Annotated in this window: 52 protein-coding genes and 1 tRNA gene (1 of these 53 running past the window's edge); 19 read left to right on the top strand and 34 right to left on the bottom strand. The window is 62.8% G+C overall.

Features of this window, described 5'->3' with window-relative positions; all coding sequences use genetic code 11:
* The 3 genes in view from JQ628_RS00260 to JQ628_RS00250 are tightly spaced (each overlapping or abutting the next) and all read left to right on the top strand, a layout consistent with a single transcriptional unit that may run on beyond the window.
* Nucleotides 1-586: the 3' portion of an efflux RND transporter periplasmic adaptor subunit gene (locus JQ628_RS00260; protein WP_212217457.1), read on the top strand. The gene continues 590 nt to the left of window position 1, outside the view; only the last 586 of its 1,176 coding nucleotides appear in the window; its start codon lies beyond the left edge, outside the window; it ends in the stop codon at nt 584-586.
* Complete coding sequence (locus tag JQ628_RS00255; protein ID WP_212217455.1) at nt 583-3,741, top strand: multidrug efflux RND transporter permease subunit; 3,159 nt, start codon at nt 583-585, stop codon at nt 3,739-3,741. Before JQ628_RS00260 ends, JQ628_RS00255 begins: the two co-directional genes overlap by 4 nt.
* A complete protein-coding gene (locus JQ628_RS00250; RefSeq protein WP_212217453.1) occupies nt 3,728-4,144 on the top strand; it encodes a thioesterase family protein in 417 nt (138 codons plus the stop codon). The genes JQ628_RS00255 and JQ628_RS00250 overlap by 14 nt, the downstream gene beginning before the upstream one ends.
* A 2-nt stretch (nt 4,145-4,146) precedes the next feature.
* Here the strand turns inward: JQ628_RS00250 and JQ628_RS00245 are convergent, their stop codons facing one another.
* Both JQ628_RS00245 and JQ628_RS00240 read right to left on the bottom strand, forming a co-directional pair.
* Nucleotides 4,147-4,797, bottom strand: a complete 651-nt coding sequence (locus JQ628_RS00245) for a response regulator transcription factor (protein ID WP_212217451.1) — start codon at nt 4,795-4,797, stop codon at nt 4,147-4,149.
* Complete coding sequence (locus JQ628_RS00240; protein WP_212217449.1) at nt 4,794-6,242, bottom strand: ATP-binding protein; 1,449 nt, start codon at nt 6,240-6,242, stop codon at nt 4,794-4,796. The genes JQ628_RS00245 and JQ628_RS00240 overlap by 4 nt, the downstream gene beginning before the upstream one ends.
* A 250-nt stretch (nt 6,243-6,492) precedes the next feature.
* On the opposite strand from JQ628_RS00240, the gene JQ628_RS00235 reads away from it, so the two are divergent.
* A complete protein-coding gene (locus JQ628_RS00235; RefSeq protein WP_212217447.1) occupies nt 6,493-6,873 on the top strand; it encodes a response regulator transcription factor in 381 nt (126 codons plus the stop codon).
* Between the two features lie 8 nt (nt 6,874-6,881).
* Nucleotides 6,882-8,411: an ATP-binding protein gene (locus JQ628_RS00230; protein ID WP_212217444.1), complete on the top strand. Its 1,530-nt coding sequence runs from the start codon at nt 6,882-6,884 to the stop codon at nt 8,409-8,411.
* Nucleotides 8,412-8,426: 15 nt separating this feature from the next.
* Here the strand turns inward: JQ628_RS00230 and JQ628_RS00225 are convergent, their stop codons facing one another.
* Nucleotides 8,427-10,739, bottom strand: a complete 2,313-nt coding sequence (locus tag JQ628_RS00225; protein ID WP_212217441.1) for an FdhF/YdeP family oxidoreductase — start codon at nt 10,737-10,739, stop codon at nt 8,427-8,429.
* Between the two features lie 254 nt (nt 10,740-10,993).
* Between JQ628_RS00225 and JQ628_RS00220 the strand changes: the two genes are divergently transcribed.
* On the top strand, nt 10,994-12,238 hold the full coding sequence (locus JQ628_RS00220) for an oxalate decarboxylase family bicupin (protein WP_212217439.1): 1,245 nt from the start codon (nt 10,994-10,996) through the stop codon (nt 12,236-12,238).
* A gap of 171 nt (nt 12,239-12,409) precedes the next feature.
* On the opposite strand, the gene JQ628_RS00215 is transcribed toward JQ628_RS00220, so the two are convergent.
* The 15 genes from JQ628_RS00215 to JQ628_RS00145 all read right to left on the bottom strand — a co-directional run bounded on the left by JQ628_RS00215 (nt 12,410) and on the right by JQ628_RS00145 (nt 25,055).
* Nucleotides 12,410-12,712 carry an antibiotic biosynthesis monooxygenase family protein gene (locus JQ628_RS00215; RefSeq protein ID WP_212217434.1) on the bottom strand — a complete coding sequence of 101 codons (303 nt, stop codon included), beginning with the start codon at nt 12,710-12,712 and terminating at the stop codon, nt 12,410-12,412.
* A 9-nt stretch (nt 12,713-12,721) separates the two neighbouring features.
* Complete coding sequence (cydB, locus tag JQ628_RS00210; protein ID WP_212217431.1) at nt 12,722-13,708, bottom strand: cytochrome d ubiquinol oxidase subunit II; 987 nt, start codon at nt 13,706-13,708, stop codon at nt 12,722-12,724.
* 2 nt (nt 13,709-13,710) lie between these two features.
* Nucleotides 13,711-15,123: a cytochrome ubiquinol oxidase subunit I gene (locus JQ628_RS00205; protein ID WP_212217428.1), complete on the bottom strand. Its 1,413-nt coding sequence runs from the start codon at nt 15,121-15,123 to the stop codon at nt 13,711-13,713.
* A gap of 129 nt (nt 15,124-15,252) precedes the next feature.
* Nucleotides 15,253-15,927, bottom strand: coding sequence for a YoaK family protein (locus tag JQ628_RS00200; protein WP_212217425.1), 675 nt, complete (start codon nt 15,925-15,927; stop codon nt 15,253-15,255).
* Between the two features lie 55 nt (nt 15,928-15,982).
* Complete coding sequence (gene mqo / locus JQ628_RS00195; RefSeq protein WP_212217422.1) at nt 15,983-17,527, bottom strand: malate dehydrogenase (quinone); 1,545 nt, start codon at nt 17,525-17,527, stop codon at nt 15,983-15,985.
* A 30-nt stretch (nt 17,528-17,557) separates the two neighbouring features.
* A complete protein-coding gene (locus JQ628_RS00190) occupies nt 17,558-17,962 on the bottom strand; it encodes a hypothetical protein (protein ID WP_212217419.1) in 405 nt (134 codons plus the stop codon).
* 27 nt (nt 17,963-17,989) lie between these two features.
* A complete protein-coding gene (locus JQ628_RS00185) occupies nt 17,990-18,379 on the bottom strand; it encodes a hypothetical protein (RefSeq protein WP_212217417.1) in 390 nt (129 codons plus the stop codon).
* On the bottom strand, nt 18,376-19,821 hold the full coding sequence (gene fumC / locus JQ628_RS00180) for a class II fumarate hydratase (RefSeq protein ID WP_212217415.1): 1,446 nt from the start codon (nt 19,819-19,821) through the stop codon (nt 18,376-18,378). Before fumC ends, JQ628_RS00185 begins: the two co-directional genes overlap by 4 nt.
* Nucleotides 19,822-19,919: 98 nt before the next feature.
* Nucleotides 19,920-20,753 carry a formate dehydrogenase accessory sulfurtransferase FdhD gene (gene fdhD / locus JQ628_RS00175; RefSeq protein ID WP_212217413.1) on the bottom strand — a complete coding sequence of 278 codons (834 nt, stop codon included), beginning with the start codon at nt 20,751-20,753 and terminating at the stop codon, nt 19,920-19,922.
* Between the two features lie 3 nt (nt 20,754-20,756).
* A complete protein-coding gene (locus JQ628_RS00170) occupies nt 20,757-21,347 on the bottom strand; it encodes an HdeD family acid-resistance protein (protein WP_212217411.1) in 591 nt (196 codons plus the stop codon).
* A gap of 296 nt (nt 21,348-21,643) precedes the next feature.
* Nucleotides 21,644-22,117 carry a DUF1348 family protein gene (locus JQ628_RS00165; protein WP_212217409.1) on the bottom strand — a complete coding sequence of 158 codons (474 nt, stop codon included), beginning with the start codon at nt 22,115-22,117 and terminating at the stop codon, nt 21,644-21,646.
* 38 nt (nt 22,118-22,155) lie between these two features.
* Complete coding sequence (locus tag JQ628_RS00160; protein WP_212217407.1) at nt 22,156-22,806, bottom strand: sensor histidine kinase; 651 nt, start codon at nt 22,804-22,806, stop codon at nt 22,156-22,158.
* A gap of 8 nt (nt 22,807-22,814) precedes the next feature.
* Nucleotides 22,815-23,315, bottom strand: a complete 501-nt coding sequence (locus JQ628_RS00155) for a Dps family protein (protein WP_212217404.1) — start codon at nt 23,313-23,315, stop codon at nt 22,815-22,817.
* Between the two features lie 67 nt (nt 23,316-23,382).
* The gene (locus JQ628_RS00150) at nt 23,383-24,003 is read right to left on the bottom strand and encodes a cytochrome b (protein WP_212217401.1); all 621 of its coding nucleotides are present in this window, start codon (nt 24,001-24,003) and stop codon (nt 23,383-23,385) included.
* Nucleotides 24,000-25,055 (bottom strand): catalase family peroxidase, encoded by a 1,056-nt coding sequence (locus tag JQ628_RS00145; RefSeq protein WP_212217398.1) that lies wholly within the window; start codon nt 25,053-25,055, stop codon nt 24,000-24,002. Before JQ628_RS00145 ends, JQ628_RS00150 begins: the two co-directional genes overlap by 4 nt.
* Before the next feature lie 399 nt (nt 25,056-25,454).
* Between JQ628_RS00145 and JQ628_RS00140 the strand changes: the two genes are divergently transcribed.
* Entirely contained in the window at nt 25,455-26,348 is an 894-nt protein-coding gene (locus tag JQ628_RS00140) for an SDR family oxidoreductase (protein WP_212217395.1), read from the top strand.
* 32 nt (nt 26,349-26,380) lie between these two features.
* A complete protein-coding gene (locus JQ628_RS00135; RefSeq protein ID WP_212217392.1) occupies nt 26,381-29,266 on the top strand; it encodes an ATP-binding protein in 2,886 nt (961 codons plus the stop codon).
* 43 nt (nt 29,267-29,309) lie between these two features.
* Here JQ628_RS00135 and JQ628_RS00130 read toward each other — a convergent pair whose 3' ends face one another.
* The 7 genes from JQ628_RS00130 to JQ628_RS00100 all read right to left on the bottom strand — a co-directional run bounded on the left by JQ628_RS00130 (nt 29,310) and on the right by JQ628_RS00100 (nt 36,669).
* On the bottom strand, nt 29,310-31,937 hold the full coding sequence (locus tag JQ628_RS00130; protein WP_212217389.1) for an MMPL family transporter: 2,628 nt from the start codon (nt 31,935-31,937) through the stop codon (nt 29,310-29,312).
* Between the two features lie 290 nt (nt 31,938-32,227).
* Nucleotides 32,228-33,043, bottom strand: coding sequence for an ABC transporter ATP-binding protein (locus JQ628_RS00125; protein WP_212217385.1), 816 nt, complete (start codon nt 33,041-33,043; stop codon nt 32,228-32,230).
* Nucleotides 33,040-33,831: a pyrimidine utilization protein D gene (rutD, locus tag JQ628_RS00120; protein WP_212217382.1), complete on the bottom strand. Its 792-nt coding sequence runs from the start codon at nt 33,829-33,831 to the stop codon at nt 33,040-33,042. Before rutD ends, JQ628_RS00125 begins: the two co-directional genes overlap by 4 nt.
* A 28-nt stretch (nt 33,832-33,859) precedes the next feature.
* Nucleotides 33,860-34,657 carry an ABC transporter permease gene (locus JQ628_RS00115; RefSeq protein ID WP_349627996.1) on the bottom strand — a complete coding sequence of 266 codons (798 nt, stop codon included), beginning with the start codon at nt 34,655-34,657 and terminating at the stop codon, nt 33,860-33,862.
* 1 nt (nt 34,658) lies between these two features.
* Nucleotides 34,659-35,045 carry a pyrimidine utilization protein C gene (gene rutC, locus JQ628_RS00110; protein WP_212217379.1) on the bottom strand — a complete coding sequence of 129 codons (387 nt, stop codon included), beginning with the start codon at nt 35,043-35,045 and terminating at the stop codon, nt 34,659-34,661.
* 11 nt (nt 35,046-35,056) lie between these two features.
* Nucleotides 35,057-35,785: a pyrimidine utilization protein B gene (rutB, locus tag JQ628_RS00105; protein ID WP_212217377.1), complete on the bottom strand. Its 729-nt coding sequence runs from the start codon at nt 35,783-35,785 to the stop codon at nt 35,057-35,059.
* Entirely contained in the window at nt 35,785-36,669 is an 885-nt protein-coding gene (locus JQ628_RS00100) for an ABC transporter substrate-binding protein (RefSeq protein WP_249127369.1), read from the bottom strand. The genes rutB and JQ628_RS00100 overlap by 1 nt, the downstream gene beginning before the upstream one ends.
* A gap of 22 nt (nt 36,670-36,691) precedes the next feature.
* Between JQ628_RS00100 and JQ628_RS34410 the strand changes: the two genes are divergently transcribed.
* From JQ628_RS34410 to JQ628_RS00090, 3 genes are all read left to right on the top strand, one after another.
* The gene (locus tag JQ628_RS34410; protein WP_249127368.1) at nt 36,692-36,856 is read left to right on the top strand and encodes a hypothetical protein; all 165 of its coding nucleotides are present in this window, start codon (nt 36,692-36,694) and stop codon (nt 36,854-36,856) included.
* Between the two features lie 51 nt (nt 36,857-36,907).
* Nucleotides 36,908-37,804 (top strand): LysR family transcriptional regulator, encoded by an 897-nt coding sequence (locus tag JQ628_RS00095; RefSeq protein ID WP_212217373.1) that lies wholly within the window; start codon nt 36,908-36,910, stop codon nt 37,802-37,804.
* An 89-nt stretch (nt 37,805-37,893) separates the two neighbouring features.
* Nucleotides 37,894-39,147, top strand: a complete 1,254-nt coding sequence (locus JQ628_RS00090) for an allantoate amidohydrolase (protein ID WP_212219194.1) — start codon at nt 37,894-37,896, stop codon at nt 39,145-39,147.
* Here JQ628_RS00090 and puuE read toward each other — a convergent pair.
* A complete protein-coding gene (gene puuE, locus JQ628_RS00085; RefSeq protein ID WP_212217371.1) occupies nt 39,144-40,079 on the bottom strand; it encodes an allantoinase PuuE in 936 nt (311 codons plus the stop codon). The genes JQ628_RS00090 and puuE overlap by 4 nt on opposite strands.
* An 82-nt stretch (nt 40,080-40,161) precedes the next feature.
* On the opposite strand from puuE, the gene JQ628_RS00080 reads away from it, so the two are divergent.
* A complete protein-coding gene (locus JQ628_RS00080) occupies nt 40,162-40,575 on the top strand; it encodes a DUF3830 family protein (RefSeq protein ID WP_212219191.1) in 414 nt (137 codons plus the stop codon).
* Between the two features lie 6 nt (nt 40,576-40,581).
* Here the strand turns inward: JQ628_RS00080 and JQ628_RS00075 are convergent, their stop codons facing one another.
* Nucleotides 40,582-41,307 (bottom strand): aspartate/glutamate racemase family protein, encoded by a 726-nt coding sequence (locus JQ628_RS00075; RefSeq protein ID WP_212217369.1) that lies wholly within the window; start codon nt 41,305-41,307, stop codon nt 40,582-40,584.
* A gap of 124 nt (nt 41,308-41,431) precedes the next feature.
* Complete coding sequence (locus JQ628_RS00070) at nt 41,432-43,033, bottom strand: ABC transporter substrate-binding protein (protein WP_212217367.1); 1,602 nt, start codon at nt 43,031-43,033, stop codon at nt 41,432-41,434.
* A gap of 198 nt (nt 43,034-43,231) precedes the next feature.
* Between JQ628_RS00070 and JQ628_RS00065 the strand changes: the two genes are divergently transcribed.
* The 7 genes from JQ628_RS00065 (at nt 43,232) to JQ628_RS00035 (ending at nt 50,563) form a co-directional block, all read left to right on the top strand.
* Nucleotides 43,232-44,896 carry an ABC transporter substrate-binding protein gene (locus JQ628_RS00065; RefSeq protein ID WP_212217364.1) on the top strand — a complete coding sequence of 555 codons (1,665 nt, stop codon included), beginning with the start codon at nt 43,232-43,234 and terminating at the stop codon, nt 44,894-44,896.
* Nucleotides 44,897-45,085: 189 nt separating this feature from the next.
* On the top strand, nt 45,086-46,039 hold the full coding sequence (locus JQ628_RS00060; RefSeq protein ID WP_212217361.1) for an ABC transporter permease: 954 nt from the start codon (nt 45,086-45,088) through the stop codon (nt 46,037-46,039).
* Between the two features lie 4 nt (nt 46,040-46,043).
* A complete protein-coding gene (locus JQ628_RS00055; protein ID WP_212217358.1) occupies nt 46,044-46,931 on the top strand; it encodes an ABC transporter permease in 888 nt (295 codons plus the stop codon).
* Between the two features lie 2 nt (nt 46,932-46,933).
* Nucleotides 46,934-47,986, top strand: coding sequence for an ABC transporter ATP-binding protein (locus tag JQ628_RS00050; protein ID WP_212217355.1), 1,053 nt, complete (start codon nt 46,934-46,936; stop codon nt 47,984-47,986).
* Nucleotides 47,983-48,180, top strand: a complete 198-nt coding sequence (locus JQ628_RS00045) for a hypothetical protein (RefSeq protein ID WP_212217353.1) — start codon at nt 47,983-47,985, stop codon at nt 48,178-48,180. The genes JQ628_RS00050 and JQ628_RS00045 overlap by 4 nt, the downstream gene beginning before the upstream one ends.
* Nucleotides 48,177-49,586 carry an amidase gene (locus JQ628_RS00040; protein ID WP_212217351.1) on the top strand — a complete coding sequence of 470 codons (1,410 nt, stop codon included), beginning with the start codon at nt 48,177-48,179 and terminating at the stop codon, nt 49,584-49,586. Before JQ628_RS00045 ends, JQ628_RS00040 begins: the two co-directional genes overlap by 4 nt.
* Nucleotides 49,583-50,563 (top strand): ABC transporter ATP-binding protein, encoded by a 981-nt coding sequence (locus tag JQ628_RS00035; protein WP_212217349.1) that lies wholly within the window; start codon nt 49,583-49,585, stop codon nt 50,561-50,563. Before JQ628_RS00040 ends, JQ628_RS00035 begins: the two co-directional genes overlap by 4 nt.
* A gap of 89 nt (nt 50,564-50,652) precedes the next feature.
* Here JQ628_RS00035 and JQ628_RS00030 read toward each other — a convergent pair.
* From JQ628_RS00030 to JQ628_RS00005, 6 genes are all read right to left on the bottom strand, one after another.
* Nucleotides 50,653-50,728 (bottom strand) — tRNA-Lys (locus JQ628_RS00030).
* Between the two features lie 169 nt (nt 50,729-50,897).
* Nucleotides 50,898-51,476, bottom strand: a complete 579-nt coding sequence (locus tag JQ628_RS00025) for a Spy/CpxP family protein refolding chaperone (protein ID WP_212217347.1) — start codon at nt 51,474-51,476, stop codon at nt 50,898-50,900.
* 122 nt (nt 51,477-51,598) lie between these two features.
* Complete coding sequence (locus tag JQ628_RS00020; protein ID WP_212217344.1) at nt 51,599-52,924, bottom strand: TRAP transporter large permease; 1,326 nt, start codon at nt 52,922-52,924, stop codon at nt 51,599-51,601.
* Nucleotides 52,921-53,496, bottom strand: coding sequence for a TRAP transporter small permease (locus JQ628_RS00015; protein ID WP_212219188.1), 576 nt, complete (start codon nt 53,494-53,496; stop codon nt 52,921-52,923). The genes JQ628_RS00020 and JQ628_RS00015 overlap by 4 nt, the downstream gene beginning before the upstream one ends.
* 121 nt (nt 53,497-53,617) lie before the next feature.
* Nucleotides 53,618-54,619 carry a TRAP transporter substrate-binding protein gene (locus JQ628_RS00010; protein WP_212217342.1) on the bottom strand — a complete coding sequence of 334 codons (1,002 nt, stop codon included), beginning with the start codon at nt 54,617-54,619 and terminating at the stop codon, nt 53,618-53,620.
* A 295-nt stretch (nt 54,620-54,914) separates the two neighbouring features.
* On the bottom strand, nt 54,915-56,480 hold the full coding sequence (locus tag JQ628_RS00005; RefSeq protein ID WP_212217339.1) for a 2-isopropylmalate synthase: 1,566 nt from the start codon (nt 56,478-56,480) through the stop codon (nt 54,915-54,917).
* Between the last annotated feature and the right edge of the window lie 867 nt (nt 56,481-57,347).

Genomic DNA, 57,347 nt, shown 5'->3' with positions numbered 1-57,347 from the left:
TGTAATCCATCCGACCGATCCGAACGGGCTCGTCGTCGTCACACAGATCGAGCCGATCTCGCTGCTGTTCACCCTGCCGCAATCGGATCTGCCCGCCATCCAGGAGCGAATGGCAAAGGGGCCGATGAAGGTCATCGCCTACAGCCAGGACAACAAGATCAAGCTCGACGAGGGCAAGCTGCTGCTGGTCGACAACGAGATATCGGGCACAACCGGCACCATTCAGCTCAAGGCGGAATTTCCCAATCACGAACATCGGCTGTGGCCGGGACAGCTCGTCAATGCGCGCCTGCTGCTGGAGACGCGCAAGAACGCCATCACCGTCGCCGGCTCGGCCGTGCAGCAGGGGCAGAACAGCGCCTATGTCTACGTCGTGAAGCCGGACGAGACCGCCGAATTGCGTGCCGTTCACGTCGCGCAAATCAGCGACGGGCAGGCGCTGATCGACCAGGGCTTGAAGTCCGGCGAAGTTGTTGTGGTCGACGGACAGTACCGCCTCAAGGAAGGCAGTCCCGTGAAGCAATTGCACGGCAAGGCCGCGCAGGAGGCCGATCTCCAAAGCTCCGTGCAGGACGCCATCCCATGAACCTCTCGGCGCCCTTCATCCTGCGGCCGATCGCGACCGCCCTGCTGATGGCGGGCTTGCTGTTGTGCGGGCTTGCGACCTATCCGTTGCTGCCGGTCGGTGCGCTGCCGAACGTCAACTACCCGACCATCCAGATCTCGGCGCAACTGCCCGGGGCTGATCCGCAGACCATCGCCTCCTCTGTCGCCACGCCGCTCGAACAGCAATTGAGCCAGATTCCCGGCGTCACCCAGCTCACCTCCTCCAGTGCGCTGGGCGTGGCGCAGCTCACCGTGCAGTTCGAGCTCTCGCGCACCGTCGACAGCGCGGCCACCGATGTGCTGGCGGCGATTAACGCGGCGAGCCCCTATTTGCCGCCCAACATCCCCTACCCGCCGACGATCCGGAAAGTGAATCCCGCGGAGACACCGATCATGCTGATCGCGCTCTCCTCCGATTCACTGCCGCTGACCACGGTCGACGCCTATGCCGAAAACATCCTGCTGCCGAAGATCTCGCAAATCCCGGGCGTGGGTCTCGTCGGAATCGGCGGCCAGCAAAAGCCGGCCATCCGCGTCCGGGTCAATCCGCAGGCGCTCGCTGCCCGCGGCATCAGCCTGGAAGACGTCCGCAGCGTAATTGCCGCCGCCAATGTCGACCAGCCAAAGGGAACGCTCAACAGCCCGCGCGTCACCTACACGCTCAATACCAACGATCAGTTGCTGAAGCCCTCGGCCTACGAAAGTCTCATCATCGCCTACCGCAACGGTTCGCCGGTGCGCATTCGCGATATCGGATATGCGATCGACGCGCCGGAGAACGATTTGCTGGCCGGCTGGTATGACAAGCAGCCCGCGATCATCCTGGCGGTGCAGCGTGTGCCGGGCGCGAACGTCATCGAAACCGTCGACCGGATCAAGGAACTATTGCCAAAGCTGCAAGCCTCCGTGCCGCCGGCGATCAAGGTAGCGATCGCCGCGGACCGGACCCAAACCATTCGCGCCTCCGTCGCCGACGTTCAGTTCACCCTGATGCTGACCGTCGCGCTGGTGGTGATGGTGATCTTCGTGTTCCTGCGGAATTTCTGGGCCACCATCATCCCCGCGGTGACCGTGCCGCTGTCGCTGGTCGGCACCTTCGCTGTCCTTTACGCGCTCGGCTACAGCCTCGACAATCTCTCCCTGATGGCGCTCTCGATCGCCGTCGGCTTCGTGGTCGACGATGCCGTGGTCGTAATCGAGAACATCGTGCGCCATCTCGAGGAAGGCCCGACGCCGATGCAGGCGGCGCTGAAGGGATCGGCCGAAATCGGCTTCACCATCGTTTCCATCACGCTGTCGCTGATCGCCGTGTTCATTCCGCTGTTCCTGATGGGAGGCTATGTCGGAAAGCTGTTCCAGGAATTTGCGATCACGATCACCGCCTCGCTGCTGCTCTCGCTGATCATATCGCTGACGCTGACGCCGATGATGTGCGCGCGCCTGTTGAAGGATGAATCGCGCAAGAAGCACAACAGGCTTTATCTCGCGTTCGAGCACGGCTTTGACGCCCTGCTCGCGCTATACGCGCGCGGCCTGCGGGTCGTGCTGCGTCACCGCTTTGCGACACTGATGGTGATGCTCTCGACCATCGCGCTGACGGGCTATCTCTATGTGATCATTCCGAAGGGCTTTTTCCCGCAGCAGGATACCGGGCAGATCGTCGGCATCACCGAGGCCTCGCAGGACATTTCCTTTCCCGCGATGTCCGAGCGTCAGCAGGCGCTGGTCAATGTGCTGCTGCAAGATCCCGCCATCCAATCCGTCGCCAGCTATATCGGCCCGGGCGGGCCGACGGCGACACTCAATCAGGGTCGCGTCTTTGTCATCCTGAAACCCAAGCCGGAACGCAAGGCGAGCGCCGATGAGATCATCAATCGGCTCAAGCCGAAGCTCGCCCATATCCAGGGCATCACCCTTTACATGCAGGCGGCGCAGGACATCACCATCGGCGCGCGGCTGTCGAAGACGCAATATCAGTACACGCTGACGGATGCCGATTCCAACGAACTGACCCATTGGGCTGATATCTACCTCGAAAAGATCCGCAAGCTCGACGGCGTCACCGATGTCGCCAGCGACCAGGCCAATGCCGGCCCGAAGCTGGAGGTGACGGTCGATCGCGAGGTCGCCTCGAGTTTCGGCATCCTGCCCTCGACGATCGACAACACGCTCGACGACGCCTTCGGTCAGCGCATCGTCTCCACCATGTTCACCTCGCTGAACCAGTATCACGTCATTCTGGAGGTCGATCCGCGCTTCCAGTACGGGCCCGAGGCGTTGCGGGATATTTACGTGAACTCGTCCAGCGGCAAGCAGGTGCCGCTGAGCGATCTGGTTCACACCGTGATCAAACCGGCGCCGATCCTGATCAACCACCAGAGCATGTTTCCGTCCGTCACCATCTCGTTCAACCTGAAGCCCGGCGTGGCGCTGGGCGATGCGGTGGCTGATATCCAGAAGATGGAAAAGGACACCGGCAAGCCGGCCTCGCTGGCGACCTCGTTCCAGGGCAATGCGCAGGCGTTCCAGTCGTCGCTGAAGGGCACGCCGCTATTGATCGGCGTGGCGCTGGTCGTGATCTACATCATCCTTGGCGTGCTCTATGAAAGCCTGATCCACCCCGTCACGATCCTGTCGACCTTGCCGTCCGCCGGCATCGGCGCGCTGCTTCTCTTGATGGCCGTGCACATGGATCTCAGCGTGATCGCCATCATCGGCATCATTCTGTTGATCGGCATCGTCAAGAAGAATGGCATCATGCTGATCGACTTTGCCCTTGAAGTGCAGCGCCAGCACGGCCTGAGCCCGGCGGACGCCATCTACCAGGCCTGCACGCTGCGCTTCCGTCCGATCCTGATGACGACGATGGCCGCGCTGCTCGGCGGCGTGCCGCTGATGGTCGGCACCGGTACCGGCTCGGAGCTGCGCCAGCCGCTCGGCTATACCATCGTCGGCGGACTGATGCTGTCGCAGATCCTGACGCTTTACACCACGCCCGTGGTCTATCTCTACCTCGACCGCCTCGGCGCATGGCTTTCCAGACCCAAATTTTCCAAACCCAAGCCGCATGTGGCCGAGGCGTCGAGCCCGCCGGCGGCCGAACCGGATACGAGGCTGCATCATGAGTCTGCTTGACAAGGTGACCGTCGGCATGACCGCGGAAAAGAGGGTCACCGTTACGCCCGAGATGACGGTCGGCTTCGTTCTGCCTGGCATGCCCGCCGTCTATGGCACCCCCGACATGATCCTGCATATGGAGATGGCGGCGACGGTGGCGATCCGGCCATACTTGCCGGCCGGCTATGTCAGCGTCGGGATGATGGTCAACGTCCGGCATCTGGCGGCAACGCCGATCGGCCGCACCGTCCGCACGGTCGCGCGCGTCGCCAGGGTGGAAGAAAAGAGCGTGCTATTCGAAGTCGAAGCCTGGGACGGCGACCGCAAGATTGGCGATGGCACCCATCGGCGCGGCGTCGTCGACGTCGCCAGGTTCGAGAAGCGGTTTGGCGTGACGGCCCCCGAAGCAGCCTCCGCGTGAGGCTACTCGTCGAAGGAAGTCTCCGGAGCAAGCAACACCCCCCGGCTCCGCAGCGCTTCCCCCATCTTCACCAGATCGGCCAATGATCTTGCGTTCATCTTGCGCATGATCTCGCGACGGTGGACTCTGACCGTTACTTCACTGATGCCGGCCGCGCCGGCGATTTGCTTGGTCTGAAGGCCCGAGACCGTCAAGGCCATGACCTGCCGCTCGCGCGACGTCAGCGCCTCGAACCGCCGCTGGATGTCATCCAGCGCACGTTTGTCCGTTCGCCGCTGCCGGTCCTTCTCGATGGCCGCCAGCACCGCTTCCAGCAGGTCCTGATCGCGATAGGGCTTCGTGAGGAATTCCACTGCGCCGGCCTTCATCGCCTGCACGGACATATGCACGTCGGCGTAGCCTGTGATGAAGATGATCGGAGCTTGCAGTCCCGCCGCAGCCATCTCGCGCTGAAAGTCGAGCCCGCTCGATCCCGGCATGCGCACGTCCAGGATGATGCAGCTCGGATCGTCCTTTCGCCTCGCCTGAAGATACTCGCGCGGCGAGGTGAAGGCTTCGACGCGAAGCGCCGCGGTTTCCAGTAGTCCCTGAATGGATTCGCGCACCGACTCATCGTCGTCGATGACGGTGACGATGGGTGATTCCTCGCTCATGCGTCGGCGTCCGCCTTACCGGGCAAGGTAAACTGGAACAGCGCGCCGTGCGGTTCGGCCGGCGACGCCCACAGGCGGCCGCCGTGCGCCTCGACGATGGAGCGGCAGATCGCCAGCCCCATTCCCATGCCCTTTGCCTTGGTCGAAAAAAACGGATCGAAGATCTTGTCTATCGTTTCCTGATCGAGGCCGGTGCCGTGATCGCGCACGAATATCAGTCCGTCGCCGTCTGACTCGAGACGCGAACCGATGAGCAGGAGTTTGGGACTGCCAGTCACGTCCGACATGGCGTCGGCGCCGTTAATTGCGAGATTCAGGAGGACTTGCTGAAGCTGGATGGAATCACCGGGAAAACGCGGAAGCGCCGGCGCAAGCTCGGTTTGAACGGCGACGTCGCGCGAGCGTAATTCGGTTTGCAGGAGCTCCACGACTTCGCCGATCAGGCCGTTGATGTCGATGTCCCCCGTTTGCAGCGGGGTCTTCGTCAGCAAGCCCTGGATGCGCCGGATCACGCCGCTCGCACGCTCACCGTCGCGCAATATCCGTTCCGATGTCACGCGCGCCTTGTCGAGATTCAAGGTGCGGTCGTTGAGCCAGTGAAGGACGGTGTGGCTGTTGGTGACGACGCCCGTCAGCGGCTGATTGATCTCATGGGCGATGGACGCCACGAGCTGGCCCATCGTCGTCGCCCGCGAGACGCGCGCAAAATCGGACTGCACGCGCTGCAATTCGTCCGCCGACCGCCGTGCAGCGGTAATGTCCATCACGGCGCCGACGAAACTGACGCGGCCAGCCTGGTCTTCGGCCCGCGTCACAAGCTGGACAAACCGCGTCGTGCCGTCGGGCATCAGCAAGCGATACTCCAATTCGAAGCCGGCCCGGTTTCGGAACGCCGTATCGATCGTCTGCTCGACGAGCTTGCGGTCTTCCGGATGGGTGCGCGCGATCATCATCGCAAAGGTCGGCTTCGCCGCATCCGGCTCATATTGATAGATGCGGTACGTCTCGCGCGACCAGAATTGCTCCGCGCGCGGATCGCGCCAGCCGATGCTTCCGGTACGGCTCAATTGCTGCGCTTCGGCGAGATAGGCTTCGCTCTCCCGAAGCGCGTCAGTCGCAACGCGGTTGCGCACGACCAGCAAGGTCGACATCGCGATGCCGACGACGCTGATGGCGCGGTCGAGCAGCGACCAGTGCGCCCAGGGATCGCCCGGAGAAATCAGGTGGGCTGTCAGAGTCAGGATCTCGCAACCCAAGCCGACCAGCACGATGCCGGTCCAGCGATAGGCGACGGACGCGAGCAGCACGACGAACACGTACAGAACGCAGACCGAGACTTCGAGCGGCGTCTTGGCGTCGATCGCGAAGATGACGATGGCAAGGACAAAAATACCGATCGTGAAGGGCACACGCGCACTCTCACGATCATAAAGGCCCTGTCTCATCTGTTCGCGTCGCCCGAAGAAAATCAGGCCGGATCGACGCCGTTCGAGCGTCCCGTGCACCTGCCGGCCTCCCCCATTCGCGAGGCAGGTTCCTTCCTTAACAAAAACCACGAAATGCGGCAACGCACCTAAACGAAACGAAAGTCGAGCGATCGTTTGGTTAATTCCGATGGCGATTTCGGCAACTAGAGTGCGACTTCGTCAATGGATTCGCCTGCCGACCGTTGCCAATCTGAGAACATAGGAGAGCGTGTTGAACGATGAACCCTTGATCGCAATCGTGGACGACGACGAATCGGTAAGGTTCGCAATGGGTGGCATGGTTGAATCGTTCGGATACTCCCCCCTTACGTTTGAGTCGGCCGACGCGTTTCTGAGGTCCGACAAGCTGTCCGATGCATCTTGCTTGATCCTGGATGTCCAGATGCCTGGCATGAATGGTCTCGAACTGCACGGCAAACTGATCGCCATGGGCCGTCAGCTCCCGACCATTTTCGTCACCGCCTTCCCCGACAAGCGCGTTCGCGAAAGAGCGTTACGCGCCGGCGGCGTCTGCTTCCTGTCCAAGCCGTTTGGACGAGACGATCTGCTCGGTTGCATTCAGACGGCGCTCGGCAAGCAGACGATGTAGGGCTTGTCATGACCGCAGCCACCGTCACAGCTCGAAAGGTTTCGACGACGGCGGCGATGGTCCCATTCGGTTCGGCACGGGACGCCGGTGCCGAACCTTCCTTTTCCTTTGGCCCCTACCAGCTCTTTCCGCGCCGGCGTCTCCTGGTCAAGACCGGTCAGCCGCTTCAGCTCGGCGGCCGATCGCTCGAAATCCTGATCCTGCTCGCAGAGCGGCAGGGCGACGTTGTCAGCAAGAGTGAGCTGATGGCGCGCGCCTGGCCGGGCATCACGGTCGATGAAACTGCCTTGCGGGTACATGTGGCCGGGCTGCGCAAGGCGCTCGGCGATGAAATTGGCGATGCCAGCTACATCAAGACCGTCGCCGGAAGAGGATACTGTCTGGTGGCACCCACCCGTGTCGCGCCGGCCGCTGGAGCCGGGCGGGCCATCGAGGTGCGCGCGGATCACGCGTCGCGGCGGCTTCCGTTCCAGCTAGATGAGACGATCGGCCGCAGCGATGCCGTCAGCAGGATAACGAGCTTGCTGGAGACCCAACGGTTCGTCACCATCCACGGCCCGGGGGGCGTCGGAAAGACGACGACTGCCATCGCCGTCGCGTCTTCGCAGCTTGCCACTTTCGCGGGCGACATCTACTGGCTGGACCTCGGCGAGATCGGCGACCCGCAGCTCCTGCCTGGCGCGCTGGCCTCCACGTTCGGATTACCGGTGCAGGCGCACGATCCGACGCCTGATATGCTCGAATTCCTGAGGGAGCGGCGCGCGCTGCTGATCTTCGACAATTGCGAACATCTGATCGAGCCGGCCGCCGGCTTGATCGAGAGGATTCTCCGAATGGCGCCGCAGGTGAGTGTTCTTGCGACCAGCAGGGAGATGCTCAGAATCGACGGCGAGCACGTGTACCGGCTGTCCGGCCTCGACTGCCCGACGGATGACGAAGGATTGACGGCCGAGCGCGTCCTCTCGTTTGCCGCGCCTCGCCTTTTCGTCAAGCGGGTCGTGGCGAGCGGGCATCAGTTCGAACTGACCGACGCCGACGCTCTCGTCGTGACGCGGATCTGCCGCAAGCTGGACGGGCTTGCGCTCGCGATCAACGTTGCCGCTGCGCAGGTGCAGACCCTGGGGTTTGCCGAGGTCGCCTGGTCGCTCGAGTCGGGCTATTGGCTGCGCTGGCGCGGCCGGCGCACGGCAATGCCGCGCCATCAGACCATCGGCGCGACGATCGACTGGAGCTACAATCTGCTAAGCGAGGACGAGCAGGCGGCGCTGCGATATCTCTCGATCTTCAAGGAATTCTTCACCCTCGAGGCCGCGCTCGAAATCGCGCGCCACGGACTGGCGGACCCTTCGCGCAGCCTCGATGTGGTCGATAAGCTGGTCGCCAAATCGATGATTTCGTCCGACCTCGGCGACCGCGCCCCGCGCTACCGGCTCCTCAACTCGACCCGGGCCTATGCGCTCGACAAGCTGCGGCAACGCGGCGAATTCGACGGCATCGCGAGCAGGGCGCACGAATACGGCTTCGACCTCGGCAATTAGACGAGAACGAGGCGCCTATGCGTGGTCGGACGGCACGTCCGCCTCGGAAGCCGCAGAGCGCACCAGCCGGACCGGGATTCCCTTGTAGGACGGCGTAAAACTCATGGGGTCGCGGGCATAAAGCGGCACCAGCGGATTGGTCTCCGGGTAATACGCCGCGCAGCAGCCGGTCGGGAAGGAATAGCCGACCACGCGGAAATTGCGCACCGCACGTTCGACGCCGTCGGTCGATTCCGTGATCAGGTCGACACGATCGCCGTCTTGCAGGCCGCGCTTCTTCATTTCGTATTCGTTGAGGAACACGACGTCGCGCTGGCCGAACACGCCGCGATAGCGGTCGGACATGGAATAGAGCGTGGTGTTGTACTGGTCGTGGCTGCGGATCGTGCTGAGCCACAGCGAATTCTCGCCGCACTGCGGCGGATCCTCGCCGCAGCCTTCAAAGACCAGGAAATTGGCCTTGCCCGACGGCGTCGCCCAGATGCGCTCGCGTGCGGTTGAGGTGAGATGGAAGCCGCCGGGAACGCGGATGCGCGCGTTGTAGCCCTGGAAGATAGGGAACACCGCCTCGATCGCATCGCGGATGAGATCGTATTCGCCGACGAACTTGTCCCATTCTACCACCGTGCGGTCGCCGAGCGTTGCTTTGGCGACGCCGGCGATGATCGCCACCTCGCTGAGGAGGTGCTCGGAAGCCGGCTTGTTGCGGCCGCCGGAGGCATGCACCATCGACATCGAGTCTTCCACGGTGATGGACTGCGGGCCGCCGGCCTGGATGTCGATTTCGGTGCGACCGAGGCAAGGCAGGATCAGGGCGTTCTTGCCGTGGACGAGATGGCTGCGGTTGAGCTTGGTGGAGACGTGGACGGTCAGATCGAGATTGCGCAGCGCCTTGCGCGTCAACTGCCAGTCGGGAATGGCGGCGGCGAAATTGCCGCCCATCGCAAAGAAGACTTTCACTTCGCCGCGGATCATCGCCTCCAGCGCGGTGACGACGTTGTGCCCAGGCGCCGTCGGCGGCTTGAAGCCGAACCGGCGCTCAAGCCGGCCGAGAAATTCCGCAGAGGGAATCTCGGTGATGCCGACCGTGCGGTCGCCCTGCACATTGGAATGGCCGCGAACCGGACAGACGCCGGCGCCCTCGCGGCCGACATTGCCGCGCAGCAGCGCCAGATTGGCCATCTGTTGCACATTGTGCGCGCCGCGCTCGTGCTGCGTGACGCCCATGCCGTAGACGATGATGGCGCGTTCCGATTTCATATAGGCGTTGGCGGCGTATTCGAGGTCTTCGCGCGTCAGGCCCGACTGGCGCTCGATGTCGGGCCATTGGGTGCGCTTGAGATCGTCGATCAGGGCCTCGACGCCGACAGTATGCCCGCGGATGAAATCCCAATCCAGAACGGCCGGCTGATCGGCCGCACGGGCGGCCTCGTCCGTTTCGACCAGGACCTTCATGATGCCCTTGAGCGCGGCGACGTCGCCGCCGACGCGCACCTGGAACAGTTTTGAGCTGATCGTCGTCGACGACAGCGTGACCATCTCGACCGGAGACTGCGGCGCCTGAAAGCGCTCCAGCGCGCGCTCGCGAAATGGATTGAAGGAGATGATCGACGCGCCGCGGCGGGCTGCGTTGCGCAAGCTCGTCATCATGCGCGGACTGTTGGTGCCGGGATTCTGGCCGAAGATGAAGATGCAATCGGTCGTGTCAAAATCCTCCAGCAGCACGGTCCCCTTGCCGACGCCGAGGGATTGCGGCAGGCCGACACTGGTCGCCTCATGGCACATGTTCGAACAATCGGGGAAATTGTTGGTGCCGTATTCGCGCACGAAAACCTGGTAGAGGAAGGCGGCCTCGTTCGAGGTGCGGCCGGACGTATAGAAATCCGCCATGTTCGGATCTGGCAGCGCCTTCAGGTGGCGGCCGATCATGTCGAACGCCTCGCTCCACGGCACCGGCAGGTAGCGGTCGGAAGCCGCGTCATAGGCCATTGGATGGGTGACGCGCCCGACCATTTCGAGCTCATAATCTCCCCAGCTCTCCAGCTCGGTGACGGTATGCTCGGCAAAGAATTCCGGCGTGCAGCGCTTTGACGTCGCTTCCCAGGCGACGGCCTTGCCGCCGTTTTCGCAGAACTCGAATGACGAGGTATGTTTTGGGTCCGGCCACGCGCAGCCGGGACAATCAAAACCCTGCGGCTGGTTCATGCGGGCGAGTGTTGCCGCGCCCTTGACCGGTATCCGCTGCACCAGCAACGCTTCGCTGAGGGCCTTGAGCGCCCCCCAGCCACCAGCCGGCTCACGGTAGGGACGAACGGATTTGGTGGTCATTGAAAAATCTCTTGATGGGAGGATGCTCCTGCCAATTAAGGCGGGCAGCGCCGGAAGCGTCTTTTCAAATCGGTGCTCGATTTTCTCAATTGCACAGGTCAGGGCTATGGGCAGCCCGCAGGAACCCGGCAGTGCGTTCCGGCAAAACGGTCGCCATTCGCGGAAGCTGGTTTGGCGCGGCAAACCTAAATTCGCAGCACGAGCCCTGTCGTAACGAGCACGGCTCGTTCCGAAACATTTCAGGAGCAACCAAGATGTTCTCTCGACGCGACATGCTGGCACTATCGGCAGCCGGCGCCGCCATGGTCGGCTCTGCGCACGCGGCGACCTTCGGCAATCCGGACGAGCCGGCGCAGGGCGCCGTCAACGCCAAGACCCCGAGCAGCCTGACCGATCCCGGCCCGCAGAACCCGGCGCTCGCCAAACAATTTCCCGACGTGCAGACGCCGCCGCCAACTGATGTCGGCGGCCTGCCGCTGAACTGGTCCTCGTTCAACACGGCGTCCAGGCGCATCCAGAACGGCGGCTGGGCCCGCCAGGTAACCGTCGCCGATTTCGCCATCTCGAAGGAAATCTCCGGCGTTAACATGCGGCTTTCCGCCGGCGGCATCCGCGAGCTGCATTGGCACCAGGCGGCGGAATGGGCGATCATGACCTACGGCACCTGCCGCATCACCGTGCTCGACAACCAGGGCCGTCCCTACGCCGCTGACGTCAAGGCGGGGGACCTCTGGTACTTCCCGGCAGGCGCGCCGCATTCCTTGCAAGGTCTTGGCCCCGACGGCTGCGAATTCGTGATCTGCTTTGACGACGGCCACGCCAGCGAGTTCAACACGCTGCTGGTGACGGACTGGTTCGCCCACACGCCGCCGGAAGTGCTGGCGAAGAATTTTGGAGTGCCGGCTGAAACCTTCGCCAAAATCCCGCTGCACGATCTCTGGATTTTCCAGGGCACTGTGCCCGGCGACCTCGCCGCCGACCGTGCCGCAATCGCGAAGAACGCCGACGCTCCGCCCTACCCCTTCATCTATCCGCTCGGCAGTTCAGCCCCAGTCAAGGCAAACGGGGGCGGAACCATCCGTGTTGCCGACAGCACCAACTTCAAGGTGGCGACCACTGTCGCGTCTGCCCTCGTGACGGTGCCGCCCGGCGGCGTCAGGGAAATGCACTGGCATCCGAACGCAGACGAGTGGCAGTACTACATCAAGGGCAAGGCGCGGATGACCGTGTTCAATACCGGACCCAATGCGCTCACGACGAATTTTTCGGCGGGTGATATCGGCTACGTGCCGCGCAATCTCGGGCACTATATCGAAAACATCGGCGACAGCGAGCTACAGCTCGTCGGTGTGTTCCGCGCCCCGCGTTACGAGGAGGTCTCACTCTCCAACTGGCTGACGCACACGCCGCCCGCGCTGGTCGCCCAGCACTTCAACGTGGATGAAAACGTAATCGCCCGGTGGCCGAACAACAGCCCGGGCGTCATGCCGAAATCCTGAGGCGGCCAATATCCGGAACCACAAGGGGCGCCATTGCCGGCGCCCCTATTTGCATCAGACGAAAGCGTGACGGCTGTCGGCCGTTACCTCGACGGCACGCTGGAAAACGTCCTGCTCCAGGCCGCCGGCTGACGGCAGCCAGGGATAATGATGCGCCCCGGCGGGGCGCCTCTACCCGGGATTCGGAAAGAATTCGCGGACGATCTCATACATGCCCGGTTCGAATTTCGCGATCGTGAGCGCCTCCTCCAGCAACGGGCGAGGTCGTGGATCCCGACGCATCGCCTCATAATCCTCTGCACTCCGCCACTGCGCGACCATCGTCACTTTCGTGCCATCGAGGCTGCGGTGAAGCGTGGAGGAAACGAAGCCGGACGCCCGGCTGACGAATTCGTCCGTCGCGCGAGCGAGCAGATCGATCGCCCGCTGCTGATTGACCGGATCGACGGTAAAGATGTTGATCAGCGTGACCATGAGCCCGTGTCAGTATTGGCCCGGCGCAGAGGTGAACTTGCCCTTGAAGACCCGGAAGCCGGTCGCGGTGTAGAGCAGCATCAAGGGGAAGACGAACAGCCCCTCGCCCCAGAACATGAAGGCCAGGCTGGAATGAGGCGCCGCCGCCTCGTCGATGGTGATGGCGAACGGCACCATGTATGGCCAGAACGACAGCGCAAGCGTACCGAATGCCATAACGAAGATCAGCGAGACCATGTGGAACGGCCAGTAGTCGTCATGCCGCAGGATGCTCGATGCCAGCACGCAGGCAGCTCCCGCACCGATGGCAGGGAAGACGAACAGATAGGGACGGTCGATCCAGCGATGGAGGATCGGCAGGTTTTCCAGCAGCGCGTGGCTGAACACGGTTACCAGGAACAGCAGCACGCCGATCGCGAGCACGGGGATCTGGCGGCGCGCGAGGTCCCGAACGGCTCCACCGCACTTGCGCACCAGCCAGCAGGCGCCGAGCAACGCATAGCCAAGACAAAGGCCGATGCCGCACAGCACCGAGAACACGCTGAACCAGCCGAACGTGCCGCCGGCATATTCGCCGTTGATCATCGGCAAGCCCTGCACGAGCGATCCGACCATCACGCCTTGCATGAAAGTCGCGACCAATGAGCCGCCTCCAAAGGCGAGATTCCAGACCCAGCGCGACCGTTCCGACTTGTTGCGGAATTCGAAGGCGACGCCGCGCAGGATCAGGCCCAGCAGCATGAAGATGACGGGGATGTAGAATGCGGAGAGCACGGTGGCATACACCACGGGAAAGGCGCCCCACAGGATCACGCCCGCCACTACCAGCCAGGTCTCGTTGCCGTCCCAGAACGGCGCGATCGCACCCAGCATCGCCCGCCGCCGCGCCTCGCTGTTCGGCAACAGGGACAATATGCCGACGCCGAGATCAAAACCGTCGAGCAGCAGGTAGATCAAAATGCTGATCGCCAGCAATGCGACCCAGAACGTGACCATCGCTATTCTCCTGGCTGAACGAAATGACGCTGCGAGACGGATGTCGGATCGGCCAGCGACATCGGCCGGTTTGGTACGGCGCCGGTCGGAACCGCGGCCAGCGAGCCGACGGGACCGGCGCGCAGCAGCCGGTAGATGAAGTAGATGCCGAACGAGAAGATGAAGGCGTAGACCGCGGCGAACAGGATCAGCGTGGTCGCAGCCGCATGCGCCGTCAGGAACGGCGTCATGGCTTTTGCGGTACGCAGCACGCCATAGACGACCCAGGGCTGGCGGCCGATTTCGGCAGTGTACCAGCCGGCGAGCGTCGCAATGAAGGGCAGCGGGAAGCTGAAGAAGATACCCCACAACAGCCAGCGGGTTTGCTGAAGCCGATTGCGATAGATCAACCAGGAGCCGAACCACGCCAGCCCAAGCATGATCAGGCCGCAGCCGACCATGACGCGGAAAGTCATGAAGGGGATCAGCACCGGCGGCCGGTCCTCCGGCGGGAACGAGGTCAGCCCGACCTCTTTGGAGGTCGTGCTCATGCTCGCGATGATGCTGCCGAGCACGGGGATCTTGAACTCGTAGCGGTTCGATTGGGTCGCCTCGTCGGGAATCGCGATGATCACTTCGCTGGCCGGCTGCTCGTCATGCCAGCGCGCCTCGATTGCCGCGAATTTGGCCGGCTGATGGTCGTGCACGTAGTCGCCGACGAAATGCCCGAACGCGAGCTGCACCGGCAGCAGGACCGCTGCAAGGAACAGGCCCATGCGCAGCATCACGCGGGCCTCTGCATAATGGATGTTGCGCAGCGCGTACCACGCCCCGGTCGCCGCGACGCAGAAGGCGCTGGTGAGATAGGCGGCGAGCAGCATGTGCACGAAGCGCACCATGGCGACCTGGTTGAAGATGATCTTCAGCCAGTCGACGGGAACAAAAACGCCGTTCTGCTCGACATAGCCGACCGGCACCTGCATCCAGCTATTGTTGATCATGATCCAGAACGCCGAGAGCGTCGTGCCCAGCGCCACCATCGCCACGGAGAAGAGATAGAAGCCCGGACGAACGCGATTTCTGCCGAAGACGAGAATGCCGAAGAAACTCGCTTCCAGCATGAAGGCGGTAAACGTCTCATACGACAGCAGCGGCCCCTGGATCGGACCCGACATCTTTGACAGTTCGCTCCAGTTCGTGCCGAACTGGAATCCCATCACGACGCCCGAGACGACGCCGAGGCCGAAGGCAATGCCGAAAATCTTCAGCCAGAACTCGAACAGTACCTGATAGACCTGCTTGCCGGTGCGCAAATGCAGAGCTTCCAGCACCGTGAGCCATGCGGCGAGGCCGATGGTGAAGGCCGGAAAGATGATGTGAAACGAGATCGTGAACCCGAACTGGATTCGCGACAGAAGCAATGCGGTGGCGTCCATCAAAATTCTCCCGGCCCCATGGCCCGAAAGTCGATCGGCACCGACGCTAGCTGCGTCCGGCGCGGCCGGCTTCCGGAATGGAATGCAGCCTTGCGAATCCGCATGGTTGGTTGACCGCTCGGGGTTGCGTCAGCGAAGGCGGGGCCGGCCGCACAGCCACAGTGCCGTCACGAGGAGCGCGAGCGGTACGATGAGGCTGCTCGCGCCAAGGCGGACCGTTGTAAAGCCGCCGGTAACGGCGCCGAGCAGGAACATCAGGCATATCGTGAGCATCGTCCTTGCGCCACGCGCCGCCTCACGATCGCCCGTCGATGTCAACTGCTCCACGGCGCGAAGGAAATTTCCGGTCACGGTGACCGAAATGTATTTCCAATGCTCGACCTGGCGGAAGCTGGCAGTCTGAAGCGCAACTCCAAAGGACATTCCGATAATCGCGAGCGGTCCCGGCAGGCGGTGAAGCAGCAGCAACAGCATGACGGCCGTGAGCCCGACGATCTCGGCGGTCAGGCAGAGCAGTGGCGCTTTGGCGCGGCGCGCCACCCACGCTCCCGCGAGGAAGGCAAGGATGGGCGGAACATGATGGGCCGCCTGATGCCAGTTGCCCAGCGCGAGATTCATCCCGAGGAAAACGACATTGCCGGTCTGCGAATTGGCAAAGACACCGCCGAGTGAAAGCCAACTGAAGGCATCAAGGAAGCCACCCGACATGGTCAGCAGACAGGCAACGGCGAGCGATTGCTCCGGCGCATCCGCGCTCACCTGCCCGTTCGCCGCCAGTCCCGGGGATGCCGCTTCCATCGCCATTGCGCAACTCATCACAGTCGGTTGCCGGCGCCCACGGGTGCCGGCTTGCGACTGCTCAGGCATCGACCCTGGAGCGCACCGCCGATGTGGCCGACGGGCTTGTCGCATTGTCGATCTTGAGGACCTCGGCAGTCCTTGCGCGGATTTGCCGGGTCAGCTCCGCATCTTTGATCAGCGACACGCCGTAAGATGGGATGATCTGCTTCAGCTTCGGCAGCCAACCGCTCGCCGTCAGTTGGCCCGCAAAGCATTTCTCCAGCACCTCGATCGCGATGAAGGCGGCAGTGGATGCGCCCGGCGAGGCGCCGAGCAACGCCACCAGGGATTGATCGGATGCGCCGACCAGCTCCGTGCCGAACTCCAGCAGGCCGCCGCGCTTGACGTCAGGCTTGATGATCTGCACCCGCTGCCCGGCGACCTGTAGCTTCCAGTCCTTCGGATCAGCGTTGGGGAAATATTCGTCCAGCGTCGCCAGCCGATGGCTCTCCGATTGCAGGAGCTGACCCACCAGGTATTCGGTGAGGTCGAAATTGTCGCGCGCAACCGAGAGCAGCGGCTTGATGTTGGCAGGCCTCACCGATTCGAACAGATCGAGCAGCGATCCGTGCTTGAGGAACTTGCTGGAGAAGCCGGCATATGGACCGAACAGCAGCGAACGCTGTCCGCCGATGATGCGCGTGTCGAGGTGCGGGACCGACATCGGCGGTGAACCGACGGCGGCCTTGCCGTAAACCTTCGCATGGTGACGCTTGCTGATCTCCGGATCGTCGCAGCGCAGCCAGATTCCGCTGACCGGGAAGCCGCCATAGCCCTTGCCTTCGGGAATGCCGGACTTCTGGAGCAGCGGCAGCGCGCCGCCGCCGGCGCCGATGAACACGAATTTGGCCTTCACGGCGTGTACCTCGCCGCTGTCAAGATCCTGGACCTTGACCAGCCAGCGTCCTTTCTCCTCCTCTCGAACGAGATCGATGACACGGTTCTTGTAGTGCACCTGGCATCCGGGCTGCGCGGCCAGATGGCTGACCAGAAGACGGGTCAAGGCGCCGTAATCTACGTCGGTGCCGCTGATGATGCGTGTCGCGGCGACCGGTTCGTCCGCGCTTCGGCCCTCCACGACCAGCGGCGTCCATTCGCCCAGCTTGTTGCGGTCTTCGGTGTATTCCATGCCCTCATAGCAGTGATGGGCCGACATCGCGTCGAACCGCTTGCGCAGGAAGCCGATATTGGCGGCATCATGCACGAAGCTCATATGCGGACACGGATGGATGAAGGCGCGCGGATCCGCTATCGCGCCCTTCCCAACGAGGTGGGACCAGAACTGCCGCGAGAGATCGAACTCGACATTGACTTCCAGCGCGCGGGAGATGTCGACGCTGCCGTCGGCGCGCTGCGGCGTATAATTCATTTCGCAATTGGCAGCGTGGCCGGTGCCGGCGTTGTTCCAGGCCTCCGAGCTTTCGAGCCCGCAGTCCTCCAGTGTTTCGAACGTCGAGATGGTGAGCGAGGGCTCGAGCTCCTTCAGGAAGGTGCCAAGGGTGGCGCTCATGATGCCGGCACCGATCAGCACTACATCCGGTTCGCTATTGACGGCTGAAGTCATTGCAATCTCCTTTGGCTTTCGAGACGACGTCTAGACCGCGGCCGGCTGCCGCTTGCGTGCGCGGTACGGCACCGGCGCATTCGGCTTGAGCACCAGATACGCGCGCCGCCATGAGGAATCGTCCGTCAGCTTCCAGCTATGGCCGGAGCCGGCGGTATCTTCGGCAAGCAGGATGTCGCCGGGGTGCAGCAGGAAATGCTGGCCGCCGCGGGTCTGGAAATCGAGCGTCCCGCTCATGGTGACGACGAGCTGCCGCACCGGTGCGGTGTGCCATGAAAAGGCACCGCCGGATTCGGTCTCCTGGAACGAGATGGTCGCCACATCGACATTTGTGCTCAGCCATTCGCTGCCCTGCCCAGCAGCAAGCTCGATGACGCCTTCCTCGAAATAGGAATTTTCATCGTCACCCGTCCAAATGCGCACACATCTGATCATCGTCGGACTCCTGTCGTGCTTGTGTGTTTACCGGGCGGCGGTCGGCCGGAACGGGACGACGGCACCGGGATCGAGGACCGCGTAAAGACGGCGCCAGGGCTCCTCGCCCAGCATGCGCCAGTTGTGGCCGGTTCCGCCGGTGTCCTCGGTGTAGAGCACATCGCCCTGGCACAGCGTGAAACGACCATCGGGCGTTTCGAACTCGACGGCGCCGCTCAATGTGATGAGAAGCTGCCGCACGGCGTCGGTGTGCCATCCCAGCACCGGGTCCTTGCCGGTCTGATGGAGCGCGGCCGAACTGATCGAAAACTTTCCGCTGAGCGCGTCGCCCCTTGCGCCGGGCTCGAGATCGATTGCTCCTTCCTCGAAGTGCGACTTGCGGTCAGCACCGGTCCACAATTTGACGCAACGGATCATCTTGCGCTCTCCATGACTTGCTTGTCTTTCCCTGCCGCCGCCTCGCTGGCGACATAGGGCTTGACCATCTTGGCAGGATCGACGATCCGGTCGAATTCAGCCTCGCTGACGTAGCCGAGCTTCAGTGCGGCCGCCTTGAGCGAGAGGTCGTGATCCAGCGCGTGGTGTGCGATCCGGGAAGCCTTGTCGTAGCCGATCACCGGCGCCAGCGCGGTGACCAACATCAGCGAGCGCTCCAGATATTCGGCGATCTTCTTTCGGTTCGGCTCCGTGCCTTCAACCAGGAAACGGCGGAAGTTGGCGCAGCCGTCAGCGAGGATGGCGATCGACTGCGTGATGTTGTGGATCATCAGCGGCTTGTAGACGTTCATCTCCAGATAGCCGCTGGCGCCGCCGAACCCGACCGCGACATCGTTCGCCATCACCTGCACGGCGATCATCGTCAGCGCCTCGGCCTGGGTCGGATTGACCTTGCCCGGCATGATCGAGGAGCCCGGCTCGTTCGACGGAATGATCAGCTCGGCAAATCCGGCGCGCGGACCGCAGGACATCAGGCGGATATCGTTGGCGATCTTGTAGAGCGAGACCGCCAGCGTACGGAACGTTCCGGAAAGCTGCACCAGCGCGTCGTGCGCGCCTTGCACGGTGAACTTGTTTGGCGCAGTGACGAATGTCAGCCCGGTGATATCCGCTATTTCCGCGGCCGCTGCCTCGGCAAAGCCCGGCGCCGCATTGATGCCGGTGCCGACGGCCGTTCCGCCCAGCGCCAGCCGATAGACGCCCTTGAGCGCATCGTCGATGCGGTCCAGATCGTCCGCGAGCATCCCGGCATAGCCCGACCATTCCTGACCGAGCGTGACGGGTGTTGCATCCTGCATATGGGTGCGGCCGATCTTGACGATGCCGTCCCACTCGCGCGCCTTGCTGTCGATCGCATCGCGCAGCGCCTGCACCGCAGGGAGCAAACGTCGTGTCACATTGACCGCCGCGGCGATATACATCGCCGACGGAAAGCTGTCGTTCGACGATTGCGACATGTTGACGTGGTCGTTCGGATGAACCGGCGCCTTGCTGCCAAGGGGCGTTCCCGCGAGCTGGCAGCAACGATTCGAGATCACCTCGTTGACGTTCATGTTGAACTGGGTGCCGCTGCCCGTCATCCAGACGTGCAGCGGAAACATGTCGTGATGCTGTCCCGCGAGGATCTCCTCGCAAACCTCGACGATCAGCTTGTGACGCGTGCTGTCGAGGCGTTTGCCGGCATGGTTGGCATTGGCGGCGGCCTTCTTGAGGATGGCATAGGCCTCGATCATCTCGCGCGGCATCAGATCCTTGCCGATGCTGAAATGTTCGAGCGACCGCTGGGTTTGCGCGCCCCACAGCTTGTCGGCGGGGACGTCGACCTCACCCAGGCTATCCGTTTCCTTGCGAACGCCGCTCATCACTTGCTTCTCCGCCTGATGGTACGCCCCGCAGTTCAACATTACGCCCGAAGGCTGCTCGCAAGCTTCCCGATACGAACGATTTTGCGCGATTCACGCTACGCGGCGCGCTGCGGCCTTGGGGCGGTCTTGGGCAGGACGATGCGATGCGGGTGTGTGAAGACGCCGTATCCGTCATCGCGCGCGATCGCCAGCAAGGTGATGCCGGCTTCCTCCGCGGTCCGGATGGCGAGTGTCGTCGGCGCCGAAACGGCGATGACCACACCGGCTCCGATCATCGCCGCCTTCTGGACCATCTCCACCGAAACACGGCTGGTCAGCAGCACCGCGCCTTCCGAGGCCGGCAGGCCCCAGCCGACAATCGCGCCGGCGAGCTTGTCGAGCGCGTTGTGCCGGCCGACGTCTTCGCGTACCGGCCCGATGCCCATCGACGGATGCCAAAAGGCCGCCGCATGCATGGATCGCGTCTGCTGATTGAGAATCTGAAGCGGTGCCAGCGACTGCATGGCGGAGAGCAGGTCCCGCGCGTGGAACGCGGCGCCACTTGCCACCTGGAGCGGTGCCCGCCGCGCCTGTTCGAGACTTTCGATACCGCATAGCCCGCAGCCGACGGGACCGCTCATGGCGCGCCGCCGCGCCGCCAGCGAAGCTGCGCGATCGCCATTGAGCCACATCCGCACCTCGATACCGAGTTCGTTTGAAATGACCTCGACGCTTTCGATATCGCCGGCGCGTTCGACGATGCCTTCGGTGAGGGTAAAGCCGATGCCAAAATCCTCGAGGTCGGCGGGAGTCGCCATCATCACGGCATGGGTCGATCCGTTATAGCTCAGCGCCACGGCGGCCTCTTCCGCGACCAGGCGCGACGTCGCCGTCGCGCTGCCGCCGCGCCATGCGATCTCCTCGTGACGCGTGAATGTCGACGGGATCATGATCTATGCCGCGTCCGAATGGCGGGAGGCGCGCGCCTTGAGGCCCACGCCGAATGCGATCAATCCCCACCCCTGGAAGATCAAGTCGACCACCAGCATCGCGCCAAGCAGCCACAGCCCGATCGCAGGCCAAAGTGCGACGATCACGACGCCGACGCAAAAGGACAAGACACCGGCCGCCACGATCCAGCGCCAGCCGGTCATCGGCCTAGCATGGAAGCCGGCCCATATCCGCATCACGCCAGCGGCTACCATGAAAACGCCGACTGTCAGCGACAGCGTGAGCGAAGCAAAGACCGGATCGTAAAGGATGATGGCGCCCGCCGCTGCATAGACGATGCCCGCGAGCTGCCAGAACAAAAAGCCGCGCAGGCCCCGCGCCGTGAAGGCATGAATGATCTGGAAAATGCCGGCTACGACCATCGCCGCGCCGATCACCAGCACCGACGCCAGATTGGCGGCCATCAGGTTGGCCGATGCGATCCCGCCGAGGATCAGTTCGCCGACACCGAGGGCAACGAACCAGCCCCATTTGCCCGATATGGCGTGGATGGCCGTTCCCAGCGTCGGCTTCACATTGACTGCATCCGTCATCGGCGACCCTTTCAATGATCTCGCTTGACCGGCTCGCGGCCAACTGTCTTGCGAGATGGCTCCGGCTGGTGACGCAGCCGAAGTCGACTGTGAATCCTGCGCGGCACATTATGGCCGGGCAGGCCCGGTCGTCTTGCAGGAGCGGACGGCTCTTTCAGAAATGAACGGACATGGAGACGGCCGATCACGGTCGAGCGGCAAGCGCGTGCAAGGTGCGAACGGAGCAAAAACTGAGGCCCAGGTTTGCCAGCCCGGGCCTCAGCCATTTGTATTCGAAGAGGTGAACGTGCGCGCCGTCAAAGTCCGAGATCGGAAAGCCCCGGATGATCCTTGGGCCGCGGACCGGAGCGATCCCAATGGCACTTGCAATCGGACTCCTTGATCGGCAAGTCGTTGATGCAGGCAAAGCGCCGCTGCATCAGCCCGTTGTCGGCAAACTCCCAATTCTCGTTGCCGTAGGAGCGAAACCAGTTGCCGGAATCGTCGTGCCATTCGTAGGCGAAGCGCACAGCGATGCGATTGTCGGTGAATGCCCACAGCTCCTTGATGAGACGGTAGTCGAGTTCCTTCGCCCATTTGCGCGTGAGGAACGCGACGATCTCCTCTCGGCCGTGGCAGAACTCCGACCGGTTTCGCCAATAGCTGTCCGGCGTGTAAACCAGCGAGACGCGTTTCGGATCGCAGGAATTCCAGCCGTCCTCGGCGCTGCGCACCTTCTGGATGGCGGTCTCACGGGTGAATGGCGGCAATGGCGGGCGAGTTTCTGTCATGTCGGGCTCCGTTTCTAAAATCCAGGCTTCGGAACGAGTCAGGCGCTATGCGGGAGTTTGACGATCGTTTTGGTGCCGTCCGGAGCGCGCTTCATCTCGACCGTTCCGTGCAGGCTGGCGGCAAGCGCTTCAACGATTGACAGGCTGGCTTCCGCAGGCGGGAGGCCGGTGGATGCACCGTTATCCCTGATGCAGCATTCGATCGATGAGTCGGTTGCCCATATCTCGAGCCGAATCGCACCGGGCTTGCCATCGAAGACGTGGTGCGCGGCGCCAGCGATCAGTTCAAACACGATCATGCCCAGCAGCCAGCAGCGCTCGGAGTCCATCCGCAGCGGATGGACGGAGAGCAACAGTTCGATCCCCTCGCCCGCCAGCATTGAGCTGCTGATGGCCTGGCAAAGCTGCTGGAGATAGGCTGCCGGATCGACCATCGTGGTGTATTCCGGCGCCTGCAACGAATGATGAATGCGGGCAAAATTCTTCAGACGGTCCTGGATCGACGTCAGGGTGACCCTGGCTTGATCGTCGCGGCAACGGCTCGCCGCCGCCGAGACCAGGCCGATGACGGAGGCGAGTTCGTTGTTGATCCGATGCGAGAACTCACGCAGCAGCAGGCGCTCGGTGGCGCCATGCTCCGGCGATAGCTCCGACAGGCCGCTCATCGTTGCCACAACGTCGGACCGCATACGTCATCTCATGCATGCGGGCCCGTACGGCCGGCTTCATAGAGGAACCAGACGCGGCGTTCGGTCTCATCGATCCAGTTCTCCAGCAGGCTCGCTGTCGCGACGTCGCTATATTCGTCGCAGAGCTCGTGCACCCGCCGCATTTCCCGCGTCAGTTGCTGGTTGTCGCTACGCAGCTCCGCCAGCATGTCCTGCGGGTCGACATAGTCGGCATCGTTGTCGAGGATACGCTGCTCGCGTGCGATATGGCCGATCGACCGCAGCGTCGTTCCGCCGATCTTGCGTGCGCGCTCCGCGATGTCGTCGGTCATGGCAAAAATCTGGTCGGACTGCTCATCCAGCAGCAGGTGGTAGTCGCGGAAATGCGGACCCGACATGTGCCAGTGAAAATTCTTGGTCTTCAGGTAAAGCGCGAAAACATCCGCGAGCAGGGCCCTCAGCGCGGCAGGGATATCCCGATTGGCGCCCGTTCCGAGATCGGTCGGGCTTTGCAGATCGGCTTTGGTCATTTTTGGTTTTCCTTGCGAGGTTGGATGTTGCGAAGTTTCTAGAGCTGGTTCACGGCAGCGGTCTTTCTCACCCGCGAGAATACTTTTCGGTTTGCACGTTCACCGCCGGCCGGGCATGCGTATCTCGTTCGGCCGGGGTCGCCCTGGCCGCCAACGACACGGGCGAGATGGTCTCGAACACGCCGTCGCGCCGGATCAAGGCATGGAACAGCGCGGCGGCGACATGCAGCAGCACCAGCGCAAAGAACGCAAAGGCAAGATAGAAATGCGCGTTCCAGAGCAGCGTGTGCACGCCATCGCTCTGCGGCAGCAGCGGGGGAATTTGAATGCCGCCGGCAAGCACGACCGGATAGGCGGCGGCCCAAAGCATGCTCACACCAAGCAGCGGCATGACGATCATCAGGCCATACAGCGCGACGTGAGACAGGTACGCTCCAAGCTTGATCGTCGCCGGCAGGTCGACGGGCAGCGGCGGAGCTCCGTAGTACAGCCGCAGCGCCAGCCGGATCAGCACCAGGACCAGGAGCGTAACGCCCAGCGTCTTGTGGATCGAAATCAGCGGCAGATATTTCGGAGTGACGGTCGATACCATGCCCACGCCGATGAAAAACATGGCGATGATGCAGACGGCCATCAGCCAGTGCAGCAAGCGCTGAAGCAGGGTGAAACGGTGAGGAAGGCTGGTCATGGCTTGGCTACCTCGGTTCGCGGATAGTCCTTGGCCTCGGCCGTGCGCAGATCGTAGGACTTTCGGTAGACCGACGAACGCGCGGCCGGGAACGGATCGTCAGATACGCGGATGCCCGGCGGCAGCACGGTCGGATCGAAGTTGATGTCGCGGCAGGGGCCGTTGCGCTCGGCCTCGATCCTTTGCACGATCAGCGTTCCGACCGTCACTGTCCGGCGTCCCTGCGGCCAGGCCTTGCTCGGATCGGCGGTCTGGTCGCCGGGATCGGCCACCGTCACCACCATGTTCCATCGTTGCGGACCTGTGTCGCGCACGCGTTCCGCAATCTCCTTTTCGAGGTAGTTCGGGCCGCGCTTCTCGAGCTCATCCTGCGAGATCGGGACCGGCTGCGCGGCAGGCTCCAGCGCCCATCGCACCGCATGGTCGTTGCCGCCGCCGTCGGTAAAGATGAAGCTGTTGAGGCCATGATACGGCTCTTCCGCATAGCTCGCGGTCCAGGGCGCTGTCTTGGCCCAGTCAGCAAATGCAGCGATTTCCGGATTGGCCGCCGCGAAGGCTTTCATGGCGTTGGGGTCCTTGCTGCCCGAGGCATGCAGAAGGCCGTAGAATGCCTGTGGCGTGGAAACCGGAAAGACCGGCGGATTGATCATCGCCGTCCGCCATTCGCGGCCGTCGTCCGACGAGATCAACAGGCCCATGCCGCGCACCCGTACCGTGCCATCGGCCGCACCCGGATTGGGAGTGCCGAGGTTGAAGCGGCCGAGCGCCGGATATCGGCCCGCCGCAAAGACCCTCGCGGTCGAAAGCGGCACGCCGTTACCGTTCGACTCGAAGACGCCGGTGAAGCAAATTCCCTTGGCATGATTGCGCCGGTGGCCGAGCGGATCGACGCCCGGCGGGGTCAACGCTTCCACCATCTTTTCCGGCGTCAGCCGATGGGGCGACAGCCATCCGGCTGTATACGCGAAGGCAGCCGCGCCACCTCCGAGCACGGCAGCGATCAGGACGAGTGATCCAAAACCCGAGCGCGGCAATTGGCTTGGCTGGTTCATTGCATCTCCTAGGCGTCGTGAGTTCCATGCCACCGGCTTCCGGCCCGGCAAACACGTGCCAACGCTGCGCTTGTAGCCGTCGGCCGGAGCCGCGCGCTTCTCAAACTCACCGGAATTTTCAGGAAGGCACGCATCCGACGGACGCGACCGTTCCACACCGGGCCGCATTGGATGACGAGTGCGCTCAGGCAAGCCTCTCCCTGACCGAATGCGGGCAATTTGAAAAAATCGTGCGTTGTGAAAATTGCATCGAGAGGTCCGAAAGACCCGGCAGCGAGCACGCCCTAAGCCAGAGGCATTCTTCGCTCACAGGCAGCGATCTGACATCACCAAGCGATCTGGTTGTGCCGCCAGACCACTGCCGGACCGAACGGAATCCGAAAGTAATCAGGGGATGGGATGCGCAAAGTCGTCGTCGTTACGGGGGCCGCGAACGGCATCGGAAGAAACACATGCATCGAACTGGCACGGGCGGGGCATTCGGTCTACGCATCGATGCGTGAAACGAAGGGCCGGAACGCCGGCCGTATCGGGGAAATCGAAGGGCTAGCGAAGCGCGACGGCCTCGATCTGCGGGCCATCGAGCTCGACGTTTCTTCAGACACTTCCGTCAATTCGGCGATCGAACGGATCATCGCCGATAACGGCCGGCTCGATGTGATCGTGCACAGTGCCGGACAAATCGTCTACGGGCCGGCGGAAGCCTTCACGCCGGAGCAACTCGCGGAACTGTACGACACCAACGTGCTCAGCACGCAGCGTGTCAACCGCGCGGCCTTGCCGCAACTGCGCAAGCAGGGACGCGGCTTGCTGGTGTGGATCTCCTCCAGCACGGCGCGTGGCGGCGCAGTGCCTTTTCTGGGAACCTACGCCTCTTCAAAAGCTGCCCTGGATGCGCTCGCGCTAAGCTATGCCGGAGAACTCGCGCGCTGGGGCATCGAGACCGCGATCGTCGTTCCCGGCGCGTTGGGCCCCGGACATTATGTTCGCTCCGGCCGCCCCCGCGACGCCGTGACGGCAGAAGAATACGCCGACGGCCCAACCGCCGACATCAGCGAAATTGCGCTCGGCGGGCTCGCCGAACTCTCCCCGCGCGACGCCGACCCGCAAGGTGTCGCACGCATCATCGCGAAGGTTGTGGAGATGCCATTTGGCCAGCGCCCGTTGCGGATCCATTTCGGCCCTGACGATGGCGGGGCCGCGGTGGTGGACGAGGTGGCCGATCGCGCCCGTGCGGAACTGCTACGGCGCATCGGGCTCGAAGATGTTCTCAAGCCAGCGATCATCGGATAGTCTGGGCAAAACCCTGAAAGGGCGTGCCAATCATGGACGACCGCGTACAGGGCATTGTTCGTCGGCCTGTCGCGGATCCCAGCGTACAGGGGGACGTTTCGTTTGGCCCATTCCGCCTGTACGCCAAACAACGGCGGCTCGAGAAGGACGGACATCCGCTTCCTCTTTCTACCCGCGCCTTCGATATTCTGGTAGCGCTGGTCGAGCAGGCAGGCACCATCGTCAGCAAGAACGATCTGATCGCTCGGGTGTGGCCCGGCATTAACGTCGACGAGGGCAGCCTTCGGGTGCACGTCGCATCGCTCCGGAAGGCACTCGGCGACGGCGAGGCCGGCGCCAGATATCTGACTACGGTCTCCGGACACGGCTATTGCTTCGTAGGAGACGTCGCGCGGCATGATGTCGCAAGGCCGGTTCCCGTCACGGAGAAATCCGACAATCTGCCCGCGCGCCAGATCGAGATGGTCGGTCGCGATCAGACCGTCAGCGAAATATCGGAAAAGCTGACCGGCAGCCGATTTGTCACCATCGTCGGACCGGGCGGCATCGGCAAGACCACGGTCGCCATTTCGGCCGGTCGCGCCTTGCTGGATAAGTTCGCCGGCCACGTCCGGTTCATCGACCTCGATGCGATCCGTGATGCGACGCTCGTTCCCGGCATCGTCGCATCGGCGCTCGGACTGCCGGCGCGATCCAGCGACCCCACGGACAGCCTCGCGGCATTTTTGCGCGACAAGCAAATGCTGCTGATCCTGGATTGCTGCGAGCATGTCATCGATACAACGGCGGCGCTGGTCGAGCGGCTGTACAGGGAAGCTCCGCAGTTGCACGTCCTGGCCACAAGCCGGGAATCGCTGCGGGTGGAAGGCGAGCACATTCACCGCCTGCTGCCGCTGGCGTATCCGCCGGAAGGCCAACCTCTCACGGCCGTCGAGGCACTCGCCTTCCCTGCGGTCAAGCTCTTCGTTGCCCGCGCGATCGCCAGCGGCGGCGGGTTCGAGCTGACCGATGCGAGCGCGACCGATGTCGGCACGATCTGCCGGCGGCTCGACGGCATCGCACTTGCGATCGAACTTGCTGCCGGCCGTATCGGTGTCTACGGCGTCACGCCGATGATCGAGTTCCTGGACAAGCAGTTCAATATGCTGTGGGAAGGAAGGCGCACGGCGGTTCCGCGACATCGCACGCTGCGCGCGACCATCGAGTGGAGTTACGATCTGCTTTCCCAACAGGAACGCGAGGTTCTTTGCCGGCTGTCGGTCTTTTTCGGCGGCTTTACCCTCGAAGCGGCTCGCGCGATCGCCAGGACGGAAGAGACCGACGACCATGCCGTCATGGCCGCACTTGCCAGCCTCGTCGCCAAATCGATGCTGACATTGGACTCGAGCAAACCGTCGGCGCGATACCGGTTGCTCGACGTAACGCGCGCATTCGCCCAGGAAAAGCTCGCCGCAGGCGGCAAGGCCGAAATGATGGCGCGCCGCCATGCCTGCTATTTCCTGGAATTGCTCGAGCGCCTCGGTGACAACCCGGACGAGAGTCTCCCGGCGGTCGCCGATCAGTTCGGCAGCGTCAGGAGCGCGCTGACATGGTGCTTCTCGGAGCGCGGAGATCGCACGGTAGGGGTCGCGCTCGCTGCCGCATCGATCCCCCTGTTCTTCGAATTGTCGTTCCTCGCCGAGTGCGAACTATGGTCGATGCGCGCCATCGAAGCGATCGGTGCCGTGAGCGGAAGCGAGCGGCATGATCTCGCGCTTCATGCCGCCCTTGGATCGGCACGGATGCTGTCGGGACAAATTGACGAAGCGACCTCAACCACTCTGTGGCGGGCGCTCGCACTTGCCGAGAAAATCGGCGACACACGCCGCCAGCTCCGTCTGCTCGACCGGCTGCATTGGCTGCAACTGTTCACCGGCAGGATTGATGAGTCACTGAACATAGCAAGGCGCGGCGAGACCGTCGCCGGGCAAAGCGACGATTTGGCAGCACTGGCTCGCATGCGAGTATCCCTCAGCATCTCCTACCATTTCTTCGGCGATGTTGCCGCCTCTCGTTCGCATATCGAAGCAGCCTTGCTGCATTCGGGACTGGAAGCGGATGTCCATCGCAGCCTGACTTTCGATTATCCCAGGCGCGCCCAGATCACCCTGGCACGCATCCTTTGGCTTCAAGGGTACTTCGATCAGGCCATGGAAACCGCCCGCGCCGCCCTCGCCGATGTTGCGGCCGTCGATCAACCGATAAAGCTCTGCCGCGCACTGCTGTGGGCGTACGCCGTATTCTACTGGAATCAGGAGCTTGACGAATTTGAGGAGCATATCGAACGGCTGCGCACGGAAACCCGCAGGTACAATCTCGGTTCGCTGCAAATTTTCGGCGACGCCCTGAAAGGCACCGCGTTGCTGGAGCGAGGCGAGGTCGATGCTGCGCTGGCCCTGTTGCAAGGCTCGGTCGAGAAAATGCACAGCAATCGATTCAACGGCGCGTCCGGATTCAATATCCCGCTTGCACGGGCGCTGGCGGCGGCAAACCGGCCCAATGAAGCGTTACAGGTGATCGAGCGAGCTATTGACGAAGGGGAGTCCTGCAATTTCGGGATGGAAATGTCCGACATGTTGCGGCTCCGAGGGGAACTGCTGACGTCCGGCGACAACATGGATCTCTTGCAGGCAGAAAATACCCTCCTGCAATCGCTCGAACTGGCCCGAACACAGGGAGCGTTGGGTTACGAACTGCGCACCGCGGTTAGCCTGGCGAGGCTGTGGCGGCGACAGGATCGCCGCAAGGAAGCGCACGGCATGCTGGCTCCGATCCTTGCCCGGTTCAGCGAGGGGTTTCGCACGCGCGGATACCGGGCGGCCGCAGACTTGCTTGCCGAGTTGGCTTCGCAGCGTCCGGGCTCCCTCGCCGTCCATTGACGCAGCTTCGCGGCGCCACGGCATCCTTCCCTCGCGCGGCCGTTTACTCCGCGACGTCAGACACCAGATTCCTGGCCGGCGCGCCGGCAGTTCCCCTTACCTGGCGCGGCGGTCCCATCAAAACCGGCTGGAACAGCACGGCCGCAGCCATCGTGCACAGCAGCGCGAGCGCCATCATCTTGCCCATGCTGGACATCCCGGGGTAGCTGGACGACCACATGCTGCCGAACGCCACTGCATTGGTCATCGCACTGAAGATCACCGCGCGCGTCAGGCTGGATTGCAGCAACCCCGTTTTGCCTTCGCGCCAGGCGAGGATGTAATAGATCTTGAACGCGACGCCCACGCCGAGCAGCAGCGGCAGCGCGATGATGTTGGCGAAATTGAGCACCGTGCCCGTCAGCGCACATATCTCCAGCGTAACGGCGCCGGCCAGCAACAGCGGTATCAGCGTCAGGAGGACATCCGTCACCCGCCGCAATGCGATCAGGAGCAGCACTGCGATGGCGACCAGCGCGACGATGCCCGCTTCGGCGAACGCTTCGATGACCGTTTTGCCGGACTCGTAGAGACTGATTGCGGGGCCGGTCGCAGATGGTTCGACCGACAGGACGGATGTTGCGAAATTTCGGAGTACGCCGACATTGCTGACGTCGCCTTTCGGCAGCGCCTGCACGCGGGCACGTCCGTCAGGCAGCAGCCAGTCGCGAACGAGGTTCTGCGGAAGGTCCTTGATGGTCACAGGCTGCGGATCGAGGCTGTTCCGCAGCCGTTCCAGATCGTGGTTCAACGATGGAACGACGGCGGCTTCGGCGCGCTTGCGCGTTGCCGGGTCGGATTGAGCCAGGCGCGTCAGCAGGCCGGAAACGCTTCGCGCGGCGTCAGCGCCCGGCCCGGTCGCAGTGCCGGCAGCCTTCAGAAGATTCGCCGCCGTGGCGCGGATCGCATCGACATTATCCTTGTCCGAAGGCGCGGGATCGCGTTTCGGATCGAGCGCGCCACGAAGACGGGTTGCGGCGCTCTTGACGACGGAAATCTTCTGATCCTGATCGGCGGGTACGAAGCTGTTGAGCGTCAGCGTACGCAGCACTTGCGGCAATGCCGCCAGACGTCCGGCGATGGCATCGGCATCGCCAAGCGATCCGGCGACGACTTCCGCCTCTGTCCCGCTGGTCAGCGGATTTCCCTGCAACTCGCGATAGGCCACCACCGACGGGGCCTTCTGATCCTGCAAGTTGATCGGGTTGAAGTCGAACGGCAGGCGGGACAGCAGCGGCGTTCCCGCGAGAACCACAGCGAAAGTGCCGGTGATGACGACGATGCGGTGCCGCTGTAGAAAATCGTCAAGCGCGGCCAGTCTGGCGAACCCGACGGGCACCGCCTCGCCCGGCGGAGAGAGCAGCGCCAGCACCGCCGGCACCAGGGTGACGCTGCACAGGAAGGCGACCAGCATGCCGCATCCGGCGATCAGGCCAAGCTCGGACAATCCCTTGTAGGGCGTCGGCAGGAACGAGAAGAAGGCGACGGCGGTGGCCGCCGCGGCCAATGTAAGGGGCGCAGCCACCTCGCGCGCAGCCTTTCTCAGCGCCTCGTGCAGGTCGTCGTGCTCATGCCGCTCCGAACGGTAACGCACGCTGAACTGGATCCCGAAGTCGACACCGAGACCGACGAACAGAACGAAGAAGGCGATCGAGAGCAGGTTGAAGGCGCCGACCAGCGCGAGGCCAAGCGCAGCCGTGGTGGCAAGGCCGACGATCACGCTGAAGGCGACGGCGGCGACAATCTTCCACGAGCGCAGCGCCAGCCACAGCACAATCAGCGTCCCGAACAGGGCGGTCAGGGTGTCGCGCAGCGCGCTTTGCCTGATCACCGAAAACTGGTCGTCGTTCAGGGGCACCACGCCGGTCAATTGCACGGTCGCACCGAATTTCTCCGCAAGCTTCAGGTCGCTAACCGCATGCCGAATGCCGTCCGTCGCCTTGCGGCCCGGCTGTAGCGCCGAATAATCCAGCACCGGCTGCACCTCGATGAAATGACGCAACTGCTCGGCTTGCGGCGGCGCGCCCTGCACCAGCGTCTGCCAGGAGAACGTTGCCGGCCTGCCGGCGAGCACATCGCCGAGCGTCTTGCCGGCAAGCGAGAGCGGCCAGACAAGCTGGTCGAGCTTCAAGTCGCCGCCTTGCACGCCGTCAGCGGCAAAGCCAAGCGCCTTCATGGCGCCACGCAGGCTCGGATCGGCCGCCAGCGTGCCGACCAGGATGTCGGCGCTCGACAGTCCCGCCATCGATTCCTTGAGCTTTGGCAGCGGCTCGAACAGGAGACCATTTTGCTGAAAGAATTTTCCGCCATCCGACTGGGCGACCGACCGGAACAGGTCCGGCCGTTTGCCGAGCTGCCTCTCCAATGCACTGGCCGCCTGCTCGGAATCTTCCGGCGTCGGCGCCGCCACGACCACCAGGATTTCCTTCTGCGGAAAGGTCTTGACGAAATCGGCCTGACGCTGCCGCCAGGGCAGATCACTGGCGATGAGGTTTTCCGTATTCGTTGTGATCGAGAAATGCGTGAGGTCGAAGGCGACGGCCGCGGCAGCGATCAACAGCCCGAGGATGAATATCCTCCAAGGGTAGCGCGCGCAGAAACCGACAAGTCCTGACATCGCTGACTTCAACATGATTGTCGCTCCCACGGCGCCCAATGCCATGAGGGTGCCCTTTCCCACGACTTGCACGCTAATGGGCGCGGCGTATTCCCATGTTTGCCGCAATGTTTCGAATTTGAACGCTGTGATGTGGTCGGCGCAGCATTGCGCCGCCATCGAACGGGAACTATGGCGTTGAACGCGCGGCACAGCAGTTCGCGTCGGCACCACGACAAGTGTTTGATTTTGCGATAGCCGGCGCGACCGGGGCTCGAACCCGGACGCGACGATGGGCCCTTCGGAGCAACTGCGCAGACGGAACTCTAAAGCTGAGGCATTTCCAGGTCGGCCCAGATCTTCGCGAAATAGACATGGAATGCGGGGTCCGTTCGTAGTGAAGCCGGGTCGCGCCCCGTTCTCGGCAAGTCGATCTTGTGGAATGCCTTGACCGTCGCAGGGCGGCCGGTCAGGACGAGAACCCGGTCCGCCATCGCAATTGCTTCGCCGATATCGTGCGTTACCAGGATCGCGCTCTTGCCGCGGTCGCGGATGATACGAGAGACCTCAACCTGCAACAACAGACGTGTCTGGAAATCAAGCGCCGAAAATGGCTCGTCCAGCAATATCACTTCCGGATCGAAGGCCAGCGTTCGCATGATAGCCACACGCTGACGCATTCCGCCCGAAAGCGACGACGGCTTCGCATTCTCGAAACCCGCCAGACCGTAAGCCTGGATCAGTTCCCGCGCGATCTCGTAAGACCGGGCTTTCGGGACGTTGCGCACCTCAAGACCAAGGACGACATTTTCGATGACTGTTCGCCAGGGAAGAAGCAGGTCCTTCTGCAACATGTAACCGACGTGCCCTGTCGCATCGTCCACCCTGCGACCTGCGACCTCGACATGACCTCGCGTAGGAGGAAGCAGTCCGGCGATGACATTGAATAGCGTCGACTTGCCGCAACCGGAAGGCCCGACGATCGCAAGCGTTTCGCCCTGATAGAGCTCGAAATCCACTTTGCGGATCGCTTCCACCACATGATCGCGAGTCTTGAACGTCACAACGATATCTTCCGCGCGGAGCGTTACCGGACGTTCGACGGGAGCGGCTTGAAGGCGGAGCTGCTTGGATGCGTTCATCGGTCAACCTCTGCGCAAAATTCGAGGAGCGTGCGGTTGAAGACGTCGGGGGTGACGACGGTATAAGCGTGCGCGCCCCATGCAACTTCATGGACCCTGGCCCCGGGAATTACCTTTGCGAGCTCATGCGTAAGATAAGCCGGGACCAGAGCATCGTCCTTTGCCGAAGCGAGAAGCGTCGGCACACGTATAGCCGCCGAGCGCTTGCCAACGTCGAAATCCAGAAACATGTCGATCCGCTGATTCATTGTGGCGATCGGCGGAAAGTGCGCCAGGATCTTCTCCTCTTCCGCCTCAAGCTGGACAATGTTCTCGGAAATCCAGGATGGCGGATACAGGAATAAAGGTTGCGCCCGCACATAGGCTTTTGGTCCGGACTGATTCAGTATCTGCTTTCTTATTTCAAAACAGCGCCTGAGGAAGGGATCCGCCCTGCCCCAGCCATTGACAACAACCAGGCTGCGCAATCGCTGCGGATGATGGCTGGCGAGCTCAAGTCCGACGATGCCGCCGATGGCATGACCGACAATGTGCGCGGCATCCAGCCCCGCATGATCCATGACGGCGACGATATCGTCCGCCATTCCCGTGATCGTTCGTTCACATCGTGAGCTGCGCCCGGTGCCCACGTGGTCGTAAAGTATAACCGTGTGATTTGCCGCAAGCGCGGTGAGCTGAGGCGTCCAGAACAGACCACTCCCGCCCATGCCGGCCGAAAGCACGATAGGTGTGCCCTGGCCGTGAGACTCGTAATAGATGTCGGCACCGGTGCCGCTTGCGAAAGGCATTGGCTCTGCTCGTTCTGGTTTGTGTTGATCAGGGACGCAGATACCGCTCGATCAGATCGATCGCGCCGTACATGAGCAGCGCGACGGCCATCAACGCCGCGATTCCGACCCAGACCGCGTTGAGGTCATAGAGCACGCCGGCATAGTAGATCATGTAGCCGAGGCCTTCCTTCGAGGCGATATACTCGCCGACGACGGCGCCAATCAATGCGAAGCCGACATTCAGCCTGAAGGCTGCCACTATCCACGGCATCGAACCTGGAACGATGACCGTACGCCATGTCCTCCAGCGTCCGGCGCCAAGAGAGCGCATTAGCTTGACGAGATCTGCATCGACCTCCCTGGCTCCCTGAAGCGCGGTGATGACCGAAACGATCAGGGTAATGATCGCGGCAATCGCAATCTTGGACGATATTCCAATCCCGAACCAAACGATTATCAGCGGCGCGAGGGCGATCTTGGGCAGGCCGTTGAGAGCGATCAGATAGGGGCGCAATACGGAAGCGGCTGTAGGGAACAGCCAAAGAGACAGACCAATGAAGCTCCCGATGATCGTCCCAAGCAGAAAGCCGGCAATTCCCTCCCAGGCCGTGATGCCGGCATCGCGGAGCAGTTCGCCATTTGCCAGCAAAAGCGCCGCCTTGGCGAAGATGCCGCTGGGCTGTCCGTAGATATAGACGGCGATCCACTCGAAGCGGATTGCCAACTCCCAGCCGATCAACAACGCGGCCAGGAGCGCGACTTGTAACAGGCCAATCCGCAGAGCGGCCGGCATAACATACCCGCTCCTGGCAGCGACTTCCGGCGCCGCATCGACAGCCGCCACGTCAGGACCTCTTGTGAGCGATCGACGCAATTTCGACCAATGCGTCGGGCTTCACCAATCCGCACTGGATGCAATAGCGCGCGGGCTTTTCGCCGGGGAAATATTCGGCATAGACCTTGTTGACGGAGCCATAGTTCGCCCAATCCGTAATGAAGATGTGGTTGAAGGTGACGTCGGTGAGACTGGATCCTGCCGTCTCGAGAACGCCCTTGATCGTCTCCAGGATATGCCGTGTCTGCGCAGCAGCATCGCCCTTGTGAACGACATTGTTGTCCTTGTCGAAGGCCAGGGTTCCCGACACGTAAATTGCGTTGTCGGCCATGATGCCCGGAGAATAGGGGGCGAGGGGCGGCTGCGTTCCGGTTGGAATAATCGCACGGTTGGTCATGATTTGCTGCCTCACTTGCTGGAGCTGGTTTCGGCTTGCGCGAAGGCGCGCCGGAAATCACCGGTGGTCGAAACCCAGCCGAAAAATGTCTCGACGTTGAAGACGGTTGCCTTCTGAAGAAATTCGGGGCCCGCCTGATGCGTGGCATCCTCGAGCATCACGCCGAAATATTCGAGATGAAACCCGTCGCGAAGCGTGGATTCGACGCAGACGTTTGTCGCGATCCCGCAGAAGACGAGATTGCGGATTCCACGGGCGCGCAGAATGCTGTCGAACTGGCTGTTGAAGAATCCGCTGTAGCGCGTTTTCGGCACCACGATGTCGCCGGGCTGTGGCGTCAGCTCGTCGACCAACGCATAGTCCCATCCGCCCTTCGCCAGAAGCTGGCCCTGAAGCTCGGGCCGCTTGCGCATGGTCTTCAATGCATTTGACTTGTGCCAATTCGGCGATTGCGGCGTTCCGGCTTCGACGTAGTCCCTGTCCCAACCGTTCTGAAAGAAGATCACAGCGAGACCGGCTTGCCGGGCTACAACAAGAGTCTCCCGGATCGCATCAATCGCTCCTTTCGCGCCGGAAATATCGAACCCCGCAAGGTCCAGATATCCCTTGGGCGAGGCGTAGGCATTTTGCATGTCAACGACGACGACCGCGGTCTCCTCAACCGCAAGACGAAGCGGCTCGGGACGAGCCGGCAATGTCACATATCGCCGGCCGTTCGAGGCCGTATCAACCGTCGTCATTATGACAGCCCGAACTGCTTCGTCGCCTTTTCGGCGAAGCTGTTGTCGACCATTTGGGCAAACGGCAGCGTTCCCTTGATCGCGCCCCCGCCCTGTTCGAGTTGCATCGCCCTGTCCCATTCCTCTTGCGTAATAACAGGGTTGGTGGGAACGGCCGTCTTCGAATCGAAGAAATTTTTGGTCGCATTCGCGATCACGGAAGGAGGTACGCGCGGGAAATATTTTTCCGCCACTTCCGTGAAGACCGCGTGGTTTTGATGCATCAACTTCTGGCCCTCGGCCAGCGCGTTGCAGAAACCCTGTACGAGATCCGGGCTCTTGGCGATCACATCTTCGGTGGCCATCGCGGTGGTGAAGCAGACCGGGCCGAGTACATCGGCGAACGACAGCACGGGTACGAGGCCGAATTGCTCGGCCCCGATGCTGATATCCCATTCGAACGCTGTTGCGATGTCGGCCCTGCCGTCCTTGACCGCGGCAGCCTGCGCTCCTGCGGGAAGTTCGAGGAAGGTCACACCCGCCTCTTTCGGCTCGAATTTCCCCACCGTCTTCATGGCGAAGGTCGGCACCTGGATGGTTGAGGAAGGAAATTTCAGAGTTGCGATGGTCTTGCCGCGCAGATCATCGACGGTTTTGATCTTGCTGTCAGGGCGCGCCATGCCCCACATCGAGACGCCGCCGACGATTTTGGCGATGTTCTTGACCTTGCCGCCTTCGCGGACAGCGTTGACCGACATACCCGGACTGGTCACACCGATCTGCGCTCGCGCCGACAAGAGAATTGGAACCGGCAATGCGATCCCGCCCGCCGACGAAATCTCGGCATCGAGGCCGTGCTTGGCAAACAGCCCTTTGTCCGCGGCAACGTAAAGAGATGCGTACATGCCAAGCCTGAGGGCTTCGGATATGACCACCTTGCTGCCCGCCGCAACAGCAGGAGTGTTGATTCTCAAGGCGGGGGCCGTTGCCGCAATGAGCGAGTACTTCATCAAATTGCGCCTGCTGATCATGCTCTGCCCTCCATCGGCGGCCCTTTTTCCGCCACTTCACTGCCGGCAAGGAAAACGGTAGCCATCGGATTTCTTATTAGCAATACGGGAAAAATAGATATATTTATTAGCCATGCAGATAAATGACCTTCGTCAATTGCGCGCGTTCGTAATGGTCGTGCAAACGGGCAGCTTCAGCGGCGCGGCCCGCGCACTCGGCATGTCGCAGTCTGCGGTGAGCCAGGCGATCCGCCAACTGGAAGATGAACTCAAGGTCCGGCTTCTCGATCGGACTACTCGAAGTCTTCAGCTCAGCAAGGTAGGCGTCGAGTTCCTGCCAGGCATTCAGCGCGTATTGGGAGACCTCGATCACCAACTGGAGGATCTCCAGGACCTGCGCGAGCACCGGCGCGGCCACGTGACGATGGCCTGTGTCCCGTCGGTTGCACTGCGATTGATGCCTAAAATCCTTGCCGCCTTCAAAATCGAGCATCCACTGGTCAATGTGACGATCAAGGAGACCTCGCGCCATCAACTCATTCACTCGCTGCGCAATGGAGACATCGAACTCGGCATCGCCAATGTGCCGGGCGATGATCCGGAACTGGAAGCCAGGCTCCTGCTGACCGACAGCTTCGCCCTGGTTATGCGTCGCGATGACGTGCTCGCGGCCAGAAAGACCGTAACTTGGGAAGACGGCTCTGCGGCCGGACTGATTGTGATGGCAGCCGGTACAGGTATCAGGCTCGAAATGGATCGAGCCATTTCGGCTCCTGTCAAAGGGGCGCCGCTGTACGAAGCCGAACATCCGGCGACGCTCCTTGCCATGGTTGAGGCGGGCGTCGGAGTAGCTCCCCTGCCCGGTCTCGCATGGCCCGATGCCAACCATCCGGTTCTGACCTTTCGGAAGCTGACTGGTCCGGTGATTGAACGGAAACTATATGTCATCTGGCGCAGCGGCAGAGAGTTATCACCCGCGGCGCGCGCCTTACATCGCGCCATCCTGAGCAAGGCGCCCAAACGAATTTAGGTGTCACTTTTGCGCAGCGGTGCGACGGAAGGCCATCCGGGCAACTCCGGCACTTGCCCAATTCGTCGGAATACGGCACCACCAAGGGCATGACTCCGACGGTGATCGACACCATGCTCGGCGAAAGCATCGTCGCGCACATTGAACGGCTGGCTTCGATCTCCGAAAGCAGCATCGATCTTACGCGCGTCTTCCTGTCGCCGGAGCACATGCAGGCGGCTGACCTGATCCGGTCGTGGATGGAAGAGGCCGGGATGGCCGCGCGCATGGACGCGATCGGCAATGTGGTCGGCCGCTACGAAGGCGACCGGCCGAACCTCCCTGCCCTGCTGCTTGGCTCGCACTACGACACCGTCCGCAATGCCGGAAAATGGGATGGTCCGCTTGGCGTGATCACGGCGATCGCCTGCGTCGCCGACCTCAGGCGCCGGGGCAAACGGCTGCCGTTCGCGATCGAGGTGATCGGTTTCGCCGACGAGGAAGGCGTTCGCTTCAATTCCACCCTGCTGGGCAGCCGTGCTGTTGCCGGCACGTTCAACGAGGCTGTGCTGTCGTCGCGCGATCGCGACGGAATCAGCATGCCGGAGGCGCTGCAACGTTTCGGGCTCGATCCGCAGCAAGTTGGCGCCGCGGCGCGCGCGCCGTCCGATTTTCTCGCCTATCTCGAACTGCACATCGAGCAAGGTCCGGTGCTGGAGGCCGAAGGCCTGCCGGTCGGCGTGGTCACCGCCATCAGCGGGGCGACACGTTTGCTTGTCACGCTCGAGGGCATGGCCGGACACGCGGGCACGGTCCCGATGGCCATGCGGCGCGACGCGCTCGCGGGCGCGGCCGAATGCATCGTCGCGATCGAGAGCCAGTGCCGGAACGACACCGGCCTGTTCGGAACCGTCGGCGTCATCCGCGCCGAACCCGGCGCCGGCAACGTCATTCCCGGACGCAGCACATTCACGGTCGACATGCGCAGCGCTTCCGACGAACATCGCCGCGAGGCGGTCTCGCTGGCCCTGCGTACGATCGAAAGAATCGCGAAGGACCGGGGGCTCGTGCCACAGATCGATGTAACGCACGAGCAAGGCAGCGCACCTTGCGCGGACTGGCTACAGGCGCAGGTGTCAGCCGCGATTGCCCGGCAGGGCTACCGCACGCTGTCCCTGCCGAGCGGCGCCGGCCATGACGGCATGGCCATCGCCGGGATCACCGATATCGGCATGATCTTCGTGCGCTGCCGCGGCGGCGTCAGTCATCACCCGGACGAGCATGTCACGCTTGAAGATGTCACATCGGGCGCCAATGTGCTGCTCGACGTGATCGAGCATTTCGCGCCGAAGATGCGCAGCTAGCTGATCTCAGGCGCGGCGTCCGCCAGTGCCCGATGCTCGCTATGCCAATGCTCGGCAATCTGCCGCCGCGTCGGCACCCAGACGTGATCGTGACTGGCTATATAGTCCAGAAAGCGCGCCAGCGCAGCGAACCGTCCGGGCCGGCCGACCAGCCGGCAATGCAGCCCGATCGACATCATCTTCGGCGCCGTTTCGCCCTCGGCGTAGAGCACGTCAAAACTGTCCTTGAGGTACTGGAAGAACTCCTCCCCGCCGCCAAAGCCTTGCGTATTGATGAAGCGCATGTCGTTGGCATCGAGGGTGTAAGGAATGATCAGATGCGGTTCGGCGCGATACCTCACCCAGTACGGCAAGTCGTCGGCGTAGGAGTCCGAGGAATAAAGGAAGCCGCCCTGTTCGATGACGAGCTTCAGCGTGTTCTCGGACGTGCGCCCGGTGTACCATCCAACCGGCCTTTGCCCGGTCGCCTCGGTGTGGACGCGAACGGCCTCCCTGATCGCCGCGCGCTCCTCCGTCTCGCTCATGTCCTTGTGCTCGACCCATTTCAGGCCGTGGGAAGCGATATCCCAGTCGGCTTCGCGCATCGCCGCGACGCAGTCGGGATTGCGCATCAGCGCCGTCGCCACGCCGTAGACGGTCGGCCTGATATTTCGCTGCGTGAAGCCCCGCCATAGCCGCCAAAAACCGGCGCGCGAGCCGTATTCGAACATCGACTCGACGTTAGGATGACGCCGGCCCGGCCAGGATTGCGCGCCCAATACGTCCGACAGGAACGCCTCGGAGCCGGCGTCTCCGTGCAGAACATTGTTCTCGCCGCCCTCTTCGAAGTTAACGACGAACTGAACCGCCACGCGTGCCCCGCCCGGCCACTTCGGGTCCGGCGGAGTGCGGCCATAGCCCCTGAGATCGCGCGGGTAGTTGGACGAGGTCATCGATCAATCAATGGCACAACCCGTTTTCGCGATCCAGCTATCTCTTGACGTGAACGGCATTCTGCCGCACGAACGGAAGATCATGACGAACATCCGCATCAAGGCTGGCCCTTATGAATTCGAAGCGAAGCTCGAGCAGGAGCTTGCGCCGAACACCTGCGCGAAATTCAGGAGCATGCTGCCGTTCCGGAGCAAGATCATCCATGTGCGATGGAGCGGCGAAGGCTGCTGGATTCCCCTCGGTGATCTCGATCTTGGATTGACCTACGAGAACCACACGAGCTTCCCGGCGCCTGGCGACATCATCGTCTATCCCGGCGGCATCAGCGAAACGGAAATCTTGCTCGCCTATGGCGGCGTGCGTTTTGCCAGCAAGGTCGGGCAGCTCGCCGGCAATCATTTTCTGACGATCACCAAGGGCCGCGAGAACCTGACTGCGCTCGGCAAGATGACTCTCTGGCAGGGCGCGCAGGACATCGTGTTCGAGCTGGCGTAAGCCGCCCTATTCGCCGATCAGTTTTGTCAGCGCGGGGCTGAGGCCGACACTGACGAGTTTCACCACACACCGCTCGCTGCGTCGTTCCTCCGCGGCTGCGGCGATCACGGCCCTCGCGCCGACCTCGACCGAACACAACAGGGGTACGGCTACGCGCGGCTGAATGCGCTGCGCGAGGCCGGCCAGTGCGGCGCCGCCGAGTATGACGATCTCAGCGCCGTCATCCCTGGCGCAGGCAGTGCAGGCCTCCGCCAGCAGCGACAGCGCCGCTTCCGGATCGCGTGCGATCTGGTCGCCGGTCGGAGCAACGGTGCGGATGCCTGCAAGCTGCTGCGACAGGCCAAGCGTTGCGACGAACTCTTCCAGCATTGGCTTCCAGAGCGCGCCCCCGGTGACGATGCCGAAGCGCCTGCCCTCGCGCGCGGCCTCGATGCAGGAGGCTTCGGCCATGCCGATCACCGGCACCGGCGAGACTTCCTTCAGGGCAGCAAGGCCCGGATCGCCGAAGCAGGCGAGATAGACGGCATCAAAGCCGTGGGCATGCTCGGCCAGCGCCTCGAGCGCGGCATGGGCGGCAATTGCCGCGGCGGCGCGGGTGGAGATATAGCGTGCGCCAAATTTTCCCGTCACCGGCACGAAGGCCGCCGCGCTTCCGGCAATAGCTCCGACGTGGGCGGCCATGCGCTCGGTGATAGCACTGGTCGTGTTCGGATTGATGAGAAGGATGCGCAAGGTCAGCTCATGCGAGAAACCGGTCCCGTCGCTACGGGACCGGTGACCTCTTAACATTCCGTCGGCGACAACACCATTGAGTCCGCGTGACCATGGTCGCCGAAGGCGCGCAGCCTCCTCCAGATCATTCCAGCCCGATCTGCGTCAAATCCTGGAACCAGTGCTGCGCCTGCACGAACTTCTTGACCTTCGGCGACAGCGCATGCGGGTTGGTATCGTGCACCACCCACACCAGTGTCGCATCGTCGACGATCAGCGAATGCGCCTGCGCCAGCAGTTCGTCCTGCTTGGCCACGTCAAAGGTCTGCTTGGCCTCGTCGATCAATGCGTCGACCTTGGGGTTCTTGTAGCCGCCCCAGTTGACGCCGACCGGCGCGACCTGGCCCGAGTGGAAGAACCGCACGATGGCGTAGAGCGGATCGGAGGTGACATAGGCGATGTTGTTGGAGGTGATGCCGGCGTTCATCTCGTCGGCCGCGCCCTTGCGCCAATGCGTATAGAGCGTCTCGAGCTCGACCACCTTGAAGTCGATATCGATGCCGATCTCCTTGAAGCTTTGCTGGAGGAATTCGTTCATCGGCAGCGACAGCATCTGGCCGGTGCCGCCCTGCGCGATGATGAAGGTGGTCTTCAGCGGCTTCTCCTTGGAGTAGCCGGCTTCCTGCACGAGCTTCTTTGCTGCGGCGACATCGTATTTCAGTTCAAATGTCGGCTTGCCGAACCACGGGCTCGACGGGTCGACCTGGCCCTTGGCAGGCTTGGCGAGCCCGTTCATCAGGCCGACCACCGCCTCGCGGTCGATCGCGAGGTTGAGCGCCTTGCGCAGGCGAATGTCGGTCCAGGGCGAGCCCGGCAGAACGCTGAGATGATAGTTCCAGACATGCGGGGTGACGTTGTCGACGATCTTCATGCCTGCGGCCTTGAGCTGCGGCACGGCGTCGGGCGCCGGCGTCTCGATCAGATCAACCTGCCCCGCCAGCAGCGCATTGGTGCGGGTGAGCGCTTCCGGCATCGGGATCAGCACGATCTTGTCGGCCTTCGGAAGCCGCTTCTTGTCCCAGTAGTCTGGATTCTTCGACAGTTCGGCGAGCTCACGCGGCACCAGCTTGGTCAGCTTGAACGGGCCGGTGCCGGAGGGCTGGCTGGCGAACTTGTCCCAATCCTTGCCGAGCTTTTCATATTGCGCCGGGCTGGAGACCAGGAACCACAACATCTGATAGGGAAAGAACGAGTCCACCGTCTTGGTGGTGATCTCCACAGTGTAATCGTCGACCTTTGCCCAACTCGCGACCGACGGCAGGCGCGTCCTGACCTGCGCGCTTTGGCGCTTGTCGAATTGCGGTGCCTTTTCGTTGAGCACCTTGTCGAGATTCCAGATCACCGCGTCGGCGTTGAACTCGCTGCCGTCATGGAATTTGACGCCCTTCCGGAGCGTGAACTTCCACTTCTTCTTGTCGGCATCGTCGACCTTCCACTCGGTGGCAAGCCCCGGCACCAGTTTGCCGGGCCGGTCGGCAACGTCCATCTCCCAGGCCACCAGCGGATCGTAGATCGTGTAGGCCGAGAACTGATAGGCCCCGGCGCCGCGGTCGGGCTGACCGGTGGTCAGCGGAATATCGGCCATCGAGATGCCGTAGCGCACCACGGTTTCGGCCTTGGCGGACAAGGCGGACAGGCCGACGGCAAACGCCGCGACCGCAAGAAGCATCGAGTTTCGACTGCGCATGAATTAAGCTCCGTGGGAAGTTTTCGGAGTGTGCGCTGCAAACTCGATGCCAGATTAGGCAGAGACGCCCGCATTGCATGCCTGCATGCAAGGAGTTGTGCGAACAATGACAAAGCGCCGCAGAGCGGCTTGGCTTGGCACAGCCGTTGCATGAATTTGCATAAGAATTAGTCACCCAAAAGTAGAAGGAAGGCTTAGATGCGTAACAAGAAACTGGGGAATCGGCTCACCAAGGCCGCGTGGATGCTGGCGACGGCGCTCACGGTGGGGCTGCCGCAGGTGGCGAGCGCCGAAACCGTGCTTCGAATCGGCATGACGGCTGCCGATATTCCGCGCACCCTCGGTCAGCCGGACCAGGGCTTTGAGGGCAACCGCTTTACCGGCCTGACCATGTATGACGGTCTGACCGCGTGGGATTTGTCGTCGAAAGACAAAGCCAGTGTGATGATCCCCGGCCTTTCGACCGAATGGAAGGTCGACGATTCCGACAAGAAGAAGTGGGTCTTCAAGCTCCGCCCCGGCGTCAAATTCCATGACGGCAGCGACTTCAATGCCGACGCGGTGGTCTGGAACGTCGAAAAGGTGCTGAAGCAGGACGCACCGCATTTCGACGCCAGCCAGGTCGGCGTCACCGCCTCGCGCATGCCGACGCTCGCTTCCGCCCGCAAGATCGACGACCTGACGGTGGAATTGACCACCAAGGAGCCGGACAGCTTCCTGCCGATCAACCTGACCAACCTGTTCATGGCGAGCCCCGCCAAGTGGCAGAAGCTCTATGAGGCCGCCGAAGGCGCCGACGCCAAGGCCAAATCGCAGGCCGCCTGGGCGGCATTCGCGCGGGACGCATCCGGCACCGGCCCGTGGAAGATGGCGAAATTCACCCCGCGCGAGCGGCTCGAACTCGTCAAGAACGACGGCTATTGGGATAAGGCGCGCGTGCCCAAGGTCGACAGGATGGTGCTGCTGCCCATGCCGGAAGCCAACGCCCGAACTGCCGCGCTGCTCTCCGGCCAGGTCGACTGGGTGGAAGCGCCGGCGCCCGATGCGGTGAAGGAAATCAAGCAGCGCGGCTTCGTGCTTCAGGCGAACGAGTCGCCGCATGTCTGGCCTTGGCAGTTCTCGCGCGTCGAAGGCTCGCCCTGGAACGACATCCGTGTCCGCAAGGCCGCCAATCTCTGCATCGACCGCGAAGGCCTGAAGGAAGGCCTGCTCGCCGGCCTGATGGTGCCGGCCACCGGCACCTTCGAGCCCGGCCACCCCTGGCGCGGCAAGCCGACCTTCGAGATCAAGTATGACCTGGCCGCTGCCAAGAAGCTGATGCAGGAAGCCGGCTACGGTCCGAACAAGAAGCTGACGGTGAAGACGCAGACCTCGGCGTCGGGCTCGGGCCAGATGCTGCCGCTGCCGATGAACGAATATATGCAACAGGCGCTGGCCGAGTGCTTCTTCGACGTGCAGCTCGACGTCATCGAGTGGAACACGCTGTTCACCAACTGGCGGCGCGGCGCCAAGGATCCGACCGCCAACGGCTCGCATGCCACCAACGTGACCTATGCGGCGATGGATCCGTTCTTTGCGCTGGTGCGCTTCCTCCAGTCGTCGATGGCGCCGCCGGTCTCGAACAATTGGGGTTTTATCAACAATCCCAAATTCGACGAGCTGGTGACCAAGGCGCGCCAGACCTTTGACCCCGCCGCACGCGATGCGGCGCTGGCGGAACTGCACGCGGCCTCGGTCGACGACGCGGCATTCCTCTACGTCGCCCACGACGTCTCTCCGCGCGCCATGAGCCCGAAGATCAAGGGCTTTGTGCAGCCGAAGAGCTGGTTCGTGGACTTCTCGCCGATCACGATGACTCAGTGAGGTTTGATGCACCCTCTCCCCTTGTGGGAGAGGGTGGCTTCGCGCAGCGAAGCCGGGTGAGGGGTTGTCTCCGCGGATGCAGACCTCTCATTTGAGAAAGTTGCGTCCGCGGATAGAACCCCTCATCCGGCGCGCATTGCATGCGCGCCACCTTCTCCCACAAGGGGAGAAGGAAGAAGAGAGTAACCCGTGCTCACCTACGTCCTCCGCCGTATCGTCTATGTCATCCCCATCGTACTCAGCGTCGCGCTGGTGTGCTTCCTGCTCGTGCACATCACGCCGGGCGACCCGCTGGTCGCGGTGCTGCCGGCCGATGCGTCGCAGGAACTCGCCGCGCAAATGCGCGCAGCCTACGGCTTCGACCGCCCGCTGCCGGTGCAGTTCGGACTATGGCTGTGGCGCGCGATCCATGGCGATCTCGGCGCCTCGATCGCAACCGGCCGGCCGGTGCTGAGCGAAGTGTTGCGCGCGGTGCAGAACACCGTGACGCTGGCGATTGCCGCGGCCCTGATCGGCTTCACGCTCGGCCTGTTATTCGGCCTGATCGCCGGCTATTTCCGCGACACCTGGATCGACAAGGTCGCGACCTCGATCGCGATCGCCGGTGTTTCCGTGCCGCATTACTGGCTCGGCATGGTGATGGTCATCATCTTCTCGGTGCAGCTCAACTGGCTGCCGGCGGTCGGCGCCGGCTCGGGCGGCTCCGGCGCCTGGGCGTGGGACTGGGACCACATCAAATATCTGATCCTGCCGGCCATCACGACCTCGGTGATTCCGATGGGCATCGTTACCCGCACCGTGCGCGCCCTCACCGGCGACATCCTCAGCCAGGACTTTGTCGAGGCGTTACGAGCCAAAGGCCTGCGCGAGACCCATGTGTTCAGGCACGTGGTCAAGAACGCAGCGCCGACCGCGCTGGCGGTGATGGGCCTGCAACTCGGCTACATGCTCGGCGGCTCGATCCTGATCGAGACCGTGTTCTCCTGGCCTGGCTCCGGGCTGTTGCTGAATTCCGCGATCTTCCAGCGCGACCTGCCGCTGTTGCAGGGCACCATCCTGGTGCTGGCGCTGTTCTTCGTGTTCCTCAATCTGCTGGTCGACGTGGCGCAGGCTGCGATCGATCCGCGCATCAAGCGGGCTTGAGGCCATGAGTGCGATCACAGATGCCGCCCTGCAAGCCGCACCGCCGACCAAGGCGCGCGGCTATTGGGCGACCGTCGGCCGCCGCATCGCGCGCGACAAGGTCAGCATGGCCTGTGCTTCTATTCTGCTGCTGATCTTCCTGTCGGCGCTGCTGGCACCCTATCTCGGCCTCGCCGATCCCTATCAGGGTTCGATGATCCGCCGCCTTCGCCATATCGGCACGCCGAACTACCCGCTCGGCACCGACGAACTCGGCCGCGACATGCTGGCCCGGCTGATCTATGGCGGACGGTTGTCACTGGTTATCGGCATCTTGCCGGTGATTTTTGCCTTCGTGATCGGTACCTCGCTCGGCCTTGTCGCCGGCTATGTCGGCGGCCGGCTCAACACCGCGATCATGCGCACGATCGACGTGTTCTACGCTTTCCCCTCCGTGCTGCTGGCGATTGCGATCTCTGGTGCGCTCGGTGCCGGCATCGTCAACTCCATTGTGTCGCTGACGATTGTATTCGTGCCACAGATCACCCGCGTTGCCGAAAGCGTCACCACCGGCGTGCGCAACATGGACTTCGTCGACGCCGCGCGGGCCTCCGGCGCCGGGCCTTTCACTATCATGCGCGTGCACATGCTCGGCAACGTGCTCGGCCCGATCTTTGTCTACGCCACCGGCCTGATCTCGGTCTCGATGATCCTCGCCGCGGGTCTCTCGTTCCTTGGCCTTGGCACCAAGCCGCCGGAGCCGGAATGGGGCCTGATGCTCAACACGCTGCGCACCGCGATCTATGTCAACCCGTGGGTCGCTGCCCTTCCCGGCGTGATGATCTTCGCGGTGTCGATCTGCTTCAACCTGCTGAGCGACGGCATGCGCAGCGCCATGGATATCCGGAACTGAACATGAGCGAAGCAACTGCATTGCTGGAACAGGTGGAAGATCGCGGCGGCGTCGCGCAGCCGCTGTTGCAAGTGACCGGGCTGACCAAGCATTTTCCCGTGCGCGGCGATCTCTTCAGCGCGCGCAAGACCGTGCGTGCGGTCGACAATGTCAGCTTTTCCGTGCTCAAGGGCGAGACCGTCGGCATCGTCGGCGAATCCGGTTGCGGCAAATCGACCACCGCGCGGCTGTTGATGCACCTGATGAAGAGCGATGCCGGCGACATCATCTATGACGGCATGCAGGTTGGCCCCTCGCTGTCACTGCGCGAGTTGCGCCGCGGCATGCAGATGGTGTTTCAGGACAGCTACGCCTCGCTCAATCCGCGTCTCACCATCGAGGAATCGATCGCCTTCGGCCCCAAAGTGCATGGCATGGCAGATGGGTCGGCGCGGACGCTGGCGCGCGAGCTGCTCGGCAAGGTGGGCCTGCGGCCGGAAACTTTTGCCAACCGCTATCCGCACGAGATTTCCGGCGGCCAGCGCCAGCGCATCAACATCGCTCGTGCGCTCGCGCTGTCGCCCCGTCTGGTGATCCTGGACGAGGCGGTCTCCGCACTCGACAAGTCGGTTGAAGCGCAGGTGCTCAATTTGCTCGCCGACCTCAAGCGCGAATTCGGACTGACCTATCTCTTCATCAGTCATGATCTGAACGTCGTCCGGTACATCAGCGACCGCGTGCTGGTGATGTATCTCGGTGAGGTCGTCGAGCTCGGCCCGGTCGACAAGGTGTGGGATGAGCCGGCCCATCCCTACACTCGCGCTTTGCTGGCGGCGATGCCGTCTTCCGATCCGGACAACCGCACGAAGACGCCGCCGATCTCCGGCGATCCGCCGAATCCGATCGATCCCCCGCCGGGTTGCCGATTCCACACAAGATGCCCGTTCGCGGAGCCGCTCTGCTCGAACGCCACACCAAAATTGTCGGCAGTCGATACAATGGGCCACGAAGCGGCGTGCTACATGGCCATTCCCGGCTCCGGGCACAGCCGCGCACCGGGAGCAAGCGCAGCATGACAAGACCCACGGCGAAAGAGATCAAGGCGATGAGTGACGTCGCGGGGGTGCCCGTCGACAATGAGGTGGCGGCGCGCATCGCCAATTCCATCGGCCCCGCCTTCGAGGGCTTTGCGCCGATCGCCGGAACCCTGCCCTTCGAGCTCGAGCCGTCGACCTTCCTGCTCGCCCAGAATGCGAAGGTGTCGCAATGAGCGAGCCCGCATTGATGTCGCTGACGGCGGTCGCAAGCGCGATCGCGGAGAAGAAGCTGTCTTCGCGCGAAGTGACGGAATCCTGCCTCAAGCGGATTTCGCAGTTCGACCCCAAGCTCAATGCCTTCATGTCGATCGAGGCGGAAGCGGCGCTGAAGGCGGCCGATGCGGCCGACGCGGGCCTGGCGAAGAGTGGCGCCAGGGGCGCACTGCACGGCGTGCCGCTGGCGCACAAGGACATGTATTACGACAAGGGCAAGGTCGTTACTTGCGGATCGAAAATTCGCCGCGATTTCGTCGCCACCACGACCTCGACCGCACTGCAACGCCTGAAAGATGCCGGCACGGTCCGGCTTGGCTCGCTCCAGATGGTGGAATTCGCCTACGGGCCGACCGGACATAACCCGCATTACGGACCGGTGCGCAATCCCTGGAATACCGATCACATCACCGGCGGCTCGTCGTCGGGCTCGGGCTCCGCGGTCGCGGCGCGCCTGACCTTTGCGGCACTGGGATCGGACACCGGCGGCTCGATCCGCATGCCCGCGCATTTCTGTGGTGTCACCGGATTGAAGACGACCGTCGGCCGCGTCAGCCGGGCTGGTGCAATGCCGCTGTCCTGGTCGCTCGATACGGTCGGTCCGCTTGCGCAGACTGTCGAGGATTGCGCGTTATTGACGGGATTGATGGCAGGCGCCGACCCGGACGACCCGACCTCGTCGAATCTGGCGGTGCCGGACTACATGGCGGCGGCGCAGCAGCCCATCAAGGGACTGAAGATCGGCGTACCGACGGCGTTTTACGTCGATGATCTAGATCCCGAAGTGGCGCGAGCGCTCGACGAGACGCTGGCGGTGCTGAAGAGGGAAGGCGCCGAGATCGTCAAGGTCGAGCTGCCCGATCAGCGCCAGCTCACCGCCGCCTGCCAGCTTGTGCTGGCAACCGAAGCTGCCGCCTATCACAAGCGCTGGATGATCGAGCGGCCGCAGGACTACGGCGCGCAGGTGTTGATGCGGTTGCAGAACGGGCTCGCTGTGCCGGCCGTCTCCTATCTTGAGGCGATGCGCTGGCGCGGCCCGGCGCTGGCCGCCTATCTCGCCGCCGTCGACGGCACCGACGCCGTGATCGCGCCGGTCGCACCGATGCCGGCGCCGACCATCGCCGAGAGCGACGTCGGCAACAGCCTCGATGCCGAGGCGGTGATCCAGCGGATCACGCGCTTTACCCGCCCGATCAACTATATGGGCCTGCCGTCGCTCTCGATTCCAACCGGCTTCACCAAGGCCGGCCTGCCGGTCGGCATGCAGATCGTTGGCCGCTCCTTCGACGAGGCCGGAATCATCAGGATCGGCGCGGCCTTCCAGCGCGCGACCGATTTTCATCAGCGGGTACCTAAACTGTCATGACCAACCTCGTCGAGATCGATCACCTCAACATCCGCTTCACCGGTGAGCGCACGGTGCATGCGGTGAACGATCTATCCCTCACGCTCGGTGAAGGCGAGGTGCTCGGCCTGCTCGGCGAATCCGGTTCCGGCAAGAGCGTCACCCTGCGCGCGCTGATGCGGTTGTTGCCGAGGAAGCGCACGCAGATTTCGGGCAGCGTCAAGGTGCTGGGACGCGACGTGCTGGCGATGAACGACGAGGAGCTGTCGGATTTTCGCGGCCAGACGGTCTCGATGATCTTTCAGGAGCCGGCGCTCGCGCTCGATCCGGTCTACACCATCGGCAAGCAGATCGCCGAGACCGTGATGCGCCATGAAGGCAAGAGCCAGACGGAGGCCATGGCGCGCGCGCTCGAGATGCTGGAGGTGGTACGCATTCCGTCGGCCAAACGCCGGCTGGGCGCCTACCCGCACGAGATGAGCGGCGGCATGCGCCAGCGCGCGATGATTGCGCTGGCGCTGTCGTGCAAGCCGAAGATCCTGCTGGCGGACGAGCCGACCACGGCGCTCGATGCCACCGTGCAGATCCAGATCCTGCTGCTGCTGCGCGAATTGCAGCGCGAGTTCGGCATGTCGGTCATCTTCGTGACCCACGACATCGGCGTCGCGATCGAAATCTGCGACCGGGTTGCGGTGATGTATGCCGGCCAGATCGTCGAGACCGGCACGCTCAGTCAGATCGTTCGCTCGCCGCTGCATCCCTACCCGCGCGGCCTCTTGGCCTCGACCACGCATGGGGCCAAGCGCGGTGCGCGGCTGGGAACGATCCCGGGGACGCCGCCGTCGCTCGACAAGGCTCCAACCAGTTGCTCGTTCGCGCCGCGCTGCGCCTCGGCGGAGCCGCGTTGCACCAAGGATTTGCCGCCCGCCGTCGAGCTGGGTGCGGGCCGGATGGCCCGCTGCATCCTCGCCGAACAAGCCGCTCCCGCCACCACATAGCGGGGAAAGCAGCGAGCGGCGTCAGGTTGTCGTGGGCAAGCGGTACGCGTTCTATGCGACGCCGCATCCGCCAGGTCATTGATTTGCGATGGTGGGCGCACCAGGGCTCGAACCTGGGACCCGCTGATTAAGAGTCAGCTGCTCTACCAACTGAGCTATGCGCCCGGAACCGGTCCGGAAAGCCTTCGCAGAGGGGCGTCGTTTAGCAAAGCGATTCCCCGATGTCCAGCAACGGGCGAGCACTTTTCCCGCGATTTGGCGGGTTCGCCGGAATGCGAAAAGCCGCCGGATTCCAGCGGCTTCTCCCTGTCCTTTGCCTGACGGCCGGCGCGGGTCAGAGCCGCTCGGCGCCGCCCCTGCCCGGGCCGCCGTCGCGATCGTAGCGATCCCGCTCAAAACCGCGGTCGCGGCCGTCGCCGTCGCGGTCCATGCCGCGCTCGAAATGACGGTGCCGCCAGCCGCCCTCGAAGCGATGTCCCGTGCGGGTCAGGAGGGCGAGGCGGCGCTTCTGGCCCTCATCGAGCGTCTTGTAGAGCGGATCGGCCGCATCGGCGATCTTCTTCATCGCAGCCGCCGTCGCCGCCATGTTGTCGGCCCGCTCGCGCAGGCGGGTCACCGGATCGGATTCCTTTTGCGCATCGCCGTCGCGCGAAGCGTTCATCCGCGCATTGGCGCGGTCGATCCGCAGCTTGGCGAAATCCCGCACCGCGGCCTCGACCGGCGGCCAGAGCTTCTCCTGGTCCGCATTCAGCTTCAGCCCGGCATGCACCGCCGCGATCCGCGCGTCCGCGAATGCCAAGCGGTCCTCCGGCGCCAGCCGCGTGTGGCCCCAGTGACGGTAGTGCTGGGCATAGACGGCGGTGGAACCGGCGATGGCAAGCGCCGCGACGCCGGCGATCCAGAATTTTCTCATGCGAACCTCCATTGGAAAGGCCGCATCAGGATGAGCGCGCGTCCCTGCCTTATCAACTTACAGTTTGGACAGACAGAGCACCCTTACGAAGATGTTATTTGCGCCGTTCAGCTTTCCTTAAGTTAGAGCATGCCGAGCACGCGCGGCAGCCACAGCGACAGTTCGGGGATGTAGGTGACGATGCCGAGGAAGATCAGCATGGTCAGCAGCCACGGCCACACCGCGATCGTCAGCTCCGTGATGCCCATCTTGGCGATGCCGGAAGCCACATAGAGGTTGAGGCCGACCGGCGGGTGGCACATGCCGACCTCCATGTTGACCACCATCAGGATGCCGAGATGCACCGGATGGATGCCGAGCTTGACCGCCACCGGAAACAGGATCGGCGCCATGATCAGCACGATCGAAGACGGCTCCATGAAGTTGCCGGCGAGCAGGAGCAGGATGTTGACGATCAGCAGGAACATGATCCAGTTGACGCCGACCGAGGTGATCCAGTTGGCGATCTGCTGCGGAATGTTTTCGTTCGCCATCAGGAACGAGAACAGCACCGCGTTGGTGATGATATAGAGGATCATCGCGCTCATGTTGGCCGAGCCGAGCAGCACCTTCGGCACGTCCCTGAGCGACATGTCCTTGTAGACGAACACGGCGATGATAAAGGCGTAGACCGCGCTGATCGCGGCCGCTTCCGTCGGCGTGAACACGCCGGCATAGATGCCGCCGAGCACGATGAAGATCAGCAGCAATCCCCACATGCATTTGCGGAAGGCGACGATGCGCTCGGCCCAGCTCGCCTTCGGCATGCGCGGATAATCGTTGCGCCAGGCGCGATAGAAGGTGGTCATGCCGAGCAGCGTCGCCAGCATCAGGCCGGGGATCACGCCGGCCATGAACATCTGGCCGACGGAAGCCGACGACACGCGCTGGCCGGCGGGATCGAGCGCGATGCTGCCCCCGGTCGCCACGCAATAGATCACCATTACGATCGAGGGCGGGATCAGGATTCCGAGCGCTCCTGATGTGGTGATGACGCCGGCGCCGAAACGTTTCGGGAATCCCGCTTTCACCATCGCCGGCATCATGATCGCGCCGATCGCGATCACGGTGGCGGGCGACGAGCCGGACACGGCGGCGAACAGCGCGCAAGCCATCACGCCCGCGAGGCCCAGTCCTCCATACCAATGCCCGACCATGGAGGTCGCGAAATTGATCATGCGTCTGGCGACGCCACCGTGGGTGAGGAAATTACCGGCGAGGATGAAGAACGGGATCGCCATGATCTCGAAATTGTCGATGCCGGTGAACAGCTTCAGCGCGACCGACTCGGTCGGCACATTCGTCATCGTGTAGATGAAGGTCAGCACCGTCAGGCCGAGCGCGATCGAGATCGGCATGCCGGTCAGCATCAGCAGGATCAGCAGTCCGAAGATGAAGAGCGAGGTCATCGCGTCACCTCCCCGGCGCCGATCCCGGGCTCCGTGACGTCAACACCCTCGACATGGGCGTGGTCGTGATGCGGCAGCTCGCCGGTGAAGAAGTAATTCCAGGCGACCTGGAGGAAGCGGAAGCACATCAGGTAAGAGCCGAGCGGAATGCAGAGGTAGATGAACCAGCTCGGGATCTCGAGGTCGGGCGATACCTGATCGGTGTGGTAGAGACCGTAGACGAATTTTGCGCCCATGGTGCCGATCACGGCGGTGAAGAACGCGCCGCACAAGAGGCCGAACAGCACGATCGCGTTTTTCCAGGGCGACTTGACCTGGTTGACCACGACGTCGACGCCGACATGGATGCCGGTGCGCACGCCGTAGGCGGCGCCGAACTTGGCGACCCAGACGAACATGTAGATGCAGAGCTCCTGCGCCCAGGACAGGTTGATCGGGAACAGGATCGGGAAGAGGAAGGGAACGCCGAGCAGATAACGGTGGCACACCGCGATGAAGATGATCGTGGTCGCGAGCGCCATCAGCGTCGCGATCAATATCTCCTCAAGCCGGTCGAGGATGCGAAGCAATATCAATGTCCCCCCTTCAGGTCAGGCCTCGTCGCCTCACCTTCATTCCCTCGCGGCCTGTTTCGCCGTGCCCCGGACATGCGAGGGCTTCCGTGCCGTGGCACGGAAGCCCGATAGCATCAACTCAGTTCGTCGCGCCCTTGGCTGCGCTCATGAACTCGTCGATCAGCTTCTGGCCGACGCGGCCGGCGACGTCCTTGTAGACGCCCTCCATCGCCTTGCGCATCGCAGAATCCTGCTCGGGTGTCAGCTTGATGATCTCGCTCTTGCCGGTCTTGACGATCTCGGCAAGCGCATCGTCGTTTTCCTTTTGCGACTGGCCGTTACCGTAGGCGGTAGCTTCCTTCATCGCCTTTTCGCACTGCTCGCGGACATCAGCCGGCAGGCCGTCCCAGAACTTCTTGTTCACGACCACAATGTAACCGATGTAGCCGTGATTGGTGACGGTGATGTACTTCTGCACCTCGTGCATCTTCTGGGTATAGATGTTCGACCAGGTGTTCTCCTGCCCGTCCACCACGCCGGTCTGAAGCGCCTGGTAGACTTCCGAGAACGCCATCACCTGCGGCACCACGCCGAGCCCGCGGAACTGGGCTTCCAGCACCTTCGATGACTGGATGCGGAATTTCAGGCCGCGATAATCAGCGGGCGAGATCAGCTTCTTGTTGGCGCTCATCTCCTTGAAGCCGTTGTCCCAGTAGGCAAGACCGATCATGCCCTTCGGCTCGAGCAGCTTCAGCATTCTCTGACCGAGGGGACCGTCGGTGACCTTACGCACGGTGGCGAGGTCGGGAAGGATGTAAGGCAGATCGAATACCTCGAATTCCTTCACGCCGATCGGGCCGAATTTGGCGTTCGACGGGGCCAGCATCTGCACGGCGCCGAGCTGGAGCGCTTCCAGCTCTTCCTTGTCCTTGTAGAGCTGCGAGTTCGGATAGACTTCGACCTTCACCTTGCCGTTGGTGTATTTCTCGGCGAGCTCCTTGAACTTTTCGGCAGCCAGCCCCTTCGGGGTGTTGGTGGCGACCACGTGGCTGAACTTGATGACGATCGGCGATTGTGCCGAGGCCGGACCGGCCAGAGCCAAGGCTGCGACCGACGCGGCGGCCAAAATCAATCTGCGCATAATTCCTCCCGCTTTGTTTTTTGCGGAGCGCGCTGGCGCGGCCCCGGACTTGTATGCCAGCCGAATGAATAGCGAGAAGCCGACCGGAATGCCATTGCCCGTTAGCAGGGGCCAAAATCTTTAAGCTTTGCTGCGGCGCAATAATGCGACATCCTGTCGCCGCGAAATCGTCGTTGCGAGGAGCCCGCGACAAAATTGCGGAGCGATTTTGCGCTGGAGCGACGAAGCAATCCATCTATCCCCGAGTGGGGACATGGATTGCTTCGCTGCGCTCGCAATGACGGTGTTCGAATAGTCAGCTTGCCGCGGCTGTCGCCGCCGGCATGTCGCGCTGGCGCTTCATGACGATCTTGTTGAGCGCGCCGAGATAGGCTTTTGCGGAGGCCACCAGCGTGTCCGGATCTGCCGCGCGCGCCGTCATCGAGCGGCCCTCATGGGCGAGGCGGACCGACACTTCGGCCTGCGCGTCGGTGCCTTCGGTGACGGCGTGGACCTGATAGAGCTCCAGCTTCGCCTCATGCGGCACCAGCGCCTTGATGGCGTTGAAGACCGCATCGACCGGGCCGTTGCCTTCGGCCTCCTCGATCCTGGTCACCCCGTCGACATCCAGCTTCATGGTGGCGCGCTGCGGCCCGCGGGTGCCGGCAATGACCGTCAGCGACACCAGCTTGATGCGGTCGTGCGAGGATGCCATTTCGCCTTCGACGATCGCCTCGATGTCCTCGTCGTAGATGTCCTTCTTGCGATCGGCGAGCGCCTTCATCCGTGCGAAGGCATCCTCGAGCTGGTTGGCGCCCAGCTTGTAGCCCATCTCCTCCAGCTTGTGCACGAAGGCGTGGCGGCCGGAATGCTTTCCGAGCACCAGCGACGACTGCTTCAGGCCGACCATCTCGGGCTTCATGATCTCGTACGTCGAAGCATCCTTCAGCACGCCGTCCTGATGGATGCCGCTCTCATGGGCAAACGCGTTCCGGCCGACGATCGCCTTGTTGTACTGCACCGGGAACGAGGTCGCCGCCGACACCAGCTTGGAAGCCGCCGTGAGCTTGGTGGTGTCGATCTTGTTCCACCACGGGAATTTGTCGTTGCGAACGTTCATCGCCATTACGACTTCTTCGAGCGCGGCATTGCCGGCGCGCTCACCGATGCCGTTGACGGTGCATTCGATCTGACGTGCGCCGCCGGAGATGCCGGCCAGCGAATTCGCGACCGCCATGCCGAGGTCGTTATGGCAGTGAACCGAGAATACCGCCTTGTCGGAATTCGGCACCCGCTCGATCAGCGTGCGCATGAAGACCGCATATTCCTCCGGCGTGGTGTAGCCGACGGTATCGGGAATATTGACCGTGGTGGCACCGGCCTTGATGACCGCCTCGACGATGCGGCAGAGATAATCCATCTCGCTGCGGGTGGCGTCTTCGGCCGACCATTCGACGTCGTCGATCTGGTTGCGGGCGCGGGTGACGTTGGCGATCGAGAGCTCCAGCACCTGCTCCGGCGTCATGTTCAGCTTGACGCGCATATGCAGCGGCGAGGTCGCGATCACGGTGTGGACGCGGCCGCGGCGGGCGAACTTCACGGCTTCCGCGCAACGGTCGATGTCCTTTGGATTGGCGCGCGACAGGCCGGCGATCACGGCGTTCTTGGAGCGGCGGGCGATTTCGCTCACCGCCTGAAAATCGCCTTCCGAGGTGATGGGGAAACCGGCCTCGATGACGTCGACGCCCATGTCGTCGAGCATCTCGGCGACCTCGAGCTTTTCCTCGAAGGTCATGGTTGCGCCCGGGCATTGCTCGCCGTCGCGCAGGGTGGTGTCGAAAATGATTACGCGGTCCTTTTCGGACTTGTTAGCGGTGGCCATCTGCAAAATTCCTTTGGGTAGTGCGCCATGTCGTCGGGCGCTGAAGGGTTTTCTCGAACTCATGCAACCCCTGAGTGCCCAGGCGCAAACCGCCCAGACGGCCCTCAGGGGCCGATAAGAAGCAGAAGCCCGCCAATAAGGAGGGTCGGCAGGGTCGCAGCCGGAATTGCAGGGGTGCGGATGCCCGCCCCGTCCCGAATTCCAACCAAATCGCTGCGAATCAGCATTGCCAAAGCCCTTTGAGCGTAAAATCCTCGGCCAAAACCGTTGACGGTTCGTTGCCGGAAGGCTCGCCCGAGGCCGTTCTAGACGAGAAAGGCGTGGAGCCGCAATGCCAAAAGATGGTCAGGATGGGTGACCTATTGGGTCGAGGTTAAGGGGGATACGGGGTTACAGCCTGCCAATTCCCGGCGTCGTCATACCCGCGAAGGCGGGTATCCAGTAAACGCCGACGTTCGTGATTTAACCGAGAGGCCTTGGAATACTGGGTCCCCCGCCTCCGCGGGGGACGACGAGCGAATGTGCGGCTACGTTCTCGCGACGCAGTTTGCGCCCGAGCCTTTGTAAATTCGTTGTCCCCCTAAAGCAGAGGGAGCAGGGAATGCCGGGTGCGCGCTGCACCCGCGGTCTCGTGTGCGCTGCTTGCGCATTAAAAAACTGCACACGAGCATACAGGTGAGCGGAGAACACTCCGACATCCCCTGCGCAATGGCTTTACGGCTTATATCGCGCTCTCCCTGGTGAGCGGGCTTGTTGTCACCATCGCCGGCAGCATATGCCGCCGACTTAGCGCCAGCGTCGCGGCGCCAGGACCACACGACTTCGCCGTACGCCCTTGCTCAGTCGTCTGCTGAACAAGCGCGTCCA

This window comes from Bradyrhizobium lablabi (genome assembly GCF_018129385.1).
Taxonomy (GTDB): Bacteria; Pseudomonadota; Alphaproteobacteria; order Rhizobiales; family Xanthobacteraceae; genus Bradyrhizobium; species Bradyrhizobium lablabi_C.
Note: the sequence above shows the minus strand (reverse complement) of the source record. Positions and strands in the feature narration are given on the sequence as shown.

Excerpts from the sequence above, each read along its gene's own strand:
- JQ628_RS00250 (WP_212217453.1), top strand. The coding sequence starts at position 3,728 with ATGAGTCTGCTTGACAAGGTGACCGTCGGCATGACCGCGGAAAAGAGG.
- JQ628_RS00020 (WP_212217344.1), bottom strand. The coding sequence starts at position 52,924 with ATGACCTCGCTCTTCATCTTCGGACTGCTGATCCTGCTGATGCTGACC.
- JQ628_RS00055 (WP_212217358.1), top strand. The coding sequence starts at position 46,044 with ATGAGTGCGATCACAGATGCCGCCCTGCAAGCCGCACCGCCGACCAAG.
- JQ628_RS00125 (WP_212217385.1), bottom strand. The coding sequence starts at position 33,043 with ATGAACGCATCCAAGCAGCTCCGCCTTCAAGCCGCTCCCGTCGAACGT.
- JQ628_RS00150 (WP_212217401.1), bottom strand. The coding sequence starts at position 24,003 with ATGACCAGCCTTCCTCACCGTTTCACCCTGCTTCAGCGCTTGCTGCAC.
- JQ628_RS00245 (WP_212217451.1), bottom strand. The coding sequence starts at position 4,797 with ATGAGCGAGGAATCACCCATCGTCACCGTCATCGACGACGATGAGTCG.
- JQ628_RS00005 (WP_212217339.1), bottom strand. The coding sequence starts at position 56,480 with ATGGCCACCGCTAACAAGTCCGAAAAGGACCGCGTAATCATTTTCGAC.
- JQ628_RS00165 (WP_212217409.1), bottom strand. The coding sequence starts at position 22,117 with ATGACAGAAACTCGCCCGCCATTGCCGCCATTCACCCGTGAGACCGCC.
- rutD (WP_212217382.1), bottom strand. The coding sequence starts at position 33,831 with ATGCCTTTCGCAAGCGGCACCGGTGCCGACATCTATTACGAGTCTCAC.
- fdhD (WP_212217413.1), bottom strand. The coding sequence starts at position 20,753 with ATGATCCCGTCGACATTCACGCGTCACGAGGAGATCGCATGGCGCGGC.
- JQ628_RS00065 (WP_212217364.1), top strand. The coding sequence starts at position 43,232 with ATGCGTAACAAGAAACTGGGGAATCGGCTCACCAAGGCCGCGTGGATG.
- JQ628_RS00130 (WP_212217389.1), bottom strand. The coding sequence starts at position 31,937 with ATGTTGAAGTCAGCGATGTCAGGACTTGTCGGTTTCTGCGCGCGCTAC.
- JQ628_RS00160 (WP_212217407.1), bottom strand. The coding sequence starts at position 22,806 with ATGCGGTCCGACGTTGTGGCAACGATGAGCGGCCTGTCGGAGCTATCG.
- JQ628_RS00100 (WP_249127369.1), bottom strand. The coding sequence starts at position 36,669 with ATGTACGCATCTCTTTACGTTGCCGCGGACAAAGGGCTGTTTGCCAAG.
- JQ628_RS00230 (WP_212217444.1), top strand. The coding sequence starts at position 6,882 with ATGACCGCAGCCACCGTCACAGCTCGAAAGGTTTCGACGACGGCGGCG.
- cydB (WP_212217431.1), bottom strand. The coding sequence starts at position 13,708 with ATGGTCACGTTCTGGGTCGCATTGCTGGCGATCAGCATTTTGATCTAC.
- JQ628_RS00045 (WP_212217353.1), top strand. The coding sequence starts at position 47,983 with ATGACAAGACCCACGGCGAAAGAGATCAAGGCGATGAGTGACGTCGCG.
- JQ628_RS00240 (WP_212217449.1), bottom strand. The coding sequence starts at position 6,242 with ATGAGACAGGGCCTTTATGATCGTGAGAGTGCGCGTGTGCCCTTCACG.
- JQ628_RS00255 (WP_212217455.1), top strand. The coding sequence starts at position 583 with ATGAACCTCTCGGCGCCCTTCATCCTGCGGCCGATCGCGACCGCCCTG.
- JQ628_RS00135 (WP_212217392.1), top strand. The coding sequence starts at position 26,381 with ATGGACGACCGCGTACAGGGCATTGTTCGTCGGCCTGTCGCGGATCCC.
- JQ628_RS00215 (WP_212217434.1), bottom strand. The coding sequence starts at position 12,712 with ATGGTCACGCTGATCAACATCTTTACCGTCGATCCGGTCAATCAGCAG.
- JQ628_RS00185 (WP_212217417.1), bottom strand. The coding sequence starts at position 18,379 with ATGATCCGTTGCGTCAAATTGTGGACCGGTGCTGACCGCAAGTCGCAC.
- JQ628_RS00170 (WP_212217411.1), bottom strand. The coding sequence starts at position 21,347 with ATGACGGATGCAGTCAATGTGAAGCCGACGCTGGGAACGGCCATCCAC.
- JQ628_RS00050 (WP_212217355.1), top strand. The coding sequence starts at position 46,934 with ATGAGCGAAGCAACTGCATTGCTGGAACAGGTGGAAGATCGCGGCGGC.
- rutC (WP_212217379.1), bottom strand. The coding sequence starts at position 35,045 with ATGACCAACCGTGCGATTATTCCAACCGGAACGCAGCCGCCCCTCGCC.
- JQ628_RS00140 (WP_212217395.1), top strand. The coding sequence starts at position 25,455 with ATGCGCAAAGTCGTCGTCGTTACGGGGGCCGCGAACGGCATCGGAAGA.
- rutB (WP_212217377.1), bottom strand. The coding sequence starts at position 35,785 with ATGACGACGGTTGATACGGCCTCGAACGGCCGGCGATATGTGACATTG.
- JQ628_RS00155 (WP_212217404.1), bottom strand. The coding sequence starts at position 23,315 with ATGACCAAAGCCGATCTGCAAAGCCCGACCGATCTCGGAACGGGCGCC.
- JQ628_RS00220 (WP_212217439.1), top strand. The coding sequence starts at position 10,994 with ATGTTCTCTCGACGCGACATGCTGGCACTATCGGCAGCCGGCGCCGCC.
- JQ628_RS00200 (WP_212217425.1), bottom strand. The coding sequence starts at position 15,927 with ATGGCGATGGAAGCGGCATCCCCGGGACTGGCGGCGAACGGGCAGGTG.
- JQ628_RS00090 (WP_212219194.1), top strand. The coding sequence starts at position 37,894 with ATGACTCCGACGGTGATCGACACCATGCTCGGCGAAAGCATCGTCGCG.
- JQ628_RS00070 (WP_212217367.1), bottom strand. The coding sequence starts at position 43,033 with ATGCGCAGTCGAAACTCGATGCTTCTTGCGGTCGCGGCGTTTGCCGTC.
- JQ628_RS34410 (WP_249127368.1), top strand. The coding sequence starts at position 36,692 with ATGACCACCTTGCTGCCCGCCGCAACAGCAGGAGTGTTGATTCTCAAG.
- JQ628_RS00080 (WP_212219191.1), top strand. The coding sequence starts at position 40,162 with ATGACGAACATCCGCATCAAGGCTGGCCCTTATGAATTCGAAGCGAAG.
- JQ628_RS00190 (WP_212217419.1), bottom strand. The coding sequence starts at position 17,962 with ATGATCAGATGTGTGCGCATTTGGACGGGTGACGATGAAAATTCCTAT.
- mqo (WP_212217422.1), bottom strand. The coding sequence starts at position 17,527 with ATGACTTCAGCCGTCAATAGCGAACCGGATGTAGTGCTGATCGGTGCC.
- fumC (WP_212217415.1), bottom strand. The coding sequence starts at position 19,821 with ATGAGCGGCGTTCGCAAGGAAACGGATAGCCTGGGTGAGGTCGACGTC.
- JQ628_RS00095 (WP_212217373.1), top strand. The coding sequence starts at position 36,908 with ATGCAGATAAATGACCTTCGTCAATTGCGCGCGTTCGTAATGGTCGTG.
- JQ628_RS00040 (WP_212217351.1), top strand. The coding sequence starts at position 48,177 with ATGAGCGAGCCCGCATTGATGTCGCTGACGGCGGTCGCAAGCGCGATC.
- JQ628_RS00010 (WP_212217342.1), bottom strand. The coding sequence starts at position 54,619 with ATGCGCAGATTGATTTTGGCCGCCGCGTCGGTCGCAGCCTTGGCTCTG.
- puuE (WP_212217371.1), bottom strand. The coding sequence starts at position 40,079 with ATGACCTCGTCCAACTACCCGCGCGATCTCAGGGGCTATGGCCGCACT.
- JQ628_RS00035 (WP_212217349.1), top strand. The coding sequence starts at position 49,583 with ATGACCAACCTCGTCGAGATCGATCACCTCAACATCCGCTTCACCGGT.
- JQ628_RS00145 (WP_212217398.1), bottom strand. The coding sequence starts at position 25,055 with ATGAACCAGCCAAGCCAATTGCCGCGCTCGGGTTTTGGATCACTCGTC.
- JQ628_RS00205 (WP_212217428.1), bottom strand. The coding sequence starts at position 15,123 with ATGGACGCCACCGCATTGCTTCTGTCGCGAATCCAGTTCGGGTTCACG.
- JQ628_RS00225 (WP_212217441.1), bottom strand. The coding sequence starts at position 10,739 with ATGACCACCAAATCCGTTCGTCCCTACCGTGAGCCGGCTGGTGGCTGG.
- JQ628_RS00025 (WP_212217347.1), bottom strand. The coding sequence starts at position 51,476 with ATGAGAAAATTCTGGATCGCCGGCGTCGCGGCGCTTGCCATCGCCGGT.